The sequence below is a fragment of the Pseudomonas sp. OST1909 genome, assembly GCF_015277575.1.
GTDB lineage: Bacteria > Pseudomonadota > Gammaproteobacteria > Pseudomonadales > Pseudomonadaceae > Aquipseudomonas > Aquipseudomonas synxantha_A.
Map to the genome: position 1 here is coordinate 922064 of NZ_CP063780.1, position 57542 is coordinate 979605.

Here is a 57542-nt window from a genome sequence, read left to right on the forward strand (position 1 = left end):
CCTTCGCCGCCCTTGGTGGCCTGGTATTTTCCACCGATGCAGGTCGACACTGCCCGGACTGTCGTCAGCCCGTGGATTCGTGTACCTGCAAACAGACCCTGATCCCCGAAGGCGATGGCATTGCCCGCGTACGCCGCGAGAGCAAAGGCCGTGGCGGCAAAACGGTGACCACCATCACCGGTGTGCCTCTGGCCGAAGATGCCCTCAAGGAGCTGGCCACCACGCTGAAAAAGCGCTGCGGCACCGGTGGTGCGTTGAAAGACGGGGTCATCGAGATTCAGGGTGATCACGTCGAACTGCTGTTGGCCGAGTTGATCAAGCTCGGTTACAAGGCCAAGAAGTCCGGCGGCTGAAAGCCTCTTCCCAACCTGTGGCTAAACTCTGTCCTGCGAGTGGGGTCTGACCTTCTTGCAGGCAAATCGTCATTTTCATTCTTTAGACTGCGCCAGCCTCCGCTTGAGGTGGCGCCTTCGCCTTCATTTATAGGGGACTTCGATGTCCGTACGACGCACACGCAAAGACGATGGCAGCCAATGGACAGTTGCGGACAGCCGCAGTGTTTACGGGATCCGCCATTGGGGGGCCGGTTATTTCGCGATCAATGAAGCCGGTCGCGTAGAAGTCCGCCCCAACGGTCCGAACAGCACGCCGGTCGATTTGTACGAGCAGGTCGATCAACTGCGTAAAAGCGGCCTGTCGTTGCCGCTGCTGGTGCGTTTCCCCGACATTCTGCAAGACCGTGTACGCCAACTCACCGGCGCCTTCGATTCGAATATCGAACGCCTGGAGTACCAGAGCAAGTACACCGCGTTGTACCCGATCAAGGTGAACCAGCAGGAAGCGGTGATCGAGAACATCATCGCCACCCAGAACGTCTCCATCGGCCTGGAAGCAGGCTCCAAGCCCGAGCTGCTGGCCGTGTTGGCCCTGGCGCCGAAGGGTGGCACGATCGTCTGCAACGGTTACAAGGACCGCGAGTTCATCCGCCTGGCGTTGATGGGTCAGAAGCTTGGTCACAACGTATTTATCGTGATCGAGAAAGAATCCGAGGTCGGGCTGGTGATCGAAGAGGCCGCCAGCCTCAAGGTCAAGCCTCAGGTGGGTCTGCGTGTGCGCCTGTCTTCCCTGGCATCGAGCAAGTGGGCGGACACCGGTGGCGAGAAATCCAAGTTCGGCTTGTCGGCGGCGCAGTTGCTGTCGGTGGTCGAGCGTTTCCGCGCGGCCGGCCTGGACCAGGGCATCCGCCTGCTGCACTTCCACATGGGTTCGCAGATCGCCAACCTGGCCGACTACCAGCACGGGTTCAAGGAAGCTATTCGTTACTACGGCGAACTGCGCAACCTCGGCCTGCCGGTGGACCACATCGACGTCGGCGGCGGCCTGGGCGTGGACTACGATGGTACCCACTCGCGTAACGCCAGCTCGATTAACTACGACATGGACGACTACGCCGGCGTGGTCGTGGGCATGCTCAAGGAATTCTGCGATGCGCAGAGCCTGCCGCACCCGAACATCTTCTCTGAAAGCGGTCGCTCCCTGACCGCCCACCACGCCATGCTGGTGGTGCAAGTCACTGACGTCGAGAAGCACAACGACGAAATCCCGACCATCGAAAACAAGGAAAGCCTGCCGGAAACCGTGCAATGGCTGGTGGACCTGCTCGGTCCGACCGACATCGAAATGGTCACCGAAACCTACTGGCGCGCCACCCACTACATGAGCGACGTGGCCACCCAGTACGCCGACGGCAAACTGACCCTGGCGGAAAAAGCCCTGGCCGAACAGTGCTACTTCGCCGTCTGCCGCCGCCTGCACAACTCGTTGAAAGCCCGCCAGCGTTCGCATCGCCAGGTGCTGGACGAACTCAACGACAAGCTGGCTGATAAGTACATCTGCAACTTCTCGGTGTTCCAGAGCCTGCCGGACACCTGGGCCATCGGCCAGGTCCTGCCGATCCTGCCGCTGCACCGTCTCGACGAAGAGCCGCTGCGCCGCGCCGTGCTGCAAGACCTGACCTGCGACTCCGACGGCAAGATCAAGCAGTACGTCGACGAGCAGAGCATCGAGACCAGCCTGCCGGTGCACGGCTTGAACGAAGGTGAAGACTACCTGCTGGGTATCTTCCTGGTCGGCGCGTATCAGGAAATCCTGGGCGACATGCACAACCTGTTCGGTGACACCGACTCAGTGAACATCTACCAGCGTGAAGACGGTTCGGTGTACAGCGCCGGGATCGAGACCCACGACACCATCGAAGACATGCTGCGCTATGTGCACTTGTCGCCGGAGGAGTTGATGACGCATTACCGCGACAAGTGTGCGAGTGCGAAGATCTCCGCGTCTGAGCGCACCCAGTTCCTGGATGCGTTGCGCCTGGGCTTGACCCGTTCTTCGTACCTGTCCTCGTAATCTATGTGGGAGGGGGCTTGCTCCCGATAGCGGTGGATCAGTCAATGAATCTGTTGACTGACACTCAGCTATCGGGAGCAAGCCCCCTCCCACATTTGGATCTGCATTCCTTCAGTTTGCTCCCAGCCACAGCCCTTGCCGACTCAAGCGCCAGGCTATCGCCCAGAGTGTCAGGCTGCGCACGGCCATGAACAGCAGGAAGGTTACCCACAACCCGTGGTTACCCAACCCCTGCAACGCCCAGGCAATCGGCAGCACCAACAGCACCGTCAGCAACATCCCATTGCGCATCTCCCGCGCCCGCGTTGCGCCGATAAACAGTCCATCGAGCAAATAACTCCACACCGCAATCAACGGCAGTACCGCCAGGTAAGGCAGGTAGATGTCGGCGGTTTCGCGCACACTGGGAATATCCGTTTGCATAGCGATAAACAGATGGCCGCCGAAGGTGAACAGCAGGGCGAAGCCGAGGCTGGCGATCAGTGACCAGCCACAGGCCACCACCAATGAGCGCCGCAACGCCTGGCGGTCACGCGCACCGATGGCGTGGCCGCACAAGGCTTCGACAGCGTGAGCCAGGCCATCCAGGGCATGTGCCGTCAGCAACAGGCCATTGAGCAGCAGCGCATTGGCTGCAACGGTGGCGTCCCCCAGCCGTGCACCTTGCACCGTGATCATGAAGAACACCGACTGCAGGGCCAGGCTGCGGATAAAAATGTCGCGGTTGACCGCCAGCAACGGCCTCCAGCTTTGCCACAGTTTCAGTGCAGCCCAGGCGATATGGCCAGGGTAGGCGCGCAGGGCTTTTTGCGTAAGTGCCAGGCCGAGCAGCGCGCCGGTCCATTCAGCGATCACCGAGGCGCGGGCGGAGCCGACCACGCCCCAGTCCAGGCCGAGTACAAACCACAGGTTAAGCGCAATGTTGACCAGGTTGGTGGTCAGCAGAATCGCCAGCGGCGCCCGCGCATTCTGTGTGCCGAGGAACCAACCGACCAGCGCATAGCTGGCAAGGGCGGCGGGCAGGCCGAACAGGCGGGTGTGGAAGAATTCGCGGGTCAGTTGGTTCAGTTCAGGGGAGGGCTGCATCCATTCCAACGCCAGATGGCTCAGGGGAATACCGACCGTGCCCAGTAACATCGCCAACCCCAGCGCCAGCAGCAAGCCTTGCAACAGGATTTGCCGCAGCGCCGCGCCATCCTTGCGCCCGGCGGCCTGGGCGGCGAACCCGGTGGAGCCCATGCGCAGGAAACCCATGGCCCAGGCCAGGAAGGTATACAGGCTGGCGCCGACGGCTACGGCGCCCAGTTGATGGGCGTGGGGCAGGTGGCCGATGACCATGCTGTCGACCAGGGCTACCAGCGGCACGGAGATATTCGACAGGATCATCGGCGCGGCCAGGGCCCAGACGCGGCGATGGGTGGGGCGGTGGCGCCAGTCGGTGAGTAAGGTGGGCATACAGGTTCCTTGGTGGAGCGGTATTGTACCCATCCATCAGCCACGCAACAGAACCAGTGTGGGAGCTGGCTTGCCTGCGATAGCGGTGAGTCAGCCAGTGAGATATTGGCTGCAGGACCGATATCGCAGGCAAGCCAGCTCCCACAGGGTTCGTCGTTGGTTGTTGGATTTGGCTGGGACTTGAGGCTGCCCAGAACCAAACTTCCCTCCGTCGGTCAATGTGACCGGCACCGCAGCAGCCAGCGCGGCGCTGATATATAGTTCACCCCTCGGTTCCCTCTGACTACGAGTGCCCCATGCTTAACAAAGGACTGTTCCTCGCTTGCGCGCTGGCCCTGCTGAGCGCCTGTGATTCTTCCGATAAGCCCGCTGCACCGACGGCGCCCGCCGCGGCAAGCGTAGCGCCCAAACCCGCCAAGGCGGCAGTGGACGTGGCGGCGTTGAAGCAGCGCTATGCCGGGCGCGAGTTAAGCGTGGTGGACGTGTCCGAGGTGCAGTTGGACGGGGCCAGCACCTTGTCGGTGAGTTTCTCCATTCCTCTGGATCCGGATCAGAAGTTCGCCGACAAGCTGCACTTGGTGGACAGCAAGTCCGGCAAGGTCGATGGTGCCTGGGAGCTGTCCGATAACCTGATGGAGTTGCGCCTGCGCCACCTGGAGCCGCAGCGCAAGTTGGTGCTGACCGTGGACGCCGGGGTGAAGGCAGTCAACGACAACACACTCGCCGCCGAATACACCGCCCGCCTGGAAACCCGTGATCTGCAAGCCACCGTCGGCTTCGCCAGCCGTGGCACGTTGCTGCCGACGCGCCTGGCCGAGGGTTTGCCGGTGATCGCGCTGAACGTCGACAAGATCGATGTTGAGTTCTTCCGCATCAAGCCCGAATCCCTGCCCTCGTTCCTGGCGCAGTGGGGGCGCAATACCAGCCTGCAAAGCTATGAGTCCCGCGAACTGCTGCCGATGGCCGAGCTGGTCTACGGTGGGCGTTTCGACCTGAACCCGGCACGCAACACTCGCGAAACCCTGCTGCTGCCGATTGCCGGCCTCAAGCAATTGCAGCAGCCGGGCGTGTACCTGGCGGTTATGCGTGCCTCGGGCACCTACAACTATTCGCAACCGGCCACGCTGTTTACCTTGAGTGACATCGGCCTGTCGGTGCACCGCTATGCCAATCGCCTGGATGTGTTTACCCAGGCGTTGGAAGGCGGCAAGGCACTGAACGGCGTGGAACTGGAAATCCTCGATGCCGAAGGCCGCGTACTCGGCCAGGGCAAGACTGAAGACGGTGGTCACGCCGAGCTGCCACTGCCGAAAAAAGCCCAGGTGTTGCTGGCCAAACAAGGCGAGCAGACCAGCCTGTTGCGCCTGGACAGCGCCGCGCTGGATTTGGCCGAGTTCGATATCGGCGGGCAGCCGTCCCACCCGCTGCAGTTCTTTGTGTTCGGCCCGCGTGACCTGTATCGCCCTGGCGAAACCGTGCTGCTCAATGCGCTGTTGCGCGACAAGGATGGCAACGCGGTCAAACCGCAGCCGGTGAGCGTCGAGGTGCGTCGTCCGGATGAACAGGTGAGCCGCAAGTTTGTGTGGGATGCTGATGCCTCCGGCCTGTATCAATACGCGCTGCAACTGGCCGGCGAAGCACCGACCGGGCGCTGGCAGTTGGTATTTGACCTGGGGGACGGCAAGCCGCAACTGTATGAATTCCTCGTCGAAGACTTCCTGCCCGAACGCCTGGCACTGGAACTCAAGGGCAGTGAAACCGCACTGAGCCCAACGGAAAATCCGGTCATTCAGGTCAACGGGCGCTATCTGTACGGCGCACCGGCATCCGGCAATCGGGTCAGCGGCCAGGTCTATGTGCGCCCGCTGCGTGAGGCGGTCAAATCTCTGCCGGGGTACCAGTTCGGTTCCATCACTGAAGAAGAGCTGAGCCAGGATTTCGAACTGGACGAAAGCGTACTCGACGCCAATGGCGAGCAAGCGCTGACCCTGGAAAGCAAATGGGCCGAGGCCAAATCCCCGTTGCAACTGATTGTGCAAGCCAGCCTGCAAGAGTCCGGCGGGCGGCCCATCACCCGACGCCTGGTGCAGCCGATCTGGCCGGCCGAGCAATTGCCGGGCCTGCGCGGGTTGTTTGATGGCAAGGAAACCAATGGCGATGGCCCAGTGGAATTCGAAGTGCTGGTGGCCAACCAAGACGGTCAGAAACTAGCTGCGCAAAACCTCAAGGTGCGCCTGGTGCGTGAGCGCCGTGACTACTACTGGAACTACTCGGAGAACGATGGCTGGAGCTATCACTTCAACGAGAAATTCCTCAACCTCGATGAGCAGACCCTGAACATCAAGGCCGGCGACACCGCCAAGGTCAGCTTCCAGGTGGAGTGGGGCCCGTACCGTGTCGAGGTGGAAGACCCGCAGACCGGACTGGTCAGCAGCGTGCGCTTCTGGGCCGGCTACCAGGCCCAGGACAACACCGAAGGCGGCGCCGTGCGCCCCGACCAGGTCAAGCTGGCGTTGGATAAACCCGCCTATGGCGATGGCGACACCGCCAATGTCACCGTCACGCCACCGGCTGCCGGTAAAGGCTACTTGCTGGTGGAGTCCGCCGAAGGCCCGCTGTGGTGGCAGGAGATCGACGTACCGGCCGAAGGCAAAAGCTTTGCGGTGAAGCTCGACCCGAAATGGTCGCGCCATGATCTGTATGTGAGCGCCCTGGTGATTCGCCCCGGCGAGCGCAAAGCCAATATCACCCCAAAACGTGCCGTGGGCCTGTTGCACCTGCCGCTGGATCGTACCCAGCGCAAACTCGGCCTGACCCTCACTGCACCGGAAAAAATGCGCCCCAAACAACCGCTGACGGTGAAGATCGCTGCCAAAAACGCCGATGGTAGCGTGCCCAAACAGGTGCATGTGCTGCTGGCGGCGGTGGACGTGGGCATCCTCAATATTACCGAATACCCCACGCCCGATCCGTATTCCAGCCTGTTCGGCCGCAAAGCCTATGGCGTCGACCAGTTCGACATCTACGGCCAGTTGATCGAAGCCGGCCAGGGGCGCCTCGCCAGCCTGGCATTTGGCGGTGACGCGGCGTTGGCCAAAGGCGGCAAGCGCCCGGACACCAGTGTGACCATCGTTGCCCTGCAAAGCGCGCCGGTGACCCTGAACGACAAAGGCGAGGGCGAAGTCAGCGTCAATATCCCCGATTTCAACGGCGAACTGCGCCTGATGGCCCAGGCCTGGAGCGATGATCGCTATGGCATGGCCGAGGGCAAGACGGTCATCGCCGCACCGCTGATTGCCGAACTCTCGGCGCCGCGCTTCCTCGCGGGAGGCGACCAGACCACCTTGGCCCTGGACCTCTCCAACCTGTCGGGCAAGGCGCAGAAACTCGATGTGCAATTGACCGCGCAAGGGCAGTTGGAACTGGTCAACAGCGGCGCGCAATCGGTTGAGCTCAAGCAAGGCCAGCGCACCACCCTGCGTATTCCGGTAAAAGCCTGGGGCGGTCTCGGCCAGGGCAAGGTCAAGGTCACCGTCAATGGCCTGGACCTGCCGGGGGAAAACCTGCCGCCGTTCAGCCGCGAGTGGACCCTGGGCGTGCGCCCGGCGTACCCGGCCTTGCTCAAGCATTACCGCGCTGTGCTCAAGGATCAGCCGTGGAGCTTGCCGGCGGGCACGCTCGATCAGTTCGATGCCTCGGGGCGTGAGGCGCTGTTGAGCCTGTCGAGCCGGCCGCCGTTGAACCTTGGTGCACAGATCAGTGCGCTCAAGGCCTACCCCTATGGCTGCCTGGAACAAACCGCCAGTGGCTTGTACCCGTCGCTGTATGCCGACGATGCGCTGCTCAAGCGCCTGAGCATCAAGGGCGAACCGGATGCCGAGCGCAAACGCAAGATCGAGTTGGGCATCGAACGCCTGCTGGGGATGCAGCGCTACAACGGCAGCTTTGGCTTGTGGGGCGCTGACGGCGAGGAAGAATATTGGCTGACCGCCTATGTCACCGACTTCCTCCTGCGCGCCCGCGACCAGGGGTTTGCCGTACCGCCTGAAGCCTTGAAGAAGGCCAGCGAGCGGCTGCTGCGGTATGTGCAGGAACGCAACCTGATTGAAGTCGACTACAGCGACAACGCCGAGCACACGCGTTTTGCCGTACAGGCCTACGCCGGCATGGTGCTGGCGCGCAGTCAGCAGGCGCCGTTGGGTGCCTTGCGCAGCCTGTTCGAACGCCGCAGTGATGCGCGCTCCGGATTGCCATTGGTGCAGTTGGCCATCGCCTTGCAAAAAATGGGCGACCAGCCGCGTGCCGATCAAGCCTTGCTCGCCGGTTTGGCGGCGCAGCGCAGTGCCAAGGAATGGCTGGCCGACTACGGTAGCCCATTGCGCGATCAGGCGATGATCCTGGCGCTGCTGGAGGAAAACGATTTGGCCAAGGGCAAACGTGAAGAGCGCCTGTTTACTTTGTCGGACCAGTTGGCGGCCAGCCCGTATCTGTCGACCCAGGAGCGCAACTCGCTGTTCCTGGCCGGTCGGCTCGGTTTCGCCCAGCCCGAGGCTGACTGGCAGGTGTCGCTGACCGGCAGTGGCGGGGCGCGGGAGCTGAACAACCAGCAGTCCACGCTGCAACTGGATGACAAGCTGCTATCCAGCGACCTGAGCCTGAGCAATCAGGGCCAGACTCCCGTTTACCAGCAGCTGACTATTTCAGGTTACCCACAACTGCCACCGGCAGCGGGCGGCGAGAACCTGAGCATTCGCCGCGAATACCTGGGCATGAACGGCCAGCCATTGAACCTGCGCAGCCTCGACAGCGGCGACCTGGTGCTGGTGCACCTGGCCGTCAGTGCCAAGCAGCGCGTGCCGGATGCCCTGGTGGTAGACCTGCTGCCCGCTGGCCTGGAACTGGAAAACCAGAACCTGGCACAAAGCGCGGCGAGCCTTGAGAACGCCAGCAGCCAGGTGAAGGAGTGGCGCGAGTCGATGCAGAACGCATCGCTCAAGCATCAGGAGTTCAGGGATGATCGCTATGTGGCGGCGATGAACCTGGACGGCTACGGCACCACGCACTTGCTGTACCTGGCACGTGCGGTGACGCCTGGCACCTATCGCGTGCCGCCGCCGCAAGTGGAGTCGATGTATCGGCCGAACTGGCAGGCGGTGGGCGAGACGCCGGGGGATATGGTGATCAAGGGCCGCTGATTGCTCAAGTTGAAATGGGGACTACTGTGGGAGGGGGCTTGCTCCCGATGGCGGTGGGTCAGTCAAAATGTCATTGGCTGACACTCAGCTATCGGGAGCAAGCCCCCTCCCACAAGGGATTGGGGCTGTCAGTTAAATCAGTGCACAACCCAACTGAGCAACCACAGGCCCAGCAGCAGCCAGATGATGCCCATGATGATCGAGGCGCGCATAAAGGCGCGTACCGCCGAGTACAGCAAGAGCAGGCCAACGATCAGGGTGATGATGCTGATGATCGAGGTGTCCATGCCCAAGGTGCGCGACAGGCCATCGATAAAGTTGCCGCCGGCGTGGGTCAAGGCTCCGAACAGTCCGCTGAGACCGTCGACGATGAACCGGATGACGGAGCCGAGCGCCTGGCCCAACCATTCGAAAAAGCTTTCTACCTGCATGTGCGTGTCCTGAATAAGAAGGTGGGCGTGACTGTGCCTTTGGTCGTTATTGCCACAGGCTAGTTCCCTACAAGCATAGAGGTTTGCCCGCTTGAATTTGCGTTTTGTTGCCCGCTGGACCCTGGCGAGCCTGCTGTTGGTGATTGCCTTGCTGTGGCTGGCTGATCGGATCTGGCCATTGCCCTTGCCCCAGGACGACCTGGCTCGGGTGGTGCTGGCCGAAGATGGCACACCACTGTGGCGTTTTGCCGATGCCAATGGGGTGTGGCGCTATCCGGTGCATACCAGCGAAGTGTCGCCGTATTATCTCGATGCATTGCTCACTTACGAAGACCGCTGGTTCTACCAGCATCCCGGGGTCAACCCGTTGGCGCTGGTGCGGGCGACGTGGCAAAACCTTACAGGTGCGCGGGTGGTCTCCGGCGGCAGCACCTTATCGATGCAAGTAGCGCGTTTGCTCGACCCGCATTCGCGCACCCTGCACGGCAAGTTGCGTCAGCTGTGGCGCACTGCGCAGTTGGAGTGGCACCTCTCCAAGGACGAAATCCTCAACCTGTACCTGAACAGAGCGCCGTTCGGCGGTACGTTGCAGGGTGTGGCGGCGGCGAGTTGGGCGTACCTGGGCAAGTCGCCTGCACAACTGACTCACGCCGAAGCCGCCTTGCTCGCGGTATTGCCCCAGGCGCCCAGCCGTTTGCGCCCGGATCGTCATCCGCAGCGCGCCCAGGAGGCTCGCGACAAGGTGCTGCGCCGCCTCGCCGAGTTCAAGGTATGGCCGCAATCGGCGGTCGATGAAGCCCTGGAAGAACCGCTGCTGCTCGCTCCGCGCCTGGAGCCGAGCCTGGCGCCGTTGTTGGCGCGCCGCCTCAATCGCCCGGACAGTCCGCCGCTGATCCGCACCACCCTGGATGCCACCTTGCAACGACGTCTCGAAGACCTGCTGCTGGGCTGGCGCGCACGGCTGCCGGAACACACCTCGGCAGCGATCCTGGTGGTGGAGGAAGAAAGCATGGCGGTGCGTGCCTACCTGGGCTCGGTGGATATCAACGACACCAAGCGCTTTGGCCATGTGGACATGATCAGCGCGCTGCGTTCGCCCGGCTCCACGTTGAAACCCTTCCTGTATGGCATGGCCCTGGACGATGGCCTGATTCACTCCGAATCGCTGTTGCAGGACGTGCCTAGGCGTTATGGCGATTACCGGCCGGGCAATTTTTCCATGGGCTTTACCGGGGCGGTGCCGGCGAGCACGGCCCTGTCCAGCTCGTTGAACCTGCCGGCGGTGCAATTGCTGGAAGCGTACGGGCCCAAGCGCTTTGCCGCACAGATGCGCATCGGCGGCATGCCGCTGGCATTGCCGGCGCTGGCCGAGCCGAACCTGGCGCTGATCCTCGGCGGCGCGGGCAGTCGCCTGGAAGACCTGGTGAGCGGCTATAGCGCCTTGGCCCGTGACGGCAAAAGTGCGACGTTGCGACTACAGCCGGAGGATGCGCTCAGGGAGCGACCTTTGCTGTCGCCGGGGGCTGCGTGGATTGTGCGGCGTATCCTCAGCGGCCAGGCACGGCCCGACCGCGACCCGCGTGCCGAGTTGGTGCAACGCCCGGTGCTGGCGTGGAAAACCGGCACCAGCTATGGCTTTCGCGATGCCTGGGCGATTGGCGTGGGCCCGCGTTATTTGATCGGCGTCTGGATTGGCAGGCCCGATGGCACACCCGTGCCGGGCCAGTTCGGCCTGGCGTCGGCGGCGCCGTTGATGCTGCAGGTGCATGACGTGCTGACCAACCGCGACAGCCAGCGCGGCATCAGTGCCCTGGTCAAACCGGTGCCGGCGAATATCGGCGTGGCGGCAATCTGTTGGCCGCTGGGCCAGCCCATGAACCGCAGCGACCCCAACTGCCGTCGCCAGCGTTTCGCCTGGACCCTGGACAACACCACGCCGCCGACCTTGCAGGCATTGGATCAACCCTTGAGCGTGGGGCTGATGGAGAGCATCTGGGTTAATGCCAAGGGCTTGCGGGTTGATGCCCATTGCCCTGGCGCGGTGCCGAGGCATATTGCCCTGTGGCCAGCGCCGCTGGAGCCCTGGTTGCCAAGGGTTGAACGCCGTGAAGCGCGCATTCCTGCGCCTGACCCGGATTGCCCGCCACCGGCGCTGGCTGCGGCTTCGCCATTGTCCATTGTGGGCGTGCGCGAGGGCGACCAGTTGCGCCTGCCCGCGGCCAGCCAACAAGCCTTGCGCCTGAAAATCTCCGCGTTGGGCGGCAGCGGTCGGCGCTGGTGGTTTCTCAACGGCGCACCGTTGGGGGACAGCGCCAATCAGGACAGCATCAATGCCAGTTTTGAGCGGTTGGGGCGATATCAGCTCAGCGTGTTGGATGAGGCCGGTCAAACCGCCAGGCTCGAGTTTAGCGTGGTTGATTAGGGCCTCATCGGGAGCAAGCCCCCTCCCACATTTTGAAATGTGTTCACAAATCAAAGTGTGGGAGGGGGCTTGCTCCCGATAGCGCCCTTGAGAACACCACCGCTATTCACTTGCCTTCAATCCCCATCCCCCTGAAGCTATACCCATTCAGGAGCCCCCCAATGAACCTCGAACACCTCACCGAACGCCTGCACCGCATCCGCGATACCAACGACTGGAAGCAGTTCCACAGCCCGAAAAACCTGGCCATGGCCGCCAGTGTGGAAATGGCCGAACTGGTGGAAATCTTCCAATGGCTGACTGAAGACCAATCCCGTCAGCTTCCCGCCGATAAACTCGCCCATGCGGGCCAGGAAGTCGGTGACATCGTGCTGTACCTGCTGTTGCTGTGCAGTGAGCTGGGCCTGGATATGAATGAAGTGGTGCGTGCCAAGTTGGCCGACAGCGAGCGGCGGTTTGCCCATGAGTGATCGTCATTTCGACCAGTTGGCCACGCGTTTTGCCGAGAAAATCTACGGTGGCGCCAAGGGCGCGATTCGCCTGGCGGTGCTTCAGGCTGACTTGCTTGAAGCGTTGCCTGATCGTCCGTTGCGCGTGCTGGACATCGGCGCGGGCCTGGGGCATATGTCGCTGTGGCTGGCCGAGCGCGGTCACCAGGTGACCCTGGCCGAACCTGCTGAGCCGATGCTCGACGGTGCGCGCCAACGTTTTGCCGACGCCGGCCAAAGTGCGACGTTTATTCATGCGCCATGGCAAGACTTGCTCGGCCAACTCACCGAGCCTTACGATCTGGTGCTGTGCCACGCGGTGTTGGAGTGGTTGGCCGAACCCCATGCCATCCTGCCGGTGCTGCATCAGTTGACGCTGCCCGGCGGCTGGTTGTCCCTGGCGTTCTACAACCGCGATGCGTTGATTTACCGCAACCTGCTCAAAGGCCACTTCCGCAAAATGCGCAAGAACGACATGGCCGGTGAAAAGCAGAGCCTCACGCCGCAGCAACCGCTCGACCCTCGGGAATTGGCGGCGCAACTCGAAGGGTTGTGGCAGGTCGAAAGCCAAAGTGGCGTGCGGGTGTTCCACGACTATATGCCGGTAGAATTCCAGGCTCGCGCCGATTTGCAGGACTTGTTGGAGATGGAGCTCGCTCACCGTCGTCACCCAAGCTTTGCCGGACTTGGGCGATATTTGCACTGGGTCTGCCGTCCGGTTTAAGCGGCCCAGCCTGCGGAGGTCCAAATGCGTCGTCTCGGTTTGATCCTGTTATCCCTGGGGCTGGGAGCCTGTTCCAGCCCTAATCCTTATGTCGCCAGTTCGGCACCGATGCCGCCGGCCCCGGCCCAGGCGGCCACCACTTTTGATGCCAGCGCCTACCCGGCACCAGTACGCGACTACGGCGCCTATCGCAGTTGGGGCTGGCTCAACGGCCAACTGCCGGCGGGTACGGCCTGGGCCGATTCGGCACAGATTGCCGAGGCGGTCAGCGGCGCCCTCGACCAGCGCGGCCTGCGCCCCTTGCATGACAACCGTGTGCCCGACCTGCTGGTGAGTGCCGATGTGCGTTTGGAGAAACGCTTGCGCCAGGTCCAGGACGATTACGGGTATGGCTACGGTGGCTACAACCGCTATGGCAACGGCTATGGCATGTACAACAGCGTGCCTGTGGTACGCACCTATGAAGTGACGGTGGCGGTGGCGCGCATCAGCCTGTTCGACGCCCGCACCCGCCAACCGGTGTGGAGCACCAGCGCAGAAACCTCCAGCCAGGGCAGCCTGAGTGAGCGCGCCGACAGCTTGCGCAAGGCGATGCAGAAGGCAATGGCTGCCTATCCGCCCAGTTAGCAGCTATTCTCATTTCAGGTTCATGTCGTTTTCTGGAGAGCATCATGTTGGGTCGCATCGCTGCACTTGCTGTTGTTGTGTTGCTGGGCGGTTGCCAGAGCAACCAGGTCAACCACGATTTCGACGCCAGCCGCGACTTTGGCGCCTACCGCAATTGGGCCTGGAAAGACCCGGCATTGCAGTACCGCCCCGATGACCCGCGGATCAAAAGTGACCTCACCGAGCAGCGCATCCGCCAGGCCGTGGGCGAGCAACTCGACCAACGCGGCCTGCGCCCGGCAGCGGCAGGTACCAAGGCCGACCTGAATGTACAGGCGTACCTGATCGTCGAAGACCGCCAGCAACAAGTCACCACCAACTACGGCGGCGCCTGGGGCGGCCCATGGAATGGCTACTGGGGCGCGCCGATGTACAACGAAACGCGCAACATCACCTATAAAGTGGCGACCATCCAGATCGACCTGCTCGACGGCAAGGACGGCAAACTGGTGTGGCGCGGCAGCGACGAGCAAATGATGGCCAGCACGCCAAACCCGGAAGATCGCAGCAAGGCCATCCGCAGTACGGTGACCAAAATCCTTTCCAACTACCCACCGCACTAATCAACACTGCGCAACCCTGTGGGAGGGGGCTTGCTCCCGATGGCGGTCGGTCAGTCTCACATCTGTTGACTGACACTCCGCCATCGGGAGCAAGTCGAATCGTCGCAGCGCCCCTCCCACAAATTTTCCAATGGCAAGAACATCTCCGCCAGTCGCCAATATGGCGAGTTGCCAGCAACCTGCCTGTCCCTTGTCTACACTCCAGTGCAACCCCGGTGAGTTAGCGCAGGAGTGCTTCGATGTCTCCCCGATTCGGTTCCAGGCAGCGTGGGGCAATTGGCTTGATGGCGGCAGGCACCTTGGCCTTGGCCCTGGTGTTTACGTTGCTGGCGGTCGACAGCGGGCGTCTGTATCTGGAAAAGCGCAAGCTGCAGTCCGTCGCCGATACTTCGGCGCTGGAAGCGGCCGGGCTGGGCGGCCAGTGCGGCACCAACACCACGGCCAACGCCTATGCCACGCAAAACGCTGCGCGCAATGGTTTTGTCGTGGGCAATGGCCGCACCCTGGCCGTGACGTGCGGCACCCTGGCCACCAACGCCCTGAACACCCGGGTGTTTACCGCCGATGCCACCAAGAGCGACGCGATCCGCGTGGTGGCTTCGCGCACGGTGATGAGCAGCATCGCCAATGGCCTGTGGAACCTCTTTAGTGGCGCGCCGATCACCGCGCAAATCAACCTGAGCGCCACCGCTGTCGCGGCGACGCCGCCTCCTGTAGCGCAGTTGTCGATCCGCAGCAGCCTGGCCAGTGTCGATTCGAGCAAATCCCCGCTGCTCAACCTGGTCATCGGCAACCTGCTCGGCGGCAACCTTTCGCTCACGGCGGCGGGTTGGAACGGCTTGCTGCAGACCGACGTCAACCTGCTCAGTTATCTGGACCAGTTGGCGATCAGCTTGAACGTGAAGGCTGGCGACTACGATGCATTACTCAATACAGCCGTCTCCGCTACCCAGTTGATCGACGCGGCGGTCAAGGTCTTGCAGCAAAACGGAGCGGCGGTCACGGCAGTCATCAATGATGTGATTTCGATTGAGGCGATTGCACCAAACACCAAGCTGTTGACCGTGGGGGACCTGATCGACATTGCCACCGGCACGCCGACGGCGGCGCTCAATACCAATGTGCAACTGTTTCAGTTGCTCGAAGCGGTGGCGCAGTTGTCCAGCAGCAAGAATGCCGTAAGTGCGGCGGCGCAAATCGCTATTCCGCTGGTGGGCAATGTGTCGATCCAGACCAAGGTCATCGAACCGCCGCAGTTGTCGGCCATCGGCAATCCCGCCTTGGCGAAGAAGGGCCTGTTGAATAACCCGCCGACCGATCAGATTTTTGTGCGTACTGCACAAGTGCGCACATTGGTGACGGTGCAAGCACCGATCATCAAGGTCGTGTCTGGCGTGACTTCAATCTTGAACGGGCTGGGCACGCCGGTGTCCCAGGTTGTCAAGGGCTTGTTGAACCTCAACTTGCCGGCGGTGGTGGGCGGTGTGCTGTGTCTGGTGGCGTGCAATGTGGCCGATGTGGATGTCACGCAAACGCTATCGATTTACATAGAGGCCGGCAGCGCGCAAAGCAACGTCATTGATTTTAACTGTGCTTCGCCGGCCTCCAAGTCGTTGACGGTGAAGACCACTACGTCCCTTGCCACCCTGGCGGTTGGGACGGTCGATCCGGTGGCTGCGTTTTCTTCATCCGCTGAGGTTAACGTGCAACCGGTCAGGCTGATCGATTTTGGCCAGCGCTACTGTGTCGTTCTGACGTTGCTGTGCAGCCCTACCCGTACACCTAATGTGGGGGGCGGCTTGCTGTTGAAGGCCAACTCTACGATTGGTGCGCAGACCAGTAATATCCTGTTTGCACCGGTGGCTGAGATGAATGCGCCACCGACCTACAAGAACGCGCCCGGCACCGCCAATATCGTGGGGAGTCTGACAGCGACCTTGAGTGGTTTGCAGGTGACTTATGTGCCGCCCAGCGGCAGTGTGTCCAGTGGTGCGCTGGCGGGAGTGGCCGGCCTGTTGGCGACAATCACCACGGCGGTGGTGGGGCTGATCCAGAACGTGCTGTCGCCGATCCTTGATCCTATCGTCAACACCTTGCTCAGTGCCTTGGGCATCAACCTGGGCAACGCCGAAGTTGGCGCCAACCTGAGCTGTCATATGGGGCGGGCTTACCTGGTGATCTGATCCTGCACGATGGGTAACTCAACGCAAAATTTCGCACCGGCCTCGCCATTGCTGACGCTCAGGCGTCCGCCCATGTTTTCCACAATCCCATAGCTTACTGACAGCCCCAGTCCGGTGCCTACGCCGATTGGCTTGGTGGTAAAGAACGGCTCGAAAATCCGTTCCAGCAAGCGCGGGTCGATGCCGCCGGCGTTGTCTTCGACCCAGATGCGTACATGGTGGCGGTCATGCTCGCTGTGCAGGGCAATCCAGGGGCGCAGGGCGGGATTCTTTTCGTGCTGGCTGAGCAGCGCGTCGCGGGCGTTGACCATCAGGTTGATCAGCACCTGTTCCAACTGATCGACGTAGCCTTTGACCTGCACCGCAAAGTCCGCAGGTGTGATGCGCACTTCCACACCTTTGCCACGCAAGCCTTCGCTGAGCAACGCCAGGGTGCCTTCCAGCGCTTGCGCCGGGTCGAACGGTTGCTGCTCGATTTCCGAGCGACGGCCGAACACGCGCATGTGGTCGACCACCCGGGCTGCGCGTTGCACCTGGGCGTCGATGCGCTGGAGTTTTTCGGTGAGGTAGTCGATTTGCACATCGCCATTGCCCAGGCGCTTGAGCACGTTGACGACGGCCATATGCATTACGTTCAGCGGCTGGTTGATCTCATGGGCCAGGCCGGTGGCCATTTCGCCGAGGGTGGCCATTTTGGCGCTTTGGGTCAGTTGTTGTTGTGAGCGGCGCACTTCAGTGTTGTCGCGGCCCACGGCTTGCACTTCCACCAGGGTGCCTTGCTGATCAAATACGCCACGGTCGGACCACACCCACCAGGCATGTTCGCGTCCAGGCAGTTGCAGGCTGATCTCGGCGGTGCTGACCGGGAATTCGGGGGTCAATCGCGCGATGCGTTGCACAAAGGACGCGCGTTGTTCATCCGACAGCCATTGGCCCAGGTCGATGCCCGGCAATTGGGCGGGCTGGCATTCCAGGTAGTTGGCCAGCGGCGTATTGCCGAAGGTCAGGATCAGGTCGGGGCGGTAGCGGCAGATCATTGCCGGTGAGTCTTCCACCAGGATGCGGTAGCGCTCCTCACTCTGGCGCACTTGCTCAGCCGCCAGGGTCGCTTCGGTCACGTCCAGCCACAGGCCCACGGCTTCCACCGGCAGGCCGAGGTCGTCGCGCAACAGCTTGGCTTCGTCGAGCAGCCAGTGGTAATGGCCTTGTTTATCGCGCAACCGGTAGCGGCTGCGCACGGTGCCTTCGCGCAGCAGTTGGCGGGTGCGTTCAAAGTAGAGTTCGCGGTCGTCGGGGTGGATCAGCGTTGCCAGGGTGTCGTGGTTGCACTCGGCCAAGGTCCAGCCCAGCAGCGGTAACAGGCTGGCGCTGAAAAACGCCGGGTGCAGCGCGCCGTTGACGTAGCGCTGTACATAGATCACCGCCGGTGAGCTGGCAATCAGGTTGTCCAGGCGCGCATGGGCGGAGGCGGCTTGCAGTTGCTGGTTCTTGATGTCGCTGATGTCGAGCATGAAGCCGATCCAGCGCCGCTCACTGCCCACGCCCAGCACTTGCCCCTGTATGCGATACCAGAGCGGTGCCTGCTCGGCCTGTGTGCGTTGCAGGCGTACGCTGGTCAGCAACGGCTTGCCCAGGGCTTGCAGATCTTTCAGGCGGCTATTGAGGGCTTGGCGGTCGGCGGGGTGGATCAATCCGAGCCAGGTGTCGAGGGCCTGGCGGGTGGGGCCGTCCTCCTGGCTCAGGTTGCGCAGCAATTGTGGCGCCAGTTGGATCTCTTGGGTGGCGGGCAACAGTTCCCACCAGCCGGTGCCGAGCAGGCCTTGCAAGGCTTCCACCCGTTCCAGTTGTTGGTGGTGGCGCTGTTCACGCAGGCGGCTCAACAGTGGCGCGGCGAGGGCGGCGCACAGGGTGAGCCAGTCACGTTCGCGGGTGTGATCCACCTGGCCGTCGTAGCAGCCACACAACAACCAGGCCGCCACGCCGTGGCTGTCGCGGTAGGGCACCAGCAAACCGCCGACGTTGCCGAAGATGCTGTGCAGGCGCGGGTTTTCGCTGCGGCCCAGGGCAATGTCCAGGTTCAGAGGCATGTTGCCGTTCAGGCTGTCGAGGCTGGTGCCAAGATGCTGCCCGGTTTGCCACAGGGCCGGGGCATCATGGGCGGCGTATTGGCTGTAGATGCGCCAACCCTGATCGTCTTCGTCGAGCAGCGCCATCGCCACGCAAGGTATGCGCCAGCGCTGGGCCACGCTGCGCAGGTGCTCGTTGAACACCTGTGACAGGCGGTTGAAGCTGCACACGCGCAGTTGTTCGCTCATCAGGCCAGCGAGTTGATGGTTCTGTTCGCGCTGTTGCATCCGTGCCCGGTCGGCCAGCAGGTCGGTGATATCCAGCAGGCGCAGGGCCCAGCCGTCGCCCTCCGGCTCGAGCCAGCCGCGGGTGTGCAGAACCAGGCCGGCGGCGCCCTGAAAGTCCAGGTCCAGACCCTGTCGTTGCCATTGCGGCGGTGCACCTTCGACGCTCAGCGTGCTGCTCGCGCACAGCAATGTGCGCAGCGGCGGGTTGGGCGTGTTGGCCAGGTGTTGGTCGAGCAGAGGCCGCAGGCTACCGGCAATGCTTAGCACCTGGCCCAGGTTGTCCAGTTGCAACTGCAGGCCCGGCGCAGGCGTTGCCGGGGCATCCAGGGCCAAGGCGCTGCTGCGCCCGCGCAGGCGTGCGAACAATTTATCCCCCGTCGTCAAAACTGAAGGCTCGAGGTAGCGGTCAGGTTGGTGGGCAGGTTCGGAACGGTGCCAACGCCAGGCAGTACCAGGGCCGGCAGCACCGCTTTGATGTTGGCTGATGGATAAGTGATTTTCACCGTCAGCAAGTTATTGGTGTAGGTGGCGGTGATGTAACCGGGCAGAAACTTCAAGGAGCCGGGGATCCAGTTCAACTGCGCCTGGGCTGCATCTTTGGCGCGCTGCACAACCAAAGCCGAATAGCCTGCGGTGCCTGGGTCCAGTGACACACTGCGGCGCACGCCTTCTGCCGCCGCCTGGTGGAACGACTGCATCAGCAACAGCGGCAAGCTGTAGCTGAGCATGCCGTAGAACACCGCAAAGAAGATTACGAAGACCAAGGCAAACTCGATCGCCGCCGCACCTTTTTGCTTTCTCGGGAGGCCTGATTTCATGACTGCGTCTACCCTGAGGCGAGTACCTGATATCAGCATAGAATCATTCGGCAAAAAGGGATGTTTTTTACGTGATCCAGAATGTAGTGATATTGCTGTGGTTGGGGCTGTGCGCTTTACAGGATATGCGTCAGCGGCAAATTGCCAATACGCTGACCCTGGGCGTCGGATTACTGGCGTTGATCTACCTGCTGTGGACCGGCTCGACGTGGCTCGGTGCTCCCCGCAGCGATGGCGGCCTGGCCCTGGTGCTGGCGCTCGCCCTGACCCTGCCGGGTTATGCGTTGGGCCGCTTCGGCGCCGGGGATGTGAAGTTGTTGGCAGCCCTGGGCCTGGCCTCCAATACCACGTATCTGCTGGGGTCGCTGATTGGCGCGGGCATCGCCATGGCGGCTTGGGCACTTATGCATCAAGGCCTTAGCTCAAGCCATGTAGAGCGGGACGCGCAGGTGTCAACAAAACAACCTTTTGCACCCTTTGTTCTGACAGGTTATGCGGCCTGCTGGCTTTGGATCCACTAGTCGTTCGAGTTGATTAGTCGTATGTACATAGTCAGAAAGTACGTCTACGTTTAATGAGTGGTTGTGGGATTTTTCGTCAGAAAGGATAGGTCACCTTTTGGCTTGCCAGGCATGGAGTAGCGCGTGAACAAGCTTACATCAGCAGTAAAAGTGCTCGTAGTCGACGATCAACCGTTAATCGTAGAGGAGCTCTGTGAGTTTCTTGAAAGCAGCGGGTACCGTTGTGTCCCGTGCGAGTCCAGCAAACAAGCGATAGAGCGTTTCAGCGAAGACCCTCTGATCGGCCTGGTGCTGTGCGATCTGCATATGCCGGACATGGACGGCATCGAACTGGTTCAGGCGTTGCAACGCGTCGCCGGCAAGCATCGTGCATTTGAAGCGATCATGCTCACCGGGCGCGCCGACAAGCAGGATGTGATCAAGGCCCTGCGTGCAGGGATCGCTGATTACTACCAGAAACCGATCAACCTGGATGAACTGCTCGAAGGCCTCAAGCGCCAGGAAGCGGCATTGGAGGAGCGGCAAAAGGACCTGCAACTGGGGACGCTTAACCAGAAGTTGCAGTACCTGTCCGACTCCATCAACGACTTGTATATGGACCTGGACAGGGTGCGGCGCAACCCGGCGCCCAAGGCCAGCGACGGCGAGGCGATGGCTGACGAAGCCGGGCCAGTGGAAATCCCGGCGATCTTCAATCAGTTGTCTCCGCGCCAGTTGGACGTGGCGCGCCTGGTCGGCAAGGGGCAGACCAACTACCAGATTGCCTGTGAACTGGGGATCACCGAGAACACGGTCAAGCTGTATGTATCCCAGGTGCTGCGCCTGACCCATATGCACAATCGCACACAGTTGGCGCTGGCGTTGTCACCGAGCAACTCGGCGATGGGCCAGCGGGTGACGGCGCACTGAAAGCCCAGTCAACGGCAGAGCAAAAGCCGGTAGATATTAATGTGGGAGGGGGCTTGCCCCCTCCCACAGTCACCCTATTTACTCCCGCTCTGCGCAGACCCGCCCACCTTCTGATCAAAGAACTCCGGGATCGGATGCTTGTTGCTGTCCAGCCAGCGCTTCAGCGCCTGCTCGCGTTCCGCCGGCGTGGTCTTTTGCGGGTTGGCCGAGGCTGCGCGCCCGCTGAGTTGCAGGGCCATCCAGTTTTCTGTTTCCGCCTGCTGCGGCGAAGACGGTCCAGCCTCGATGGCCGATGCTGCGTAGGGCAGGGCCAGCAATGCGAGGCTGGCGAGGTAATGGAGTTTCATCATCGGCTCCCTATTTCACAGACGCCGGCAGCGTGTCGCTGACGGCCGCTACCTGGTCTTTGGATGGACGTACCGTTGCCGCAGCCGCACCCTTGATGCGTTGTGCGCGTGCCTGGGCCTGCGTCACTTGCTCGGGGCTCAGCCCGAGTTGGCCGACCACTTTTGCGGCCTGCTCCCAGTTGTCCTGGTAAATCAACAAGGTCACCAGGTTCACCGCCGCCAATTGATCGCTCTGCTTGAGTTCGATGGCGGTCATGAATTCAAAGCGTGCGTCTTCCAGGCGCAGTTGATCGAGGTACACCACGCCCAAGTCATTGCGGATTTTTTCGTCGGTGGGTGCCAGGCGTGCCGCACGTTGCAGATGGGCCATGGCCTGGCCGTTGTCGCCCTTGGCCGACGCCAGTTGCCCCAGGCCGTGCTCGCCATCGGCGGCCAGGCAGGTGCCGAGCAAACTGCGGTACAACGGCTCGGCCTCGGTGCGGCCCAGCAGGCGATAAGCGCGGGCCTGGCGCTGGCGCACCTGAGGCAGGGTAGCGGGCAGGTTTTGCAGGTTGGCCAGGCTGGCGTGCAGCTTGCCTTCGTTGGCCATGTCGTCGGCCAGGTTCAAGGACAGCTCCTGGTCCGAGCTGGGTTTGGGGCAACTGCCGGACGCCAGCAAGCCGGCCCACGGAGCCTGGCCATTACTGGCGCAGCCACCCAGCATCAGCACGCTTATGGCGACAATCAGTGGCTTCATAACAGACTCCTCAGAAGTTATTCAGGGCGCGGGAGATGGCGATCATGGCCGGGCCCCCGAGCACAATCAGCAAGGCTGGAAACAGGAACACCATCATCACCACCGACATCTTCGCCGACATTTTCGAGATGTATTCCTGCAGGCGGGTCAGGCGGCGGTCATCGAGCAGTTGCTTGAGCGCCAGCAGCGACTTCATCGCGCCGCCACCCTGCTGAATCAATTGCTGAAGAATGATGCAGGTGTCGGTGAACTCGTCCACCGCCAGCAGGCGTGCGGTCTTGCCCAGCTCCTCGGACAGCTCCAGGCCCGAGTCGACCCGCGCCAGGATCAGGCGCAATTCATGGGTCAAGTCAGGGAGCAGGCGCTGGGCTTCGGTACTCAACACTCGCAGTGATTGCTCAACCGCCATGCCGGATTCGAACAGGATGCGCAGCAGTGGAATGAACGTGGAGATTTCCCGAGCAATGCGTTCCTGGCGATATTTGGCGCTGAGGGCCAGGACGCGCTTGGGCAGCAGGTAACCAATCCCCAGGGCCACCGCCGGCGCGATCCACGGCGAGCTGGCATGGGGGAACAGCAGTTGCTGGCCCAGTAGGGTCAGGCCCAGCAGCACGATCGGCACTCCGACCTGGCAGGCGGCGAACATCGAGCGTTGGTTGGCCTTGCGCCAGCCCACACGGTTGAGCAGGGTCTGTGTTTCGTTGTCCAGGCTGACCGAGCGCTGGGCCACCTGGCTTGCGCCCAGTTGGCGCATCAGGCTGCCGAGTTTGTCTTCGCGGGTCAGGTGGCCTTGCAGGCGCTGGCTGACCATGCGCTGGCGCCGCCGTTGCTCCAGCAGGTTGCCGGCGATCAAGGCGACGGCGGCGAGCAACAGCAGGATGCTGATCAGAATCGCCATTTCAAATACTCCGCAACATGCGCCACATCACGAAGGTGCCCGTGATGTCGAGCGCCACCGCGGCCAGCAACAAATAGCGCCCGGTGCCGTCATTCCACATGCTCATCAGGTAGCCCGGGTTGACCATCAGGAAGTAGCCCACCATGACGATGGGCAAACCCGCCAACACATAAGCGGTCATGCGTGTTTCACCGGTCATGGCCTTGAGTTGGCGTGCGCCCTGTTCACGCTCGCGAATCATCTTGATCAGGTTCTCCAGCAATTCACTGGCGTTGCCGCCGTAGCGGTGGTTGACCTTCAAGCCCAGGGCAAACAGGCGAAACTCATCGCGTTCATAGAACTCGGCAAAGTCGCTGACAGACTCCGGCAGGCTTACGCCCATTTGCACGTTGCGCTGGATGCGGCTCATGGCCTGCTTGAGTGGCGCCTCGGTGCTGTCGATAGCTCCCAGCACGGCATCGGCCAGGGTGCGGCCGGACTTGAGGCTGCGCACGCTGTGGTCCAGCAGTTGCGGCAATTGTTCGATCATGCGCTGCACGCGTCTTTGGTAGCGCCAAGCGATATACGCACGCAGCAGCAGCGGCGGCATTATCAGCATGGCAAGCAGGCCCAGCCCGTCGGCCAGCAGGTAGCCCAGCAACATGGCTACCGCCCAGCCGCTCAGCCACAGCCCCAGGCGATCGGTGGGCTTGCCCAGGCCGGCGCGCTGGAACATGCGCTCCAGCGCAATCCAGCTGCCGTTCGGTTCCTCGGGCAAAGGTTGGCCGTCGGCGAGACGCTCCAGCACGCGGTCGGTGCCGGCCTGGCGCAGCCCGCGCTGGAACAGCCACACCGACAGGCTGATCAGCAGGATGCAGATGAGCAGCAAGATAAGTCCTGTCATGGTGCCCTCTACAACGGCAATGCCGATTCACGCCGCAGCTTGTCGCCGGCCGGGTTGAGCGCCTCGCGCAGGAAGCCAAAACCGGTACGGCGGTCCAGGCGAAACAGGGTATTGGTGACATACACGTCATCGCGCACGCCCACCACTTCCACCACCTCGCTGACGCACCGGCGCCCATCGGGCAGGCGTGTCAGCTGGATCACCACATCGAGTGCCGCACAGATCATTTGCCGCAGGGTTTTTTCCGCCACCACGCGCCCGGTCAGACCCACCAGGGTCTCCAGGCGCAGCAGCGCGTCCTGGGCATTGTTGGCGTGCACGGTGCTCATGGAACCATCGTGGCCGGTGTTCATGGCGGTCATCACGTCGAGTACTTCCACGCCGCGAATTTCACCAAGAATGATGCGGTCGGGGCGCATCCGCAGGGCGTTGCGGATCAGGTCGCTGGCTTTGACCTCGCCATGCCCTTCGGCATTGGGCGGGCGGGTTTCCAGGCGCACCACATGGGGGTGGCCCAGTTGCAGTTCGGCCACATCTTCAATGGTGACCAGGCGCTCATGGGGGTTGATCAATTGGCTGAGGATATTGAGCAGCGTGGTCTTGCCAGTACCGGTGCCGCCACTGATAAGGATATTGCAGCGCTTGCCCACCGCCTCCTGGAAGAACTCGAAGATGCTGTGGTCGATGGTTTGCATCGCCACCAGGTCGCTGCTCTTGAGCATGTCCTTGCGAAACTTTCGGATCGACAGGCAGGGCCCATCCAAGGCAATCGGCGGGATGATCGCGTTGACCCGGCTACCGTCAGGCAGGCGCGCATCGACCATTGGCGAGGATTCATCCAGGCGCCGCCCCAGTGGCGCGAGGATGCGCTGCATGACGCGCTCCACATGGTGCGCATCGATAAAGCGCAGGTCGCTCTGGTACAGCACACCGTCGCGCTCGATAAACACCCGGTGCGGGCCGTTGACCAGGATCTCGGTCACCGACACATCGCGCAGCAGCACTTCCAGTGGGCCGAAGCCGGTCAGCTCATCGACGATTTCTTCGGCCAGGCGCTCCATCTCATAGCGCGAGATCGCCAGGTGCATCCGCGTGATGTATTCGGCCACTTTGTCGATGACAAATTGCGCCAGGGATTGGCGCGAGCCTTCCAGCAAATTCTGTCCGGACTCCTCGATGGCGTCGATGATGTAGCGATGCAGCACCAGTTTCAGGCCGTCGTGATCGTTGTGCGCGGCGGCGCCGCGAGTTGGGGCGCCGAAGAGTTTTTCGCCGTTCATCGACCTGGCCCCAGCAAGCGTTCGAACCAGCGCGTCGAGGGTTTTGCAATGCCCTCGGAGCGTTTCGCCAGGCGCTCACCCAGCTGACGCAGGGCTTGGGTCAAGGCTTCGCGTGGTGCCAAAGTGAACAGGCTTTGCCCCTGGTTCTTGGCGTTCAGGCGCACTTCTGGGCTCAGCGGCAATACGGCGATGCACTCAAGGCCGAAGCTTTTCTCCAGCGCTTCGGTGTCGGGGGCGCAGCCTTTGATATAGCGGTCGACAAGCAGCTTGGCATGGTCGAGCTTCATGCCTTTTTCGCGCCACAGGTTCAGCACCGCGAGGTTGCGGCGACAGTCGAGTACGCCCTGGTCGGTGCACCACAGCAGCTTGTCGCAGTGGCTGACAAAGGTGCGCAATGCTTCGCTGTCAGCCTGGCCGGTGAGGTTCACCACGATGTGCTGGAAGTGCTGGCGCAGGGCGCTGAGCAGCATGTACAGCTCGGCGGCGCTGGTCACTTCCAGGGGCTCTTCGTTGCCGGCGTAGGCGAGGATGCGCAAGCCTGTGTCGGTGCTGGTAAACGCGCTGTTGATCAGGGTGGTGTCGAGGCGGCGCAGGTGGCGCAAGGCGTCGCCGAAATTGAAGGTACTCTCCAGGCCCAGCAGCGCGAGGCTGTCGCCCTTGGGCAGGCCGAGGTCGAGCAGCAGGGTTTGTTGGCCGCTCTTTTGCACCACCATCGCCAGGTGGCTGGCGAGCAGGGCGCCATCGGTGTTGCCCTGGGCACCGTAGAGCACGGTCAGGCCGCCAAGGTGGGCATTGGGCGCGGAGGGCGGCAGGCGTTTGCTCAGGCGCCGCACCAGCCCGGCCACTTCACTGGAGCGCGAGCCATAGGCGACAAAGTCCCTGGCGCCGGCGCGCATGGCGTTGAGTACCAACTGGTTGTCCATGCCATCGCCGAGCGCGACTACCGCCAGCATCGGCTTGGCTTCCAGTGCGCCTTCGATCAAGGCGCTTTGGGCCACCAGGTGCTCGCGGTCCAGGCCCACGAACACCAGGTTGGCGAAGGTTACGTCCACCAGCGCCAGCAGTTCGTCGAGGCTGCCACCGCCCACGCTGATCACTTGACCCAGCGGTGCCAGCGCACCCTGGAGCCATTCCAGGTCGGTGCTGTTGCGGGTGATTGCCAGGAAGGTCTGGCTCAGGCTATCGCTCATTGGGAAAGTCCACTGCGACGGTCGAAGTTGCCGTTTTCCAGGAAGAACAGGCGGAACCAGTTCGGGTCATAGTTGCGCAGTTTTTCGCCGGGCAAGGACGGCAATTGCGCATTGGCCGCCAAGGGTCGAACCAGATGCGGGGTGACAATCATCAGCAGCTCTTTCTCTTCGCTCTGGATATTGGAGTCACGGAAAAACGCGCCAAGGATCGGGATATCGCCCAGGCCCGGAAGCTTGGCGATGGTGGAGCGGTTGGTGCTGCTGATCAGGCCGCTGATCACGAAGCTTTCGCCATCGGCCAACGACACGCTGGTGTCGGTACGTCGCACGGTCAGGGCCGGCACCTGAATGCCCTCGATGCGGATCGCATTGTTGTAATCCAGTTCGCTGACTTCCGGGGCGACTTTCAGGGCGATGCGATTGTGGTCGATGACTGTGGGCGTGAGGGTCAGGCGAATGCCGAACTCCTTGTATTCGATGGTGATGGTATCGCTGCCGGCACTGGGCACCGGGATCGGCACTTCACCACCGGCCAGGAAGGTCGCGCTCTGGCCGCTCATGGCCACCAGGCTCGGGCGCGCCAGGGTGTAGGCAAAGCCGCTGCTCTCCAGTGCGTTGATCAATGCCTTGACCCGCCCACCACCGAAACCGATGTTGAAGCTGTCAGCGCTCACCGGCAATTTGAACACGCTCTCGGCTGGAGACAGCAGGTCGGGGCTGCCGAGGAAGAAGTTCTTGCCCATGCCGAGGATCTTGGTGCTGGCTTCCTTGAGCTTGGTACGGCTGACTTCGACGAAGCGGATGTCGGTCTGCACTTGGCTGGGCAGTGTCGGGTCTTCGGAGGGCGACAGCGATTGGCTGGTCAGCGCCGAAGTGGCCTTGCCCTTGACGAACACCATGCTCTGGCGCGGGGTGGTCGAGCAGCTCGTCCACACCATCAGGCTGGTGGCACCGGTGCCGACGCCGGTCAGCAGGAAATTGCGGTCGCCATTGACCCGCACGTCGGCGATTTTCGGGTCGCCAATGGCCAGGCGCGTGATCGCCACCGGCGAGTGCAGTTCGGTTTGCAAACCTTCGCCCACCTCGACCACAGCGGGCAGCTGGCCCAGGGTGTTGCAGTTACCCGGTGCTGCCATCGCCACGCCCACGGGCAAGCACGGCAGCATCAAGGCCAAGGCCAATTGAGCGTAGCGTTGGCTCATTCAAGGCATCCTTGTTCAATCAGGGGGTTTGGGGGGCTGACGCTGCGCCGCGAATCACTTCGACGCCGCGACGCTGGCCGGTGTCGGCAACTGTGGGGGCGATTTTCTTCGGCGGTCCGCTGAGGGCCAATTGGGTGAATTGGTAGAGGTCGCGGTTGGCGCTTTGCACTTTGTCCGGGGTATCGCTTTCGCCAGCCCAGTAGCGGCTGAGCAGTTGCTCATCGGCACTGCGCACGGCCAGACGCAACGTGCCGGCCTGGGAGGCGAGCATCAGCCGGCTCAGCAGCGGTTCTGGCACTGCCAGCACGACGCTGCGCGCAGCGGTACGGCGTTGGGCCGCCTGGGCGCGTTCTTCGGCGGTGGCCGGTGGCGGCACTGCGGGTTGGCCGTCGTTGGCCAGACCCAGTTGATCGCCGACGCTGAGCAAGCGAATCGCCGGAATAACCACCTGTGCCGACTGCTCGGCGTTGGCATTGTCCTGGCGCAGGAACAGCAACACGTCGACGTAATCGCCGGGGCTCAACTGGCCACCGGCCCCGATCACTTCATCGACGGCCACGGCCAGGGCGCGTTCATTCGCCCGGATCATGCGGGCCAGGGGGCCGCCGGCGGTGAAGCTTTCTTCGTTCAGCCAGGTGCCGGCACCCAGGGCACGCAAAGGCGTGCGGCCGATGGCCTGGTCGAGGCTGGTGAGGCTGCCGGCCGGGACGGTGCGCAGTTTTTCCACCGCCACATCGGCGGCAGTGAGTGCGACGAAAGGCGGCACCGCGTGCACCAGCACCACCACTGGCTGGCGGGTCTGGTCCTCGACGACGGCGACGGTTTTTTCAACGGAAATGACAGGTTCTGGTGATGGGGCCGCCACTGGCGCTGGAGAACGGCTAAGCACCAGGCCCCAATACCCTGCAATCAAAGCTCCAACAAGCAGCAAGCCAGCCAGGACCATGCTGATGCGACTGTTCATGACGGCTCTCCCTATCCTGTTGCACGGCTTTTTTCCCGTTACTTCAAACGAGTTAAATTCGCAACTTGGCTGTGATGAACAACTAACGATTTGGCTATTTGAAGGTAGCTCAGCTAGGACAAAATGCCATTACCGAGTGAAAAATTTATCCGAGGCTCAAGGGTGGCCCTGCAAATACAGGATATGCGGTGTGTTTACGCCGACTAATACTTTGTGATTAATGCGTTCTTACAGTTGTGAGTGTTAAATTTCTTGACAATGCTCTAGTGGCACACGGCAATCATTGTGCGGGCCAGCTGTAACGGCGCTTTGTGGCGCATGAAGGAGATCTTCCTATGATCCTTGATCTGTTCTTGAAGTTGTACATTCATGCCCAGTTATTTCTGCGTCGCAGAGACGGGGCGTCGGCTATTGAATATGTGATTATTGTGGCGATAGTTGCGTTGGTAATAGTGGGCGTTGGCACTGGACTTGGCGAAAAAATCAAGGGCGTTTTAGATAAGGTAGTCGTTGCGCTGACACCGGCGGCATAACCGTCGATGCTTTTGGTTGTTCTTTTGGTGGTCTTATTTATCAGGTACTACCCATGAGCAACCCCTGGTCATCCCGCCAAAAAATCCTATTGGTGGACGACGAGGAGGATGCACTGATCGAGTTGGCCGAATCCCTCGAAAACGAGGGATTCGTCTGCTTTACCGCCACGTCCGTTACTTTTGCCCTGCAAGAACTGACACTTAATCCCGATATCGCCCTGGTTATCACCGACCTGCGTATGCCCGAAGAAAGCGGCATCTCCTTGATCAAGCGCCTGCGCGAACATACCTCTCGCTCGCATTTGCCTGTGATCGTGATGTCCGGTCATGCCGAGATGGATGATGTCAGCGATATGCTGCGCTTGCAGGTGCTGGATCTGTTTCGCAAGCCGATCTATCTGGTGCGGTTGATTGATACGCTGGATAACTTGTTTCCCCTCTCGACGCCTCATTGATCGATGGATCAAATGCGAGTGCTGCCTGACAGCTGACAGGTATTGAACTGATACACCTCGGTCAAAATGTGGGAGGGGGCTTGCCCTAATGCCAATCAGTTAAGGATTTTGTAGGAGCGAGCTTGCTCGCGAACAACTCATAGGCGCCGCGTTCATTCAGGAAGCACGCGTTATCGTTGAGGTTTTTCGCGAGCAAGCTCGCTCCTACAGAGGGCGATGTACGCTTAACCGACTGACATTAGGGCTTGCCCCCGATGAGCTCTACACAACTTGGTAGCCGCCACCAGTAACCACGATGCGAAGCGAGCCGCTCTTGATCTTGATCTGTAAAAGCGGAACCAATAGCGGCCGTTACCGCAGAAATGGATATGTACTCGATCTGATCCAAGACCCCCGTCGGCTACAAGGCCGCCATCGGGAGCAAGTCGAATCGTCGCACCGCCCCCTCCCACATGTTCACCGAGTCTGATCCAACAAATGATCAAGGCATCAAGCTCGTCAAAGCTGATAACTGAAACTCAGCGTATACCGTGGCCTGCGGTTAAAACTGTCCAGAGCGATATCCGACATCGGCTTGGCCGCCTCCAGGGCGATGTTGTAGTACTTGTTATCGCCAAAGCGTAACCCCACTGCCGCCGAAGACATGTCGCTGGCCTTGACCGGCAGGTCGTTGAACCAGGTCTTGGCGCGGTCGAGCACCACGTAGGGTTGCAAAACCTTCACCCAGTTGCCGGCGCGGTTGAAGCTGTAGTTGACCTCGTACGCCACGCCCCAGCCCTTGTCGCCCGAGCCTTGATCATCAGGATAGCCACGCCCGAAGTTTTGCCCGCCGAAGGTGGCGCGTTCGCTGTCGGGCAAGGTGTTGTTGCTCCAGTACAACGCACCTGAGAGCACGCCTTGCCAGTTGTCGAAGAACTTGTCGCTTTGCACGCCGGAGAGGCGCAGGCGGAAGAAATCGAGGTCGGGTTTTGCCACGTCCAGGTCACTGCGCGCCTTGGCGCCCAAACCGTCGATGCCTTGGTACAGGCCGCCGCTGATGATACGTAACCGGCGTGCGTCGGCCTTGCGCCAATCACCCTCGAAGGCGAGGGCGCGCAGGTTGGATTCGATGTCGAAACTCAGCGGGTAGCCCACCAGCTTGTAACGGGTGGTCTGGTCCACCACGTACAGGCGTGTGCCCAGGCTCAATGACTCGGTGGGAGAGGCGATAAACGGGTGGCTCAGGCCGATGGAATAGCGATCGATCGACTGGTGCGGCTTGAGCTCGAAGCCGCCGTCCAGTTGCACGCTGCTGTTGGGGTCGGCGCGGTAACGTTCGGCAGCGAGTGCCAGTTGGGTGCCCTCGGCATTGATGAACTGGTTGTAGTCCACACGGTAGTAATGCTCTTTGTCCTCGCCGGGCGGGAACAGGCCGCTGACGGTCAGTTGTTCGCCCATGAACGTTTGCGAATTGCTGGTGGCACTGAGCAAGGCTTGCGTACCGCCACGGCTTTTCTGCACCAGGCTCATGCTGGTGGTGAAAGGTTTGCGGCTGGCCTGGATCTGCATGTGCGTGGCGCCATCGGTGGTGCCGGGCGGTGGCACCTGGGCTTGTACGGTCAGGCCGGGAATGCGGCTCATCAGCGTGGTGTAGCGCTCGAAGGTCTTGCGCGTCAGCGGGCGTTCGGCCAACAGTTTTTTCGCCAGTTTGTCGACGTAGGCCGACACCGAGCCGATGTCGCCGGTTTGCTGGTAGTCCTTGATGTAACCCTCCACCAAAACAACGCGGACCAGGCCGTTTTCGAAATTCTGCTGTGGCAGGAACGCATAGGACAGCAGGTAGCCGTCCTCCTGGTAGCGGCGGGTGATGCCACGGGTTGCTTCGATCAATTGCGCGAGGTTGGTCTCGCGGCCAATCAGCGGTGCGTAGACTTGGGCCGTCTCGGTCAGGGGGTAAATGGTGCCGCCTTCGATCTGCAGCTTGCGAATGGTGACCTTGGTGTCCATCAACAGGGGCTGGCCGGCAGTCGGCGGTGCTTCAGGCACTTGGGTTTGTGGCGTGGCCGGTCGATAGGCATCGGCGGGCAGGTTGGGTACCGGCAAGGTGCGCACGGTGTCATTGCTGTTCAAAAAGCTGGGAAGGGGCTCGGCCTGGGCGTAAGCGCTGAGGGTTAGCATTAACAACGGCGTTAATACGCGCATAGGACACTCCATGGTCAACTGCAGCAGCGCTTCGGGCCCGCCGGGTTCTGGGACTCGGTTCGGGAGGGTGGCGGCTCATCACACAAGGCGTCGCCCATAAAAAAGACGAGAGACTTATTTAGGGTCTCTCGTCTCAACCAAGCGTAGGCGCTGTAGGGGAGGCCGTCTAATCGGCCAGGTGCATTTCTATTTACCGGTCAGGCCGTTCAACAAACCGCCCAGACCGCCTGTGGCTGTAGTGCCGCCGGTGGTTGTGGCAGTGCCTGTGGTCGTGGTGGTGGCGCCGATGTTCAAGCCACCGAGCAGGCCACCGCTGGTGCCGGTAGTGCCGCCGGTAACCAAGCCACCCACCGAACCTACAGTGTTGCCGACAGCCGTTACGGTGGTGCCCACTGCGTTGGTGATCGGGTTGGCATTGGCGGCAGTCAGGTTGGTGCCTACGCTGCTGACTGCCCCTCCCACTTGCGTCACCAGGCCGTTGACCGGAGCGCCAACGCCAGTGGTAGTACCGATGTTTTGCGTCAGCGCGGTGACGCCGGATGTGACCGGGTTAAGCGCGGCGCCGACATTGGTTGCCACTGCCGCGACTGGTGCCGTGGCGCCTGTGTTGGCGACACCTGTACCACCCAGCACAGTCCCTACCGAAGCGATGGTGTTGCCCAGCGCGCCACCGGTTACACCCGCTGCACTGACCGTGCCGTTGGTGTTGCCGACATTCAGGCCGGTACCGACGTTGCTGACCAGGCCGCCGACCAGTTCTGGAATGCCGGGAGCTGCGGTGCCACCGGTTGGGGCGACATAGCCGCCAGACTTGTCGAGCGTGCCGCCAACGCCAGTCAGCACGCTGCCGACCACGGTAGTGACAGGGTTGCCGGTACCGCCAGTACTGGCGACTTGAGTCCCCAGGCTGGTAACCGTCGAGCCGACTTTATCCAGCAGGCCATTGACTGGAGCGCCCAGGCCGGTTGCCGTACCGAGGTTGCCGGTGGTGTTTTCCACCAGCGATACCACAGGCACCACTACTTTGCCGCCGAGGGTGTTGGTCAGCGAGCCCAATGGACCGGTGGTGCTGGCGGTACTGAGGGTATCGCCGAGCATGGTTACCGTAGTGCCGACTTTATCCACTACGCCGCCGACTGCAGTGCCTACGCCGCCTGTCAGGCCGCCGACGACGGGTACACCGCCGAGGGTGGTCGACAGTGATTGGCCGGTGGTGGAGATGCCGCCGCCCAGGTCGGCGACGCCATTCCCTACGCCTGCCACAGTAACGCCCAGGGAGTTGGTATTGGTGCCCAGTGAGCCCAGACCGTTGGTCACCCCTGTGCCGACGCTGGTGACGGCAGTGCCGGCCGAGGTCACCAGGCCGCCAGCGGTAACACCGACGATGGGCACACCGTTCAAGGTAGAACCAAGATCACCCACTGCTACGCCCACATTGCCCACAGTGGTGCCGAGGGTACCGGCGATCTGACCAGTAACCAGCGGGGTGGTTGTTGAGCCAGTGCCGCCACCTGTACCGCCGCCAGTACCGCCGCCAGTGCCACCGCCAGTACCGCCGCCAGTGCCGCCGCCAGTGCCACCGCCAGTGCCGCCGCCAGTGCCGCCACCGGTACCACCGCCCGTGCCGCCGTCACCGCCACCAGTACCGCCACCGGTACCAGCGCCCGTGCCGCCGTCACCGCCACCAGTACCGCCACCGGTACCACCGCCCGTGCCGCCGTCACCACCACCAGTACCGCCACCGGTACCACCGCCCGTGCCGCCATCGCCGCCACCAGTACCGCCACCAGTACCGCCACCGGTACCACCGCCCGTGCCGCCGTCACCACCACCTGTACCACCACCAGCACCTGCGCCAGCATCCGGCGATGACGCCGCCACGCTGGATTTATGCCCGCCACCACCACTGCTGCAGCCGCCGAGGCTCATTGCCAGAATCAGGGCCAACGCGGTACTTGCTTTCCACAACACGACTTGAGTTTTCATGATTGAGTTCCTTGCACCTGGTACAACCTGGGTTGTTTCAAACCTTCGCTACTTCTTGGGGCAGCAATAGATTTGTCCGTGGTTCTATCTCAGGCCATGGCACTCTTTCGCACAATGCTCAACTTGGTATTAACAATTTATATACCCCAGCCATCGGTCAACTTAGCGACTAATACAAAGGGTGTATGGCAAGGATGCTTACTGAAAATTAGGTGATGTGAATCAAAAGGTTGAATAAATAAGCGGACCTCGTAAGGTCCGCTATAACTTTGGGTGTATATATACAATTAATCGGTTTTTTCAGGCGATCGGCTGCCACTTTCCGAACATATGCTCAATGCCGCCCGGCCCTTTAAGTTCCAACTCGCCACTGGAACCGGCTGCGCTGCTCATCAATATCACTTCACCGGGCAGGCGCACGGGTTTCCTGAACTCGACATTGATTTCAATATTGGCGGCCGGCAGGTGTTCTCCCAGCGCCGCGAGCGTGCGGGCCTTGTTCCACAGTCCATGGGCGATGGCCTGGGGAAAACCGAACAGCTTGGCCGTCGGCGCACTGAGATGGATGGGGTTGTAATCGCCGGACACGCGGGCATAGCGGCGACCGATATCGGTGGGCGCTTTCCAGCGTGTCAGTTCGTTGAGCGGCCCTGGGACGTGCACGCTGTTATTCAGCGATTCGCCTTCAAGCTTTACGCCACGACAGAGCATCTGGCTTTCGGCTTCCCATAGCAGCCCAAGGGCATCTTCGACCACGGTCGCAATGTCAAAGGTCGCGCCCTTGGCGTGAGGCTGTAGGTTGTGCGCGTACACACCGATGCTCAGCTCTCCCACGCCGCCCAGAGGCCGGTGGATGCGGATGCGATTGCTCAGATGGACCAGCCCCAACAGCGGAAACGGAAACGCCTTGTCGGTCAGCAGTTGCAGTTGCAGACCGAACGCCAGGATGTGCGGGTAAGTCGCTGGCAGCATCGGGCTGTCGGTGAACCCGCAGACCTTGCGGTACGCCGCGACGGCCTTGGGATCGACGCTGACCCGACAGCGCCAGCCGCGTTCGGGCAACGTGCTGCCGGTGATCTTGCGCTTGAGTGCCGCACGCCAGTACATCGGGAGTAGCGACGGTGTGCTGTCCAAGGTTTGCCATTGCATGCTTATGCTCCCAGAAGACTTTGCCCACACACACGCAGCGCCTGGCCGCTGACGGCACCGGAACCCGGCTGGCCGAGCCACGCCACGGCTTCGGCCACGTCCTGTGGCATGCCACCCTGGCCAAGCGAACTCATGCGTCGCCCGGCCTCACGCAGGGCAAACGGGATGTGTGCGGTCATCTGGGTTTCGATAAAGCCCGGCGCCACGGCGTTGATGCTGATCCCGCGTTCCTTCAAAAGGGGCGCCCATGCCTGGGCCAGACCGATCAAACCGGCCTTGCTCGCGGCATAGTTGGTTTGCCCACGATTGCCGGCGATGCCACTGATCGAAGCCAGCAGCACGACCCGTGCGTTGTCGTGCAGAGTGCCGCTGTCGAGCAGGGCCTTGGTCAGCACTTGCGGAGCATTGAGGTTCACCGCCAGCACCGCGTCCCAGTATTCGGGCGTCATGTTGGCCAGGGTTTTGTCACGGGTGATGCCGGCGTTGTGCACCAGGATATCGAGCCCGTCGGGCAAGTGTTCGACCAACTGGCTGGCGGCGTCTTCGGCGCAGATATCCAGCACCACCGTACGCGCATTCAGGCGTGCGGCCAGGGCTTCGAGGTCGGCCTTGGCCTGGGGCACATCGAGCAAAATCACCTCGGCGCCGTCGCGGGCCAGGGTTTCGGCGATGGACGCACCGATGCCCCGGGCGGCGCCAGTGACCAGCGCCTTGCGCCCCGCCAGCGGGCGCGTCCAGTCTTCGACCGGGGTGTCGCAGGCTGACAGGCGAATGACTTGGCCCGAAATGTAAGCGCTTTTGGGCGAGAGGAAAAACCGCAGCGCGCCTTCCAATTGGTCCTCGGCCCCGTCACCCACATACAGCAACTGCAACACGCCACCGCTGCGCAGTTCCTTGGCCAGCGAGCGGCTGAAGCCTTCCAGGGCGCGCTGGGCGCTGGCGGCAAACGGGTCGCTGAGGCTTTCCGGCGCACGGCCGAGGATCACCAGGTGCGCGCTATGGTCGAGGTTTTTCAGCAATGGCTGGAAGAACTCACGCAGTTGCTTGAGTTGGTCGGTGTGCTTCAAGTCACTGGCGTCGAACACCACCGCCTTGAGCTTGGGGCCGTGCCCGGGAATCCACGCGGATGCCGTCGAGGCTTCTGCGCCGTAGCTGTAGACGGCGTCGGTGAGCCGATTGGCAAACGCCAGCACCTTGCTCGTCAATGCGCCGCCGCCCAGCAACAGTGCGCCTTCGACCGGGCGCAGGCGTCCGGCTTGCCAGCGTTCCAGGCGTACCGGTGACGGCAGGCCAATGGCGGCGACCAGGCGATGGCCGAGGCTTGAGTTGGCGAAGTCGATATAACGGTCAGACATGGAACGCTCTCCGAAGGCTGGGGTTCAAAGGGTTGACCATCCCAGGGTAGCAGTCGTTCGACTAGGCTCAGTGATCAAGCCCATAACCGACAGAGGGAGCTTTTCATGACTCAATTGCGCCGAGTGGCGATCATTGGCGGTAACCGCATTCCTTTCGCCCGTTCCAATGGCCCTTACGCCACGGCGAGTAACCAGGCGATGCTCACCGCCGCCCTGGAGGGCCTGATCGAGCGCTACAACCTGCATGGCCTGCGCATGGGCGAGGTGGCCGCCGGCGCGGTGCTCAAGCATTCCCGCGATTTCAACCTGACGCGCGAATGCGTGCTCGGCTCGCGGTTGTCGCCGCAGACCCCCGCATACGACATTCAGCAAGCCTGTGGCACCGGTCTGGAAGCGGCGTTGCTGGTGGCTAACAAAATCGCGCTGGGCCAGATCGAATGTGGCATTGCCGGCGGGGTGGACACCACGTCCGATGCACCGATTGGCGTGAATGAAGGGCTACGCAAGCTGCTACTCAAAGCCAACCGCAGCAAATCCATGGCAGACAAATTAAAAATTCTGTTACAACTTCGTCCGCAGCACCTCAAGCCCGAGCTGCCGCGCAATGGCGAACCGCGCACTGGGCTGTCCATGGGCCAACACTGCGAACTGATGGCCCAGACCTGGCAGATCCCGCGTGCCGACCAAGACCAGCTGGCGCTGGAGAGTCATCAAAAGATGGCCGCGTCTTACGCCGAAGGCTGGCATAACGATTTGCTCACGCCGTTTCTCGACCTCACCCGTGACAACAACCTGCGCCCGGACCTGACCCTGGAAAAACTCGCCGCCCTCAAGCCGGCCTTCGAGCGTAGCGAAAAGGGCACGCTGACCGCCGGCAACTCTACGCCGCTGACCGATGGTGCCTCCCTGGTGCTGCTCGGCAGTGAAGCGTGGGCCAAGGAGCGGGGGCTGCCGATCCTTGCGTACCTGCGTGATGGCGAAGCGGCGGCGGTGGATTTCGTCAACGGTGCCGAGGGTCTGTTGATGGCGCCGGTGTATGCGGTGCCGCGCTTGCTGGCCCGCAATGGCCTGACCTTGCAGGATTTTGATTACTACGAGATCCACGAGGCCTTTGCTGCCCAGGTGTTGTGCACGCTCAAGGCGTGGGAAGACGCCGATTACTGCAAGACGCGCCTGGGCCTGGATGCTCCGTTGGGGGCTATCGATCGCAGCCGGCTCAACGTCAAGGGCAGTTCTTTGGCGGCAGGCCATCCATTTGCCGCCACCGGCGGGCGCATCGTTGCCAACCTCGCCAAGTTGCTGGATGCGGCGGGCAAAGGGCGGGGGTTGATTTCGATCTGTGCTGCTGGCGGCCAAGGGGTGACAGCGATTATCGAACGCTGATTGCCAAAAAAATTGGCCCATTGCATGCATTCTGAAGGGGTCAGAGGTCGGTAGCCTCTCCCACCGGCGAGCTGATTGCCGTATAACGAGTGCCACACGCGTGTTTGGTAATACAGGACCCACAATAAAAGCTGATGAAGACTCCTAAACGCATTGAACCCCTGATCGAAGACGGTCTGGTCGACGAAGTGCTGCGCCCACTCATGAGTGGTAAAGAAGCAGCTGTTTATGTGGTGCGCTGCGGCAACGAATTGCGTTGCGCCAAGGTTTACAAGGAGGCGAACAAACGAAGTTTTCGTCAGGCGGCCGAATACCAGGAAGGCCGAAAGGTCCGTAACAGCCGCCAGGCCCGGGCCATGGCCAAGGGCTCCAAGTTCGGCAAGAAAGAAACCGAAGATGCCTGGCAGAACGCCGAAGTGGCGGCGCTGTTCCGTCTCGCCGGTGCCGGCGTTCGCGTGCCCAAGCCGTACGACTTCCTTGAGGGCGTGCTGTTGATGGAGCTGGTGGCCGACGAGTACGGTGATGCAGCGCCGCGTTTGAATGACGTGGTACTGGAGCCGGACCAGGCGCGCGAGTACCACGCCTTCCTGATCTCGCAGATCGTGCTGATGTTGTGCACCGGCCTGGTGCATGGTGACCTGTCCGAGTTCAACGTACTGCTTACGCCGACGGGCCCGGTGATCATCGACCTGCCCCAGGCAGTGGATGCGGCGGGCAACAACCACGCCTTCAACATGCTGGAGCGGGACGTGGGCAACATGGCTTCCTACTTTGGACGCTTTGCCCCGGAGCTGAAGAAGACCAAGTACGCCAAGGAAATGTGGGCGCTGTACGAAGCCGGCACCTTGCACCCGGCCAGTGTGTTGACCGGTGAGTTCGACGAACCGGAAGAACTGGCGGACGTGGGCGGTGTGATCCGCGAAATCGAAGCGGCGCGGCTGGATGAAGAGCGTCGCCAGGCGATTCGCGCGGCAGACGATGCGCCACCGAGCAAAGTGCCGGACGAACCGCCACCGCCGCCTTGGATGCAGTAACTCAAAACGGCGCGTTCCAATGTGGGAGCTGGCTTGCCTGCGATGCAGACCCCTTGGTGTATCAGTGACACCGAGGTGATGCTATCGCAGGCAAGCCAGCTCCCACATTGGGTTTTGTGTTTATCCGGTCAGGCGCAGCAGTTGCCCGCTGCCAATTCCTTGAGTATCGGGCAATCGGGTCGATGATCGCCCTGGCAGTGCTCCATCAGGTCCTGCAAGGTGTCGCGCAGTTGCCCCAGCTCGCGAATCTTGTGGTTCAACTCGTCTATGTGCTGGCGCGCCAGGGCTTTTACGTCGGCGCTGGCCCGCTGCCGGTCTTCCCACAAGGTCAGCAGCTTGCCGACCTCTTCCAATGAAAACCCCAGGTCCCGCGAGCGCTTGATAAACGTCAGGGTGTGCAGGTCGTCGTGGCCATACACACGGTAGCCGCTATCGGTGCGATGGGCCGTTTTCAGCAGGCCGATGGATTCGTAGTAGCGAATCATCTTTGCACTCAGCCCGCTGGTGCGGGCGGCTTGGCCGATGTTCATGGGTGTTGATCCTCCAGGTCCTTGGGTTTCCAGGTTTTCAACAACAGTGCATTGCTCACCACGCTGACGCTGGACAAGGCCATGGCAGCCCCAGCCAGTACCGGGTTGAGCAGGCCGAAGGCGGCCAGGGGAATGCCGATCAAGTTATACACAAAGGCCCAGAACAGATTCTGTCGAATTTTTGCATAAGTCTTGCGGCTGATCTCCAGCGCGGCTGGCACCAGGCGCGGGTCGCCGCGCATCAGGGTGATACCGGCGGCGTGCATGGCCACATCGGTGCCGCCGCCCATGGCAATGCCGATATCGGCAGCGGCCAGCGCCGGGGCATCGTTGATACCGTCGCCAACCATGGCCACCACCCCGGTTTTTTTCAGCTCGGCAACGGCGGCAGCTTTGTAGGCCGGCAGCACTTCGGCGTGCACGTCATCGATCCCCAACGCCTGCGCCACGACCCGTGCACTGCCGTGGTTATCGCCGGTAATCAGGTGGCTGCTGATGTGCTGCGCCTTGAGTTGTTGCACCGCCTCAAGTGCGCCGGGCTTGAGGGTGTCGCCAAACGCAAACAGGCCCAGTACACGCGGTTGCGCACTTTGCTCGATCAGCCAGGACAAGGTGCGGCCTTCGGCTTCCCATTCCTTGGCACGCTGAGCCAAATCGCCTGCGTCCAGACCGGTTTCCTCCAGCAGGCGTCGATTGCCCAGCGCCAGTGGGCGACCGTCCAGCGTACCGGCAATGCCGCGTCCGGTCAGGGATTGGCTGGCGCTCACATCGGCCACGTCCAGACCTTTCTCTTGGCAGGCATCCAGCACGGCTTTGGCCAGCGGGTGTTCACTGCCGCGTTGCAAGGCGCCGGCCTGTTGCAATAAGAGGGCTTCATCGCCGTCCACCGCCGCCAGGTGCGCAATTTTTGGCGCGCCGGAGGTCAGGGTGCCGGTCTTGTCGAACACCACGGCGCTCACGGCATGGGCGCGTTCCAGGGCTTCGGCATCCTTGATCAGAATACCGTGGCGTGCTGCGACGCCGGTGCCGGCCATGATCGCGGTCGGCGTGGCCAGGCCCAGGGCACAAGGGCAGGCGATCACCAGCACGGCGACCGCATTGATGATCGCGGTTTCCAGCGATGCGCCATACAACCACCAGCCCACTACGGTGATCAGCGCCAAGACCAACACGGCCGGTACGAACACCTGGCTGACTTTATCCACCAGTTTCTGGATCGGTGCCTTGGCGGCCTGGGCGTCTTCGACCAGGCGGATGATGCGCGCCAGCACGCTCTCCGCGCCCAGGGCCAGGGTGCGCACCAGCAAACGGCCTTCACCGTTGATGGCACCACCGGTGACCGGGTCGCCGGGCTGTTTCGGCACCGGCAGGCTTTCGCCGCTGATCAGCGCTTCATCGGCATGGCTTTGGCCTTCCACCACCTCGCCGTCCACCGGGAAGCGTTCGCCGGGTTTGACCAGCACCAGGTCACCGTGCTTCAAGGCATTGATCGCGACGTCTTCTTCGCGGCCATCCAGCACGCGGATCGCTCGTTCCGGACGCAAGGCTTCAAGGGCGCGGATGGCGCTGGCGGTCTGGCGCTTGGCGCGGCTTTCCAGGTATTTGCCCAGCAGCACCAGAGCGATGACCACCGCTGAAGCTTCGAAGTACAGGTGCGGCGTCACGCCGGGGGCGGCGGTGAGCCATTCATAGATACTCAGGCCGTAGCCGGCGCTGGTGCCGATTGCCACCAGCAGGTCCATGTTGCCGGCGCCGGCGCGTACGGCTTTCCAGGCGGCAACATAGAAGCGCGCACCGAGGATGAATTGCACCGGTGTGGCCAGGGCGAACTGTATCCAGGCCGGGAGCATCCAGTGCAGGCCGAAGGGTTCTACCAGCATCGGCAGCACCAGGGGCAGCGCCAGCACAATCCCCGCCACCAGCGCCCAGCGCTCGCGGCGCAGGCGCCCGGCCTGGTCGGCTTCGGTGGCGGTTTCGCTTTGTGGCAGGGTGGCGGTGTAGCCGGCCTTGTCGACTGCGGCGATCAGTACGCTGGCGTCCATCTGGCCGAGCACTTCGATGTGGGCGCGTTCGTTGGCCAGGTTGACGCTCACGCGCTGCACCCCCGGCACCTTGCCCAGCGCGCGTTCGACGCGGCCGGCACAGCTGGCGCAGGTCATGCCGCCGATGGGCAAGTCAAATGTGGTGGATCCATTCATGAGGCAGTCCTCCAGAAGAAGTTGCCACTAGGATCAACCTTAACCTGTGGGGAAGGTCAAGCGTCTTCAGTATTCCAATGCGGCAGGTTTGAGGTACATGCCGTCCTGGCCCTGGGCAATACGCAATTTGCGGACATCCCCGGCTTTCAACGTAATGTTCTGCGCCGCTGGCGCCAGCATCCCTGGCTGGCAGCCCGGGGACTGGCCTGGCAATAGCTTGAGGCGCAGCGACACGTTACCTGCGGGCAGATTGAACGAGGTGGCTTGTTCCTGGAACAGGCGTCCGGCCAGTTGGTCCTGAAGATACAGGCCGATTTCGCAATTGGTGGGTACTTCCAGGCGTTCGCGGGAAATGATCAGCACCGCATAATCTTCAGCGGCGAGGGCCTGGGGCGCAGCGGCAGACAAGCTCATCAGGCCGGCAAGGGCAAAAAACGACCAGCGCATGGCGAATGCTCCATGGTTCACAGCGAGGAAAGTTGAAGCTTGGCCGACGTCGCCTGCGAATACCAGCCCGGCCGATTTTTTTGAAACTTGACCTTGCCATCATGGCAAGCTTGAGACTGGGTTCAACCTCATCAAAGGAGTCATGTCATGCAAATATTCAATGTTGAAGGAATGACCTGCGGCCATTGCGTTCGATCGGTGACCCAGGCGGTACAGAGCCAGGACCCGGCAGCGAGTGTCGAAGTAGATTTGGGCGCTAAAGAAGTGCGCGTGGCAAGCAGTCTGCCCTCGGATAAGGTCATCCAACTGATCACCGAGGAGGGCTACACCGCCAAACTGGCGTGATTTTTTCTGATCGTTAGCGACCTAACGTAATGTTCACGGCACCCAAGCGCGGCTAGACTGTCGAGCTGCCGACTCACTTGGGTGTCTGATGAACCTTCGCATAATCCTGATTCTGGGCGCCTTGAGCGCCTTCGCGCCGTTGGCGATCGACTTCTACCTGCCGGGCTTTCCGGCCATGGCCACGGCCTTTGCCACTGACGAAAAACATATCCAACTGACCCTGGCGGTGTATTTCGCCGGCCTGGCTATCGGTCAATTGATCTACGGCCCGCTGGCTGACCGTTTCGGTCGGCGCGTGCCGCTGCTCAGCGGCGTCACGTTGTTTACCATCGCATCCTTCGCCTGTGCCTACGCGCCGTCGCTGGAGTGGCTGATCGGTGCGCGTTTCGTGCAGGCCCTTGGTGGTTGCGCGGGCATGGTGATTTCCCGGGCGGTGGTCAGTGACAAGTGCGACGCAGTGGGCTCGGCCAAGGTGTATTCGCAACTGATGCTGGTCACCGGCCTGGCGCCGATCCTTGCGCCATTGGCGGGTGGGCTGATGGTCGGGGTGTGGGGCTGGCAGTCGATTTTCCTGGCACTGTCGTTGTTCAGCGTGATGGCGGCTATCGCCGTGGCAGTCGGCTTGCCGGAAACCTTCCCGGCCGATCAGCCGCGCCAGCCACTGTCTGGTTCGTTGCGCCGCTACGGCTCGCTGTTGTCGGACCGCGTGTACCTGGGCTATGCCTTGACCGGCGGCATCTCGATTGCCGGGATGTTTGCCTACATCGCCGGCTCCCCCTTCGTATTTATCAAACTCTACGGCGTGCCTGCCGAGCATTACGGCTGGCTGTTCGGTTCCAACGCCGCCGGCTTTATCCTGGTGGCGCAGTTGAATGCGCGGTTGCTGGCCAAGCGTGGCCCGGCGTTTTTGCTGTCGCGTACGGTGTGGGTCTACGTGGCGGCGGCGTTGACGCTGCTGGGGATTGCCGCGCTGCGCACTGAGGCGCTGTGGCCGTTGCTGGTGCCGCTGTTTATCTGCATCGCCAGCCTGGGCTGCATTTTGCCGAACACCTCGGCCTGTGCCATGAGCGGGCAAGGCGCACGGGCGGGCAGTGCCTCGGCGTTGCTCGGGTGTATCCAGTTCGGCGTGGCGGCGGGTGCGGCGTCGCTGGTCGGCGTGTTGCATGATGGTACGGCGATGCCGATGGCCATGGTCATCAGCTTGTGCGGCGTGCTGGCGGTAACGATTGCAATGTCGACCCAGCGCCTGCAACGGGCAAGGGCCACGCAGGCGCAGGTCTGATAGACGGGTCAGCCAGCGGCAGAGCGCTGCTGGCCGAGGGGGAAACGGTGGGGGGCCTGGATCCGCGCTTGCAGGGTGTCAACGAAGGCGCGGGCCTCGGCTTCACTGCGGAAGGTGATGGCTTCGCCGTCGAGACGAACTTGCCATAGCTTGCCTGGGGATTTTGCTAACGCTTTTATCAGGATTTTCATTGCTGACTTCCTCACGTAAAAGAATCGTGGCAAAGGCGGCCAATATAAACCCGAATCCCCTCACAAATATGACGAAGATCAACTCTCGGACTAATGGTGTCGTCCATTACCTACACGTATAACGGACGACACTGACAGCGTTTTTTAGAACCCTTCCAGCACGATCTTGCCCTTGGCCTTGCCGCTTTCCAGCAGCGCGTGGGCACGGCGCACATTGGCTGCATTGATCACACCGAAATGCTCGCCCACCGTGGTTTTCAGGGTGCCGGCGTCGATCAGATCGGCCACGCGGTTAAGCAGGTTGTGCTGCTCGATCATGTCGGGCGTCTCGAACATCGAGCGGGTGTACATGAACTCCCAGTGCAGCGACAGGCTCTTGCGCTTGAGCTTGCTTACATCCAGCGCCTTGGGGTCGTCGATCAACGCCAGCTTGCCTTGGGGTTGCAGCGCTTCCACCAGTTGATCCAGGTGATGCTCGGTTTGGGTCAGGCTGGCGACGTGGGTCACTTGCCCAAGGCCTGCCTGTTTCAGCGCTTCGCTCAGCGGCTGGCTGTGGTCGATCACTACGTGGGCGCCCAAGGCTTTGGCCCATTCCTGAGTCTCGGGGCGCGAGGCGGTACCGATGACTTTCAGCGCCGTGAGTTGGTTGGCCAGTTGGGTCAGGATCGACCCCACGCCGCCGGCAGCGCCGACGATCAGCAGGCTCTGGCCGTGATCTTCCTTGCCTTCGGGTATTTGCAAACGTTCAAACAGCAGTTCCCACGCTGTGATGGCGGTCAACGGCAGCGCGGCCGCTTCGGCAAACCCCAGGCTTTTGGGCATATGGCCGACGATGCGTTCATCGACCGTATGCAGTTCGCTGTTGCCGCCTGGGCGCACCAGGGAGCCGGCGTAGAACACCTTGTCACCGGCTTTGAACAGCGTCACATCGCTGCCGACCGCCTTGACCACACCGGCCACGTCCCAGCCCAACACCTTGGCGTCGCCATTTTCCGGGGCGACGTTGTGGCGCACCTTGGTGTCCACCGGGTTGACCGAGATGGCTTTGACTTCCACCAGCAGGTCGCGCGGGCCGGCCACGGGCTCCGGCAGCTCTATATCTTGCAGGGATTTTGGATCATTGATCGGCAATGACGTGTAGTAGGCAATGGCTTTCATGAGGGCTCCGGTAAAAGGTCTGAGTGATATAGCTAAGAACGGGATGGGCAGATGATTGGCTATTTCCTACGCAGATAAAAGCGGCTAAAACAGCAGTCTGTTTCAACCAAATTTTGATAATGGGCGGAATTCCATGCTGCGTTTTGATGATTTGCAGTTGTTTGTACGTGCTGCGGACCTGGGCAGCCTGTCGGCGGCGGCACGGGTGATGGACCTGTCACCGGCAGTGGCCAGCGCCGCGCTCAAGCGTATCGAACAGCAGCTGGGCACGCGTTTGCTGGCGCGCTCCACCCGCAGCCTGCGCCTGACCGCCGAAGGCGAGGGCTTCCTGGAGTATGCGCGTGCGTCATTAAGCGCGCTGGACGATGGCCGGCGCTTATTGGCCAGTGGCCAGGATCATGTGAGCGGCGTGCTGCAATTGTCGGCGCCGTCGGATTTCGGGCGCAACCAGCTGTTGCCGTGGCTGGATGAGTTCCAGCAGCAACACCCGCAACTGAACGTGCGCCTGTTGCTGGGCGATCGCATTGCCGACCTGTTCCGCCAGCCAGTGGACATAGCCCTGCGCTATGGTGAACCCGAAGATTCCAGCCTGGTGGCTCTGCCCATCGCCCCGGACAATATTCGTGTGCTGTGCGCCGCGCCGAGCTACCTCGCCCGGCATGGCGAACCCCAGCATCTGGAGCAACTGGCCCAGCACAATTGCCTGCTGTACATGCTCGGCAGCCGGGTGCATGACCATTGGGGGTTTTATGACGGCAAGCGCCATGTGAGCCTGACGGTCAGTGGTGACCGGTTCAGTGATGACGCCGATGTGGTGCGGCGCTGGGCGGTGGCGGGCATGGGCATCGCTTACAAATCCTGGTTGGATATCAGCACCGACGTGCTGGCCGGGCGCTTGCGTTTGATCCTGCCGCAGTTGCAGGGCGAGCGCACACCGCTCAACTTGCTATGTGCCCATCGTGCGCAATTGAGCAAACCCATCAATCTGCTGCGGGACATGCTCGTGTCCCGGTGTGCGACCTTGGCGGCGCAACGACCGGGGCGAACGGCGACTGGGCAATAGCCTGCGTAATGATCGGAAGTTTCACTCATGCCCTGTCCTGATCCGAGCTGTCGGAGGCCGCGGAACCTGCAGCGTGCGCACCTATACTTTGGCGTCAACCGCAGCAGAAAAATGGTCTTACAGGGAGTGAATACATGGAAGCAGCACCTTGCATCAGTCAGATCGCCAGCTTGCTTGCCGAGCCCAAACGCACGGCCATGCTCTGGGCCCTGATGGACGGTTCGGCGAAGTCTTCAGAAGAGCTGGCAACGCTGGCCGGTTTGTCGCCGGCGTCGGCCAATGCCCATTTGGCGCGGCTGACCGGCAGCGGTTTGCTGCGGATCGAGGCCCGACGTGGCAAGCGCTTGTTTCGCGTGGCGGCTGCGGATGTGAGTGCCGCCATTGATGCACTGGCCAGCACCACCATGGCCAGCGCGGCGCGCAGTACACCGCAAGCCTTGCCGCCGGCACTGATGGCACCGCAGTTGTTGCGCCGTGCCCGCTGGTGTCACGGCCATCTCGGCGGCGAGTTGGCGGCGCAGTTGTATCAACGGATGCTTGAGGCTGGATGGTTCGAGCGCCATGAGCAGCGTACCGAGGTTACGGTCAAGGGCGCGCAGCATTTGGCGGACCTGGGGATTTTTATCCAGGCCCTGGCAGCGCCGCTGGTGTGCGACTGTTTCGACTGGAGCCAGCAGCAACCGCATCTGGGCGGAGCATTGGGGGCGGGGTTGATGCAGCTGTTTCTGCAGGCCAACTGGATCAGCGTGATCAACGAGTCGCGTGCCTTGTCAATCAACGAGGCAGGGCTCAGGGAGATCAGCCGGCTGGCGGCACGTTAAGCGCGTCGTTCAGAGCTGCAATCAGGTCGCATCCAGCAATAGCCTGGACAAACGATGCCGCACACTCGCCAAGGGGATTTTTCATACGGGGGGATGCGGCATGGTCAGGCAGGGTTATAGCGCAGCGCAGCGGCTGGAACGGTTGCCCATCAGCGGCTACCACCGAGTCATCTTCATCATCATTGCCCTGGCGTTTTTCTTCGACTCCATGGACTTGGCGATGATGACCTTTCTGTTGGGCTCGATCAAAACCGAGTTTGGCTTGAGCACGGCCCAGGCCGGGTTGCTGGCCAGTTCGAGTTTTTTCGGCATGGTGGTGGGTGCTTCTCTTTCTGGAATGCTCGCGGATCGCTTTGGGCGCAAACCGGTGTTTCAGTGGAGCATCGTGTTGTGGGGCGTGGCCAGTTACCTGTGCTCCACGGCGCAGACGGTGGAGGCGTTGACGTTGTTTCGGATCCTGTTGGGCATTGGCATGGGCATGGAGTTTCCTATTGCTCAGTCGATGCTGTCGGAGTTGATTCCCGCCAAACGGCGCGGGCGTTACATTGCGTTGATGGATGGTTTCTGGCCGTTGGGCTTTGTAGCCGCCGGGGTGCTGTCGTACTTTTTGCTGCCGGTGATTGGTTGGCGCGACATCTTCCTGGTGTTGGCTGTACCGGCGGTGTTTGTGTTGGCCATCCGCTTCTTTATTCCGGAGTCGCCGCGTTGGCTGGAACAGGCCGGGCGCCACGAAGCGGCGGACAAGGTATTGCTGGGTATCGAGCAGAAGGTACGCGATTCCCTGGGCCGCGCCGATTTGCCGGAGCCGATGGTCCTGCCATGGGTAGAGAGTACGCCGGGTACATTCTTTTCTGCGTTCCAGCAGCTGTGGTCGGCGCAGTACCGCCAACGCACGATGATGATCTGGAGCGTGTGGTTCTTTGCCTTGCTCGGGTTCTACGGGCTGACGTCGTGGTTGAGCGCGCTATTGCAGCAATCGGGTTTCGCCGTGACCCAGTCGGTGTATTACACGGTGATCATTTCCCTGGGCGGGATCCCCGGCTTTTTGATGGCGGCCTGGCTGGTCGAGCGCTGGGGGCGTAAACCGGTGTGCGTGGTGACGCTGCTGGGTGGCGGGGTGATGGCGTTTCTGTATGGGCAAAGTGCTGTGTTTGGCGGCAATGTGGCCCTGCTGATCACCTCCGGGCTGTTGATGCAGTTTTTCCTGTTTGGCATGTGGGCGGTGCTGTACACCTACACGCCGGAGCTATATCCCACTTCGGCGCGAGCTACAGGTTCCGGATTTGCGTCAGCGATTGGCCGCGTAGGCTCGTTGCTGGGGCCGTTGGTGACCGGGTTGGTATTTCCGATAACCGGGCAGGGCGGGGTATTTGTCTTGGGCGCGTTGTGCTTTGCCGTGGCGGCGCTGGTGGTGTGGGTGTTCGGGATGGAGACCAAGGGCAAGACGCTGGAAGAGCTCACCCAAATCTAAAGATCAGCGCAAAACCTATGTGGGAGGGGGCTTGCTCCCGATGAGGGCGTGTCAGTAAACACATCTGTGACTGACCCACCGCCATCGGGGGCAAGCCCCCTCCCACATGTTGAGCAGCGCTTGTTCGGTTATGGTTTTACCAAACGTGCATCCAAGCTGTTCTGCGCCAGGCGTTTGGCCTGGTCCTGGGTCATGCCCAGGGAGGTGTGCAGCGCGTGGAAGTTCTCGGTGACATAACCGCCGAAGTAGGCCGGGTCGTCCGAGTTTACGGTGACTTTCACGCCACGCTCGAGCATGTCGAGAATGTTGTGCTGGGCCATGTCGTCGAACACGCAGAGTTTGGTGTTGGACAGCGGGCATACCGTCAGCGGGATCTGTTCGTCGATGATGCGCTGCATCAAACGTTCATCTTCAATGGCACGCACGCCGTGGTCGATACGCTGGATTTTCAGCAGGTCGAGCGCTTCCCAGATGTACTCGGGCGGGCCTTCTTCGCCGGCGTGGGCGACGGTGAGGAAGCCTTCGTGGCGGGCACGGTCGAACACGCGCTGGAACTTGCTCGGCGGGTGACCCATTTCCGAGCTGTCCAGGCCCACGGCCACGAACGCGTCACGGAACGGCAGGGCCTGGTCGAGAGTTTTCTCGGCTTCGGCTTCGCTCAGGTGGCGCAGGAAGCTGAGGATCAAGCCGCTGGTGATGCCCAGTTGCTGCTCGCCATCTTTAAGCGCAGCGGCGATGCCGTTCAGCACGACTTCGAACGGGATGCCACGGTCGGTGTGGGTTTGCGGATCGAAGAACGGTTCGGTGTGGATCACGTTCTGGGCCTTGCAGCGCAGCAGGTAGGCCCAGGTCAGGTCGTAGAAATCCTGGGACGTGCGCAGCACATCGGCACCTTTGTAATACAGGTCGAGAAACTCTTGCAGGTTGTTGAAGGCGTAGGCCTTGCGCAGGGTGTCGACGTCGTTCCACGGCAGCGCAATCTTGTTGCGCTCGGCCAGGGCGAACAGCAACTCAGGCTCCAGCGAACCCTCCAGGTGCAGGTGCAGTTCAGCCTTGGGCAGGGCGTTGAGCCAATCGTACATAGTTAAAATCTCATCAGGTGCAATGGCGGCATTCTACAGGCCATGGCTGAAATAATCGGCAAAACCTGACCAGCAGGAGAGTATTTGTGTCACTCACGCAAGAGTGAGCTGAACTAAGGTGTAACGAAACGTTAGCGGCTTGGCGCAGTCTGTACCCCATCAATGACTGATTCGCTGCACGAAAAGGCCCGTAATGCTCACACACCTCAAGCAAGAAAAATTCATGCTGCTGGCGCTGATTGCCGCCATTGCGGCTTATCCGCTGGAGCACTGGATGCTCCACAGTGGGCAACTGGTGGCCCTGCTGGCCGGTGCTGCGCTGATCGCGTTTATCGTAATGGCCTCAATGCGCGTAGCCCACCACGCCGAGCAGTTGGCAGAAAAGGTTGGCGACCCCTACGGCACCATGATCCTGACCCTCGCGGCCGTGTTGGTGGAAGTGGTGATCCTGGCGATCATGATGAGCAACGAGCCATCACCCACCCTGGTGCGCGATACCATTTACTCGGCGGTGATGCTGGATATCAACGGTATTCTCGGCCTGGCCGCCTTGATGGGTGGCATCAAGCATGGCGAACAGTCCTACAACGATGACTCGGCGCGCACCTACAGCGTGATGATCCTCACCGCCATGGGCGTGTCGATGGTGGTGCCGGAATTTATCCCCGAGGCCGATTGGAAAATTTACTCGGCCTTCACCATTGGCGCGATGGTGGTGCTCTACACCTTGTTCCTGAGGATGCAGGTAGGCCCACACAGTTATTTCTTCAGCTACAGCTACCCGGAAAAACGCCGCAAGAAATCAACCGAAGAAGAACACACACCGCCCGTTAACCTCGCGTTCTCGATAGGCACGTTGGTGTTTGGCGTGATTGTGATTGGCGCGTTGGCCGAGGTGATGTCCAAAACCCTGGATCTGGGCCTGGAAGGCACGGGCGCGCCGCCGGTGATCACGGCGATTGTGGTGGCGGCTATCTCGGCCGCGCCAGAAATTCTGACGGCATTGCGCGCTGCATTGGCCAACCGTATGCAGTCGGTGGTGAATATCGCGTTGGGTGCTTCGTTGTCTACGGTGATCCTGACGGTGCCGGTGATGGAAGCCATGGCGCTCTATAGCGGCCAGCCGTTCCAGATGGCAATGACGCCGGTGCAGACGGTGATGGTGTTTATCACGCTGATTGTCAGCGCGATCAACCTCAACGATGGCGAAACCAATGCCATCGAGGGGATGACCCATTTCGTGTTGTTTGCGACTTTTATCATGTTGTCGCTGTTGGGGCTGTAACTGTTTTTGATGACGCCGTAGACCCAATGTGGGAGCGAGCAGGCCCGCTCCCACATTTTGATCGGCGCCTGGCTCAGGTGCCGGCGATGAGTTGGCGAGCCGCCTGGGTGTGATCGGCGATCAAGCCTTTCAGGTCCAGACCTTCGACTTGGCCGTCGATCACCCGCCACTTGCCGCCGATCATCACTCGATCCGCCCGATCCGCACCGCACAACAGCAGCGCTGAAATCGGATCGTGGCTTCCGGAGAAACGCAGTTCATCGAGTTTGAACAATGCCAGGTCAGCCTGTTTGCTTACGGCTAATTCACCGATGTCCGTTCGGCCCAGCAACTGTGCCGAACCTTTGGTTGCCCAGCCCAGCACGCCTTCTGGGGTGATCTTTTCTGCGCCATAACGCAGGCGCTGAATGTACAGGGCCTGACGCGCTTCAAGGATCATGTTCGAGGCATCGTTGGACGCCGAGCCGTCCACGCCCAGCCCGATGGGCGCGCCGGCGGCAAGCAGGTCCAGGGTCGGGCAGATACCGGAAGCCAGGCGCATGTTGGAGCTTGGGCAATGGCAGATCCCCGTACCGGCGGCGCCCAAGCGTGCGATTTCATCCGGGTTGAAGTGAATGCCATGGGCCAGCCAGGTGCGTGGGCCGAGCCAGCCGACGCTGTCGAGATAATCCACGGTACGCAGGCCGAAGCGTTGCAGGCAGAAGTCTTCTTCGTCGAGGGTTTCCGCCAAGTGGGTATGCAGGCGCACATCCAGGCGGTTGGCCAATTCGGCGCTGGCTTGCATGATCTCGGGGGTGACGGAAAACGGCGAGCACGGAGCCAGGGCAATCTGAATCTGCGCGCCGTCACCCCGCTCGTGATATTCGCGGATCAGGCGCTGGCTGTCGTCAAGAATGACCTGGCCTTGTTGCACGGTCTGCTGCGGTGGCAGGCCGCCATCGGCTTCGCCCAGGCTCATGGAGCCGCGGGTGAGCATGGCGCGCATCCCCAGTTCGCGCACGCTGCCCACTTGCACATCAATGGCGTTTTCCAAACCATCGGGGAACAGGTAGTGGTGGTCGGCCGCCGTGGTGCAGCCCGACAGCAGCAATTCAGCCAGGGCGACTTTGCTGGCCAGGGCGAGTTTTTCCGGGGTAAGCCGAGCCCATACCGGGTACAGGGTTTTCAGCCAGGGAAACAGCGGCTGGTTGACCACCGGGCCCCAGGCGCGGGTGAGGGTTTGATAGAAATGATGGTGAGTGTTGATCAGCCCGGGCAGGACCACATGTTCGCGAGCATCGAACACCTGCGTGCAGGGCTGTGCCGGTTCTTGGCCCTGGGCCAGTAATTCGGTGATCACACCGTCTTGCAGCACCAGGCCGCCACGGGCATCGAGGCCATTGGCAGTGAAAATCGCGAGGGGGTTTTTTAACCAGATACGGGTCGCAGGCATTGGCCGGCTCCTCTGAATGATGGGTTCAGGTTTGCCAGCTCAGTGTTGCCCTGTCTGCTGATCCAGGGTCGCCGGGGAGGGCGAGGTGGCTAGATTACGTGTAGTTCATTGCGGGGTCTAGCTGTAGGAGCAGGGACAGGGTGGGAGGGGGCTTGCTCCCGATAGCGGTGGACCAGTCCACACAGCATTGACTGACACTCAGCCATCGGGAGCAAGCCCCCTCCCACAGGTTGATCAGTGTATTTACCAGGCGATGGCGTCGCCCTTGTAGTCCACGAAGTGATGGCCGCCCTTGCCGGTGTAGGCATTTACCTGATCCACCAGGCCGCGCACGCTGGTGTCGACGTCGATATGTGCGTTCTCTCCGCCCATGTCGGTTTTCACCCAGCCCGGATGCAGCGACAGAACCGTCGGCTTGTGGTCGCCCAACTGGGTGATAAAGCTGTTGGTCATTGAGTTGAGGGCAGCCTTGCTGGCCTTGTACAGCGCCAGGTCCGAACCGTCAGGAATGGTCACGCTGCCCAGCACCGAACTCATGAACGCCAGCACGCCGGTGTCTTTGCGGATCTGCCCGACAAAGCGCTGGGCCAGGTTGATCGGCGCCACGGCGTTGGTGAAAAACAGCTGGCCGACCTCTGCGAGGGTGGCGTGGCCTGGCTCCTGGTTCGCCGGGCCCTTGACGCCGGCGTTGACGAACAGCAGGTCGAAGGTGCGGTCTTTCAAGCGTTGGGCCAGGGCGATCACGGCTTGCTGATCGTCCATATCCAATTTCTCGATCTGCACCGGGCCCACAGCTTTGAGGGCATCGGCCTTGTGCGGATCACGCACGGTGGCGGTGACGTCCCAGCCATCCTGGAGCAGTTGCTTGACCAGGCCAAGGCCTAGCCCGCGCGAGGCGCCGATGATCAGTGCGGTTTTTGGCGTAGACATGAAGGCTTCCTTTGAAATCGCGGTTCAGGGAGTTCAGCGCATAACAGTAGCAGTTTCAGCGTTGCAGCAGGATGCGCCCACGGCTCAGGTCGGCGAGCTGGGTTTGTAAGGTATCGATGTGTGCCTCTGCCAGTGCAAGGTGTAGCTCTACGCCGTTGGCGGTGAAGGTTTCTTCCAGCACCAAACCGCCAAGTTCGGCGACGCGCAGCTTCACCAGATTCAGCTCGGAGAACCCACAGGCGCAGCTCAGGGGCACACGGCTGATCAGTTCGATGCGCTCGGCATTTTGCAGGCATTTGTTTGCGCCACCACCGTAGGCGCGGGCGAGTCCGCCCGTACCCAATTGAATGCCGCCGTACCAGCGGATCACCAGCACCGCGACCTGATCGAACCCCTGGGCCTCGATAGCCGCGAGGATCGGTCGCCCGGCGGTGCCACCGGGTTCGCCGTCGTCGTTGCTGCGGTATTGATCGCCCAGCTTCCAGGCCCAGCAGTTGTGCGTGGCGTTCAGGTCGCTGTGCTGCTCGAAAAACGCCTGGGCGTCCGGCGGGCTGGTGATCGGCGCCGCCAAGGTGATAAAGCGGCTTTTGCGTATTTCTTCACGAAACTCACAAAAGCCTGTCAGCGTAAAAGACATAACTCGCTTCGTTTATAGGGCCGGCTTGATGCCGCAGCCTTTGAGAATGATATGGATCAGGTTGGTGCCGGCGTCTTCCATGTCCTGCTTGGTCAACTTGGTGCGACCGGTGACTCGGCAGATCTGGGTGGCGAAGTCGGCGTAGTGCTGGGTGCTGCCCCACAGCAGGAAGATCAAGTGCACGGGATCGACGGGGTCCATTTTGCCGGCGTCGATCCACGCCTGGAACACCGCGGCTCGGCCACTGAACCAGGCGCGATAGTCCTGACCGAAATATTCGGTGAGGCATTCGCCGCCGCTGATGATCTCCATGGCGAAGATCCGCGAGGCTTGTGGTTGGCGCCGTGAGAACTCCATCTTGGTGCGGATGTAGCGCGCAAGCGCCACGGCCGGGTCATCCTCGGCGGTCAGCGCGTTGAAGGTGCTGTCCCATAATTCGAGGATATTGCTGAGCACCGCGATATACAGGCCCAGCTTGTTGGTGAAGTAGTAGTGCAAGTTGGCCTTGGGCAGCCCGGCACTGGCAGCGATGGTGTTCATGCTGGTGCCTTTGTAGCCATGGCGGGCGAATTCATCTTCAGCAGCCTGGAGAATAGCTTGTTCGTTCTTTTGCCGAATGCGGCTGGCGGGTTTACCGGCGTGGTTGCTGTGGGCAGGAACTTCGAGGCTCATGGAGGTTTCCGTGCTGATCGATAAAGGCGACGTGTGCACAGATAACCCACCCTCAAGCCTCAGACAAGTCCCGATGCAATAAAACCGTCAAAGCGGCTCCAGGCTTTCGCTTTGCGCTGTTGGGTTTGTAGCGCATGTACTCGCCTTGGCTTCCGGCAGCAACAGGCACAATACGATGGCGGTGAGGCCGCCGCTGGTGATGGCCGAGTCGAACAGGTTCTGTACCAGTGTCGGCATCAGGTGCAGCAAGTTGGGTTGAGCGGCGATACCCAGGCCGACGCCAAACGAGGTGGCAATGATCAACATGCTGCGTCGATCCAGCGGCGCCTGGGCGAGGATACGCACGCCGGCGGCGGCCACGCTGCCGAACATCACCAGGGTCGCGCCGCCCAGCACCGGCTTGGGGATTTGCTGCAGTACGGCGCCGATCAATGGAAACAGGCCCAGACAGAACAGCAGCACACCTATATACAAACCGACGTAACGGCTGGCCACGCCGGTGAGCTGGATCACGCCATTGTTCTGGGCAAAGGTGGTGTTGGGGAACGCGCTGAAGGTGGCGGCAATCATGCAGCTCACGCCATCGCCCAGCACGCCGCCCTTGAGCCGGCTTATATAAGATGCACCGCTGATGGGTTGGCGGGCGATCATGCAATTGGCCGTGAGGTCGCCGACGGTTTCGATGCTGCTGATCAGATAAATCAGCGCAATCGGCAGGAAAGCGCTCCAGTCAAAGTTGAAACCAAATCGGAACGGCATCGGCAGGCTGATCAAGGGCAAGTCGGGCAGGGCTTGGGGCACCAGTTTACCGCTGAACCACGCCGCGAGGCTCCCCAGGGCCAGGCCGATGATAATGGCGCTCAAGCGTACCCACGGGGTATCGGAGCGGTTGAGCAGGATGATTGTCAGTACCACGAACAGGCCGAGTGCCAGGTTCGCAGGGGCGCCGAAGTCTGGCGCATTAAAACCGCCGCCGAGGTCGGTAATCCCCACTTTGATCAGGCTGATGCCGATCAACGTGATGACGATCCCCGTTACAAGGGGGGTGATGACACGACGCAGTTGGCCAATGAAGCGGCTCAACACGATCTGTACCGCCGCGCCGAAGAAGCACACGCCGAAGATCATCGCCAGAATGTCTTCCGGGCTGCCGCCGCGTTGCTTGACTAGAAAGCCTGCCGCCAACACCGCGCCGAGAAACGCAAAGCTAGTGCCTTGCAGGCAGATCATACCGGCGCCGATACCATACGGCCTGCGTGCCTGGATGAACGTGCCTACGCCGGACACCATCAGCGCCATGCTGATCAGATAGGGCAGGTGGGCGGTGAGGCCGAGCGTGGAGCCGATGATCAGCGGCGGAGTAATGATGCCGACGAACGCCGCCAGCACATGTTGCAGTGCTGCCAATAGAGCCGGCAGTGGTTTGGGGCGGTCGTTGAGGCCGTAGATCAGGTCGCTGGGGCTGGCAGATTCTGGTGGCATGGCGGGTAGACTCGAGGCGGACGGTTCAAGGTCCCTGTGCCTTGCAAAAAGCTGTCCATGTGCTCAGCTTTTTGCGTGAGGCCCGAGTTAGCGCGTCGCGGCCAGGCTTTCAAGGAAACTTTCCAGCACCAAATGAGGGCGCCGGCCTTTGCGCGTGACCGATGCCAGGCTCAAATCGTAAAAACGTGTAGCCGGTTTCAGCGCGCGCAGTCGGCCTTGTTGCACCCACAGGCTGGCGTAGTGATCGGGCAAGTAGCCGATATAGCGGCCAGTGAGGATCAGGAACGCCATGCCTTCACGGTCCGAAGCGCTGGCCGTGCAGTTGAGCGCCTGGTAGTGGGCCTGGATCTCTGCGGGGAGGCGAAAGGTAGGGGCGATGGCGTCCTGGCTGTCGATGCGCTCGTCATCGAGTTGTTTGTTGTCGGCATAAAACAGCGGGTGCCCGACCGCGCAATAAAGCAGTGAGCGCTCGCTGTACAGCGGTTGGTATTCCAGACCCGACAGGGCGCTGGCCTGGGGCACCACGCCGACATGCAGACGGCCATCAAGTACACCTTGTTCCACTTCATTGGGGGCGATCATGCGGATCTGGATCTGCACGTCCGGGCCGCGTTCCTTCAATTGCGCCAGTGCGTGAGTGATGCGCATATGCGGCAGGGTGACGAGGTTATCGGTGAGGCCGATGATCAACTCGCCGCGCAAATGCTGGTGCAGGCCGTTGACCTCGGTGCGAAAGCTTTCCAGGGCGCTCAACAATTGCAGGGCTGATTGATAAACCTCGCGGCCTTCCTCCGTCAGGGAAAAACCGGCGCGGCCGCGTTGGCAAAGTCTGAGGCCGAGCCGCTGCTCCAGGTCGCTCATCTGCTGGCTGATGGCCGAGCGGCCGATGCCGAGCACGGTCTCTGCCGCCGAGAAGCCGCCGCATTCCACCACGCTGCGAAAGATGCGCAGCAAGCGAATGTCGAAGTCGCTGACTTGGGCCAAAGGGTCGGGACGACGGCTGCTCATAGTTTAGTGAAGTCCTGACTGAAGGTTAGAAGAGTTGGATTTCACCGACTTTATCCCCGTGGCAATTTAGCTGCAACCAAGCTTTTTCAATCCCGACGCTGCCTTTTGCCTTGCGAGGTTTTGCTGATGAACATGCCCGAAAACGCCCCATCGACCCTGGCCAGCCAACTCAAGCTGGATGCGCACTGGATGCCCTACACCGCCAACCGCAACTTCCAGCGCGACCCGCGCCTGATCGTGGCCGCTGAAGGCAGTTGGTTGACCGATGACAAGGGGCGCAAGGTTTATGATTCGTTGTCGGGCCTGTGGACTTGTGGCGCCGGGCATACGCGCAAGGAAATCCAGGAGGCGGTCGCCAAGCAATTGGGCACCTTGGACTACTCCCCAGGCTTCCAATACGGTCATCCGTTGTCCTTTCAGTTGGCGGAAAAGATCACCGACCTGACCCCAGGCAACCTGAATCATGTGTTCTTCACCGATTCGGGCTCTGAATGTGCCGATACGGCGGTGAAGATGGTGCGGGCCTACTGGCGCCTCAAAGGTCAGGCCACCAAGACCAAGATGATTGGTCGCGCCCGTGGTTACCACGGCGTGAACATCGCTGGTACCAGCCTGGGCGGTGTGAACGGTAACCGTAAGCTGTTTGGCCAGGCGATGATGGATGTCGACCACCTGCCTCACACCTTGCTGACCAGCAACGCCTTCTCCCGGGGCATGCCGGAGCAGGGCGGTATTGCCTTGGCCGATGAGTTGCTCAAGCTGATCGAGCTGCATGACGCGTCGAACATCGCAGC

General features: G+C 61.5%; 50 protein-coding genes (2 of these 50 running past the window's edge). 22 read left to right on the plus strand and 28 right to left on the minus strand.

Annotated features, from left to right (window positions below; translation table 11 throughout):
• Both IH404_RS03970 and speA read left to right on the plus strand, forming a co-directional pair.
• Positions 1-353: the 3' portion of a translation initiation factor Sui1 gene (locus IH404_RS03970; RefSeq protein WP_005784408.1), read on the plus strand. 19 nt of this gene lie to the left of the window's left edge; only the last 353 of its 372 coding nucleotides appear in the window; its start codon lies off the left edge, out of view; it ends in the stop codon at positions 351-353.
• A 142-nt stretch (positions 354-495) separates the two neighbouring features.
• Positions 496-2409, plus strand: coding sequence for an arginine decarboxylase (gene speA / locus IH404_RS03975; RefSeq protein ID WP_005784410.1), 1914 nt, complete (start codon positions 496-498; stop codon positions 2407-2409).
• A 111-nt stretch (positions 2410-2520) separates the two neighbouring features.
• Here speA and IH404_RS03980 read toward each other — a convergent pair whose 3' ends face one another.
• Positions 2521-3864: an MATE family efflux transporter gene (locus IH404_RS03980; protein WP_194439981.1), complete on the minus strand. Its 1344-nt coding sequence runs from the start codon at positions 3862-3864 to the stop codon at positions 2521-2523.
• Positions 3865-4160: 296 nt separating this feature from the next.
• On the opposite strand from IH404_RS03980, the gene IH404_RS03985 reads away from it, so the two are divergent.
• Positions 4161-9059 (plus strand): alpha-2-macroglobulin, encoded by a 4899-nt coding sequence (locus IH404_RS03985; RefSeq protein ID WP_194439982.1) that lies wholly within the window; start codon positions 4161-4163, stop codon positions 9057-9059.
• A gap of 137 nt (positions 9060-9196) precedes the next feature.
• On the opposite strand, the gene IH404_RS03990 is transcribed toward IH404_RS03985, so the two are convergent.
• Complete coding sequence (locus tag IH404_RS03990) at positions 9197-9490, minus strand: hypothetical protein (RefSeq protein ID WP_043049487.1); 294 nt, start codon at positions 9488-9490, stop codon at positions 9197-9199.
• Positions 9491-9581: 91 nt separating this feature from the next.
• Between IH404_RS03990 and pbpC the strand changes: the two genes are divergently transcribed.
• From pbpC to IH404_RS04020, 6 genes are all read left to right on the plus strand, one after another.
• Positions 9582-11912, plus strand: coding sequence for a peptidoglycan glycosyltransferase PbpC (gene pbpC, locus IH404_RS03995; protein WP_194439983.1), 2331 nt, complete (start codon positions 9582-9584; stop codon positions 11910-11912).
• A gap of 161 nt (positions 11913-12073) precedes the next feature.
• Positions 12074-12382, plus strand: a complete 309-nt coding sequence (locus IH404_RS04000) for a MazG-like family protein (RefSeq protein ID WP_003188211.1) — start codon at positions 12074-12076, stop codon at positions 12380-12382.
• Entirely contained in the window at positions 12375-13124 is a 750-nt protein-coding gene (locus tag IH404_RS04005; RefSeq protein WP_122732331.1) for a methyltransferase domain-containing protein, read from the plus strand. Before IH404_RS04000 ends, IH404_RS04005 begins: the two co-directional genes overlap by 8 nt.
• Positions 13125-13148: 24 nt before the next feature.
• Complete coding sequence (locus IH404_RS04010) at positions 13149-13751, plus strand: DUF4136 domain-containing protein (protein ID WP_194439984.1); 603 nt, start codon at positions 13149-13151, stop codon at positions 13749-13751.
• Positions 13752-13795: 44 nt separating this feature from the next.
• Positions 13796-14353: a DUF4136 domain-containing protein gene (locus IH404_RS04015; RefSeq protein WP_032878099.1), complete on the plus strand. Its 558-nt coding sequence runs from the start codon at positions 13796-13798 to the stop codon at positions 14351-14353.
• A 239-nt stretch (positions 14354-14592) separates the two neighbouring features.
• Positions 14593-16536, plus strand: a complete 1944-nt coding sequence (locus tag IH404_RS04020; RefSeq protein WP_194439985.1) for a pilus assembly protein TadG-related protein — start codon at positions 14593-14595, stop codon at positions 16534-16536.
• Here IH404_RS04020 and IH404_RS04025 read toward each other — a convergent pair.
• Both IH404_RS04025 and IH404_RS04030 read right to left on the minus strand, forming a co-directional pair.
• Complete coding sequence (locus IH404_RS04025) at positions 16521-19274, minus strand: PAS domain-containing sensor histidine kinase (RefSeq protein ID WP_194439986.1); 2754 nt, start codon at positions 19272-19274, stop codon at positions 16521-16523. The two genes, IH404_RS04020 and IH404_RS04025, sit on opposite strands and share 16 nt — an antisense overlap.
• The gene (locus IH404_RS04030; protein ID WP_005784432.1) at positions 19271-19708 is read right to left on the minus strand and encodes a TadE/TadG family type IV pilus assembly protein; all 438 of its coding nucleotides are present in this window, start codon (positions 19706-19708) and stop codon (positions 19271-19273) included. Before IH404_RS04030 ends, IH404_RS04025 begins: the two co-directional genes overlap by 4 nt.
• Positions 19709-19779: 71 nt before the next feature.
• Here IH404_RS04030 and IH404_RS04035 point away from each other — a divergent pair, with 71 nt between their 5' ends.
• Together IH404_RS04035 and IH404_RS04040 are read left to right on the plus strand one after the other, a co-directional pair.
• Positions 19780-20229 (plus strand): prepilin peptidase, encoded by a 450-nt coding sequence (locus IH404_RS04035; protein WP_005784433.1) that lies wholly within the window; start codon positions 19780-19782, stop codon positions 20227-20229.
• Between the two features lie 123 nt (positions 20230-20352).
• On the plus strand, positions 20353-21138 hold the full coding sequence (locus tag IH404_RS04040; RefSeq protein WP_005784435.1) for a response regulator transcription factor: 786 nt from the start codon (positions 20353-20355) through the stop codon (positions 21136-21138).
• 74 nt (positions 21139-21212) lie between these two features.
• Here the strand turns inward: IH404_RS04040 and IH404_RS04045 are convergent, their stop codons facing one another.
• Genes IH404_RS04045 through cpaB form a run of 8 tightly spaced genes read right to left on the minus strand, consistent with a single transcriptional unit; the run spans position 21213 to position 28638 of the window.
• Positions 21213-21485 carry a DUF3613 domain-containing protein gene (locus IH404_RS04045; protein WP_005784437.1) on the minus strand — a complete coding sequence of 91 codons (273 nt, stop codon included), beginning with the start codon at positions 21483-21485 and terminating at the stop codon, positions 21213-21215.
• 10 nt (positions 21486-21495) lie between these two features.
• Positions 21496-22221, minus strand: coding sequence for a tetratricopeptide repeat protein (locus tag IH404_RS04050; protein ID WP_005784438.1), 726 nt, complete (start codon positions 22219-22221; stop codon positions 21496-21498).
• A gap of 10 nt (positions 22222-22231) precedes the next feature.
• Entirely contained in the window at positions 22232-23119 is an 888-nt protein-coding gene (locus IH404_RS04055) for a type II secretion system F family protein (protein WP_194439987.1), read from the minus strand.
• 1 nt (position 23120) lies between these two features.
• Entirely contained in the window at positions 23121-24002 is an 882-nt protein-coding gene (locus IH404_RS04060; RefSeq protein WP_194439988.1) for a type II secretion system F family protein, read from the minus strand.
• A gap of 8 nt (positions 24003-24010) precedes the next feature.
• Entirely contained in the window at positions 24011-25282 is a 1272-nt protein-coding gene (locus IH404_RS04065) for a CpaF family protein (RefSeq protein ID WP_032878088.1), read from the minus strand.
• Positions 25279-26472: a Flp pilus assembly protein TadZ gene (locus tag IH404_RS04070; RefSeq protein ID WP_005784444.1), complete on the minus strand. Its 1194-nt coding sequence runs from the start codon at positions 26470-26472 to the stop codon at positions 25279-25281. The genes IH404_RS04065 and IH404_RS04070 overlap by 4 nt, the downstream gene beginning before the upstream one ends.
• On the minus strand, positions 26469-27674 hold the full coding sequence (locus IH404_RS04075; RefSeq protein ID WP_122732319.1) for a type II and III secretion system protein family protein: 1206 nt from the start codon (positions 27672-27674) through the stop codon (positions 26469-26471). The genes IH404_RS04070 and IH404_RS04075 overlap by 4 nt, the downstream gene beginning before the upstream one ends.
• A gap of 19 nt (positions 27675-27693) precedes the next feature.
• Positions 27694-28638, minus strand: coding sequence for a Flp pilus assembly protein CpaB (gene cpaB, locus IH404_RS04080; protein ID WP_122732318.1), 945 nt, complete (start codon positions 28636-28638; stop codon positions 27694-27696).
• Positions 28639-28973: 335 nt separating this feature from the next.
• Here cpaB and IH404_RS04085 point away from each other — a divergent pair, with 335 nt between their 5' ends.
• Positions 28974-29171 carry a Flp family type IVb pilin gene (locus IH404_RS04085; RefSeq protein ID WP_194439989.1) on the plus strand — a complete coding sequence of 66 codons (198 nt, stop codon included), beginning with the start codon at positions 28974-28976 and terminating at the stop codon, positions 29169-29171.
• 53 nt (positions 29172-29224) lie between these two features.
• Positions 29225-29626 (plus strand): response regulator, encoded by a 402-nt coding sequence (locus tag IH404_RS04090; RefSeq protein ID WP_122732316.1) that lies wholly within the window; start codon positions 29225-29227, stop codon positions 29624-29626.
• 498 nt (positions 29627-30124) lie between these two features.
• On the opposite strand, the gene IH404_RS04095 is transcribed toward IH404_RS04090, so the two are convergent.
• The 4 genes from IH404_RS04095 to IH404_RS04110 form a co-directional block, all read right to left on the minus strand.
• Positions 30125-31807: a POTRA domain-containing protein gene (locus tag IH404_RS04095; RefSeq protein ID WP_122732315.1), complete on the minus strand. Its 1683-nt coding sequence runs from the start codon at positions 31805-31807 to the stop codon at positions 30125-30127.
• Between the two features lie 186 nt (positions 31808-31993).
• Complete coding sequence (locus IH404_RS04100) at positions 31994-33793, minus strand: collagen-like triple helix repeat-containing protein (RefSeq protein WP_194439990.1); 1800 nt, start codon at positions 33791-33793, stop codon at positions 31994-31996.
• 300 nt (positions 33794-34093) lie between these two features.
• Complete coding sequence (locus tag IH404_RS04105; RefSeq protein ID WP_194439991.1) at positions 34094-34942, minus strand: MaoC/PaaZ C-terminal domain-containing protein; 849 nt, start codon at positions 34940-34942, stop codon at positions 34094-34096.
• 2 nt (positions 34943-34944) lie between these two features.
• On the minus strand, positions 34945-36297 hold the full coding sequence (locus tag IH404_RS04110) for a 3-oxoacyl-ACP reductase (protein ID WP_194439992.1): 1353 nt from the start codon (positions 36295-36297) through the stop codon (positions 34945-34947).
• A 105-nt stretch (positions 36298-36402) separates the two neighbouring features.
• On the opposite strand from IH404_RS04110, the gene IH404_RS04115 reads away from it, so the two are divergent.
• Positions 36403-37680 carry an acetyl-CoA C-acetyltransferase gene (locus IH404_RS04115; protein ID WP_194439993.1) on the plus strand — a complete coding sequence of 426 codons (1278 nt, stop codon included), beginning with the start codon at positions 36403-36405 and terminating at the stop codon, positions 37678-37680.
• 134 nt (positions 37681-37814) lie between these two features.
• The gene (locus IH404_RS04120; protein ID WP_005784460.1) at positions 37815-38714 is read left to right on the plus strand and encodes a PA4780 family RIO1-like protein kinase; all 900 of its coding nucleotides are present in this window, start codon (positions 37815-37817) and stop codon (positions 38712-38714) included.
• A 128-nt stretch (positions 38715-38842) separates the two neighbouring features.
• Here the strand turns inward: IH404_RS04120 and cueR are convergent, their stop codons facing one another.
• The 3 genes from cueR to IH404_RS04135 all read right to left on the minus strand — a co-directional run bounded on the left by cueR (position 38843) and on the right by IH404_RS04135 (position 41889).
• On the minus strand, positions 38843-39244 hold the full coding sequence (gene cueR, locus IH404_RS04125; protein ID WP_003188242.1) for a Cu(I)-responsive transcriptional regulator: 402 nt from the start codon (positions 39242-39244) through the stop codon (positions 38843-38845).
• Positions 39241-41442 (minus strand): heavy metal translocating P-type ATPase, encoded by a 2202-nt coding sequence (locus IH404_RS04130; protein ID WP_194439994.1) that lies wholly within the window; start codon positions 41440-41442, stop codon positions 39241-39243. The genes cueR and IH404_RS04130 overlap by 4 nt, the downstream gene beginning before the upstream one ends.
• Before the next feature lie 66 nt (positions 41443-41508).
• Positions 41509-41889 (minus strand): hypothetical protein, encoded by a 381-nt coding sequence (locus IH404_RS04135; RefSeq protein ID WP_032878074.1) that lies wholly within the window; start codon positions 41887-41889, stop codon positions 41509-41511.
• A 147-nt stretch (positions 41890-42036) separates the two neighbouring features.
• Between IH404_RS04135 and IH404_RS04140 the strand changes: the two genes are divergently transcribed.
• Entirely contained in the window at positions 42037-42234 is a 198-nt protein-coding gene (locus IH404_RS04140; protein ID WP_057010836.1) for a cation transporter, read from the plus strand.
• Between the two features lie 88 nt (positions 42235-42322).
• Positions 42323-43516 carry a multidrug effflux MFS transporter gene (locus IH404_RS04145; protein WP_005784468.1) on the plus strand — a complete coding sequence of 398 codons (1194 nt, stop codon included), beginning with the start codon at positions 42323-42325 and terminating at the stop codon, positions 43514-43516.
• An 8-nt stretch (positions 43517-43524) separates the two neighbouring features.
• Here the strand turns inward: IH404_RS04145 and IH404_RS04150 are convergent, their stop codons facing one another.
• Both IH404_RS04150 and IH404_RS04155 read right to left on the minus strand, forming a co-directional pair.
• On the minus strand, positions 43525-43707 hold the full coding sequence (locus tag IH404_RS04150) for a hypothetical protein (RefSeq protein WP_005784470.1): 183 nt from the start codon (positions 43705-43707) through the stop codon (positions 43525-43527).
• 144 nt (positions 43708-43851) lie between these two features.
• Positions 43852-44865 (minus strand): zinc-binding alcohol dehydrogenase family protein, encoded by a 1014-nt coding sequence (locus tag IH404_RS04155; RefSeq protein ID WP_005784471.1) that lies wholly within the window; start codon positions 44863-44865, stop codon positions 43852-43854.
• 133 nt (positions 44866-44998) lie between these two features.
• Between IH404_RS04155 and IH404_RS04160 the strand changes: the two genes are divergently transcribed.
• The 3 genes from IH404_RS04160 to IH404_RS04170 all read left to right on the plus strand — a co-directional run bounded on the left by IH404_RS04160 (position 44999) and on the right by IH404_RS04170 (position 48220).
• The gene (locus IH404_RS04160) at positions 44999-45928 is read left to right on the plus strand and encodes a LysR family transcriptional regulator (RefSeq protein WP_194439995.1); all 930 of its coding nucleotides are present in this window, start codon (positions 44999-45001) and stop codon (positions 45926-45928) included.
• A 134-nt stretch (positions 45929-46062) separates the two neighbouring features.
• Positions 46063-46749: a helix-turn-helix transcriptional regulator gene (locus tag IH404_RS04165; RefSeq protein ID WP_194439996.1), complete on the plus strand. Its 687-nt coding sequence runs from the start codon at positions 46063-46065 to the stop codon at positions 46747-46749.
• Positions 46750-46849: 100 nt separating this feature from the next.
• On the plus strand, positions 46850-48220 hold the full coding sequence (locus tag IH404_RS04170; protein ID WP_194439997.1) for an MFS transporter: 1371 nt from the start codon (positions 46850-46852) through the stop codon (positions 48218-48220).
• Positions 48221-48348: 128 nt separating this feature from the next.
• On the opposite strand, the gene IH404_RS04175 is transcribed toward IH404_RS04170, so the two are convergent.
• Positions 48349-49302 carry an adenosine deaminase gene (locus IH404_RS04175; protein WP_005784479.1) on the minus strand — a complete coding sequence of 318 codons (954 nt, stop codon included), beginning with the start codon at positions 49300-49302 and terminating at the stop codon, positions 48349-48351.
• Positions 49303-49495: 193 nt separating this feature from the next.
• On the opposite strand from IH404_RS04175, the gene IH404_RS04180 reads away from it, so the two are divergent.
• On the plus strand, positions 49496-50587 hold the full coding sequence (locus tag IH404_RS04180) for a calcium:proton antiporter (protein ID WP_005784481.1): 1092 nt from the start codon (positions 49496-49498) through the stop codon (positions 50585-50587).
• A 73-nt stretch (positions 50588-50660) separates the two neighbouring features.
• Here the strand turns inward: IH404_RS04180 and IH404_RS04185 are convergent, their stop codons facing one another.
• From IH404_RS04185 to IH404_RS04210, 6 genes are all read right to left on the minus strand, one after another.
• Positions 50661-52019, minus strand: a complete 1359-nt coding sequence (locus tag IH404_RS04185; protein ID WP_194439998.1) for an 8-oxoguanine deaminase — start codon at positions 52017-52019, stop codon at positions 50661-50663.
• A gap of 243 nt (positions 52020-52262) precedes the next feature.
• Entirely contained in the window at positions 52263-52949 is a 687-nt protein-coding gene (locus tag IH404_RS04190) for an SDR family oxidoreductase (RefSeq protein ID WP_194439999.1), read from the minus strand.
• 55 nt (positions 52950-53004) lie between these two features.
• A complete protein-coding gene (locus tag IH404_RS04195; RefSeq protein ID WP_005784487.1) occupies positions 53005-53586 on the minus strand; it encodes a YigZ family protein in 582 nt (193 codons plus the stop codon).
• A gap of 12 nt (positions 53587-53598) precedes the next feature.
• The gene (locus tag IH404_RS04200; protein ID WP_005784489.1) at positions 53599-54258 is read right to left on the minus strand and encodes a TetR/AcrR family transcriptional regulator; all 660 of its coding nucleotides are present in this window, start codon (positions 54256-54258) and stop codon (positions 53599-53601) included.
• Positions 54259-54345: 87 nt separating this feature from the next.
• Complete coding sequence (locus IH404_RS04205) at positions 54346-55740, minus strand: nucleobase:cation symporter-2 family protein (RefSeq protein ID WP_194440000.1); 1395 nt, start codon at positions 55738-55740, stop codon at positions 54346-54348.
• An 87-nt stretch (positions 55741-55827) separates the two neighbouring features.
• Entirely contained in the window at positions 55828-56748 is a 921-nt protein-coding gene (locus IH404_RS04210; protein WP_003188270.1) for a LysR family transcriptional regulator, read from the minus strand.
• A gap of 126 nt (positions 56749-56874) precedes the next feature.
• Here IH404_RS04210 and IH404_RS04215 point away from each other — a divergent pair, with 126 nt between their 5' ends.
• Positions 56875-57542, plus strand: the start of a protein-coding gene (locus IH404_RS04215) for an aspartate aminotransferase family protein (protein WP_005784493.1). Its footprint extends 682 nt past the window's final position; 668 of the gene's 1350 nt are visible here — the first part of the coding sequence; its start codon is at positions 56875-56877; the stop codon falls past the right edge of the window.

Excerpts from the sequence above, each read along its gene's own strand:
- IH404_RS03980 (WP_194439981.1), bottom strand. The coding sequence starts at position 3,864 with ATGCCCACCTTACTCACCGACTGGCGCCACCGCCCCACCCATCGCCGC.
- IH404_RS04140 (WP_057010836.1), top strand. The coding sequence starts at position 42,037 with ATGCAAATATTCAATGTTGAAGGAATGACCTGCGGCCATTGCGTTCGA.
- speA (WP_005784410.1), top strand. The coding sequence starts at position 496 with ATGTCCGTACGACGCACACGCAAAGACGATGGCAGCCAATGGACAGTT.
- IH404_RS04150 (WP_005784470.1), bottom strand. The coding sequence starts at position 43,707 with ATGAAAATCCTGATAAAAGCGTTAGCAAAATCCCCAGGCAAGCTATGG.
- IH404_RS04155 (WP_005784471.1), bottom strand. The coding sequence starts at position 44,865 with ATGAAAGCCATTGCCTACTACACGTCATTGCCGATCAATGATCCAAAA.
- IH404_RS04055 (WP_194439987.1), bottom strand. The coding sequence starts at position 23,119 with ATGGCGATTCTGATCAGCATCCTGCTGTTGCTCGCCGCCGTCGCCTTG.
- cueR (WP_003188242.1), bottom strand. The coding sequence starts at position 39,244 with ATGAACATCGGCCAAGCCGCCCGCACCAGCGGGCTGAGTGCAAAGATG.
- IH404_RS04185 (WP_194439998.1), bottom strand. The coding sequence starts at position 52,019 with ATGCCTGCGACCCGTATCTGGTTAAAAAACCCCCTCGCGATTTTCACT.
- IH404_RS04100 (WP_194439990.1), bottom strand. The coding sequence starts at position 33,793 with ATGAAAACTCAAGTCGTGTTGTGGAAAGCAAGTACCGCGTTGGCCCTG.
- IH404_RS04165 (WP_194439996.1), top strand. The coding sequence starts at position 46,063 with ATGGAAGCAGCACCTTGCATCAGTCAGATCGCCAGCTTGCTTGCCGAG.
- IH404_RS04145 (WP_005784468.1), top strand. The coding sequence starts at position 42,323 with ATGAACCTTCGCATAATCCTGATTCTGGGCGCCTTGAGCGCCTTCGCG.
- IH404_RS04115 (WP_194439993.1), top strand. The coding sequence starts at position 36,403 with ATGACTCAATTGCGCCGAGTGGCGATCATTGGCGGTAACCGCATTCCT.
- IH404_RS04000 (WP_003188211.1), top strand. The coding sequence starts at position 12,074 with ATGAACCTCGAACACCTCACCGAACGCCTGCACCGCATCCGCGATACC.
- IH404_RS04065 (WP_032878088.1), bottom strand. The coding sequence starts at position 25,282 with ATGAACGGCGAAAAACTCTTCGGCGCCCCAACTCGCGGCGCCGCCGCG.
- IH404_RS04135 (WP_032878074.1), bottom strand. The coding sequence starts at position 41,889 with ATGCGCTGGTCGTTTTTTGCCCTTGCCGGCCTGATGAGCTTGTCTGCC.
- IH404_RS03990 (WP_043049487.1), bottom strand. The coding sequence starts at position 9,490 with ATGCAGGTAGAAAGCTTTTTCGAATGGTTGGGCCAGGCGCTCGGCTCC.
- IH404_RS04085 (WP_194439989.1), top strand. The coding sequence starts at position 28,974 with ATGATCCTTGATCTGTTCTTGAAGTTGTACATTCATGCCCAGTTATTT.
- IH404_RS04210 (WP_003188270.1), bottom strand. The coding sequence starts at position 56,748 with ATGAGCAGCCGTCGTCCCGACCCTTTGGCCCAAGTCAGCGACTTCGAC.
- IH404_RS04090 (WP_122732316.1), top strand. The coding sequence starts at position 29,225 with ATGAGCAACCCCTGGTCATCCCGCCAAAAAATCCTATTGGTGGACGAC.
- IH404_RS03985 (WP_194439982.1), top strand. The coding sequence starts at position 4,161 with ATGCTTAACAAAGGACTGTTCCTCGCTTGCGCGCTGGCCCTGCTGAGC.
- IH404_RS04205 (WP_194440000.1), bottom strand. The coding sequence starts at position 55,740 with ATGCCACCAGAATCTGCCAGCCCCAGCGACCTGATCTACGGCCTCAAC.
- IH404_RS04050 (WP_005784438.1), bottom strand. The coding sequence starts at position 22,221 with ATGAAGCCACTGATTGTCGCCATAAGCGTGCTGATGCTGGGTGGCTGC.
- IH404_RS04020 (WP_194439985.1), top strand. The coding sequence starts at position 14,593 with ATGTCTCCCCGATTCGGTTCCAGGCAGCGTGGGGCAATTGGCTTGATG.
- IH404_RS04095 (WP_122732315.1), bottom strand. The coding sequence starts at position 31,807 with ATGCGCGTATTAACGCCGTTGTTAATGCTAACCCTCAGCGCTTACGCC.
- IH404_RS04130 (WP_194439994.1), bottom strand. The coding sequence starts at position 41,442 with ATGAATGGATCCACCACATTTGACTTGCCCATCGGCGGCATGACCTGC.
- IH404_RS04045 (WP_005784437.1), bottom strand. The coding sequence starts at position 21,485 with ATGAAACTCCATTACCTCGCCAGCCTCGCATTGCTGGCCCTGCCCTAC.
- IH404_RS04060 (WP_194439988.1), bottom strand. The coding sequence starts at position 24,002 with ATGACAGGACTTATCTTGCTGCTCATCTGCATCCTGCTGATCAGCCTG.
- IH404_RS04195 (WP_005784487.1), bottom strand. The coding sequence starts at position 53,586 with ATGTCTTTTACGCTGACAGGCTTTTGTGAGTTTCGTGAAGAAATACGC.
- IH404_RS04170 (WP_194439997.1), top strand. The coding sequence starts at position 46,850 with ATGGTCAGGCAGGGTTATAGCGCAGCGCAGCGGCTGGAACGGTTGCCC.
- IH404_RS04070 (WP_005784444.1), bottom strand. The coding sequence starts at position 26,472 with ATGAGCGATAGCCTGAGCCAGACCTTCCTGGCAATCACCCGCAACAGC.
- IH404_RS04175 (WP_005784479.1), bottom strand. The coding sequence starts at position 49,302 with ATGTACGATTGGCTCAACGCCCTGCCCAAGGCTGAACTGCACCTGCAC.
- IH404_RS04075 (WP_122732319.1), bottom strand. The coding sequence starts at position 27,674 with ATGAGCCAACGCTACGCTCAATTGGCCTTGGCCTTGATGCTGCCGTGC.
- cpaB (WP_122732318.1), bottom strand. The coding sequence starts at position 28,638 with ATGAACAGTCGCATCAGCATGGTCCTGGCTGGCTTGCTGCTTGTTGGA.
- IH404_RS04015 (WP_032878099.1), top strand. The coding sequence starts at position 13,796 with ATGTTGGGTCGCATCGCTGCACTTGCTGTTGTTGTGTTGCTGGGCGGT.
- IH404_RS04010 (WP_194439984.1), top strand. The coding sequence starts at position 13,149 with ATGCGTCGTCTCGGTTTGATCCTGTTATCCCTGGGGCTGGGAGCCTGT.
- IH404_RS04105 (WP_194439991.1), bottom strand. The coding sequence starts at position 34,942 with ATGCAATGGCAAACCTTGGACAGCACACCGTCGCTACTCCCGATGTAC.
- IH404_RS04030 (WP_005784432.1), bottom strand. The coding sequence starts at position 19,708 with ATGAAATCAGGCCTCCCGAGAAAGCAAAAAGGTGCGGCGGCGATCGAG.
- IH404_RS04120 (WP_005784460.1), top strand. The coding sequence starts at position 37,815 with ATGAAGACTCCTAAACGCATTGAACCCCTGATCGAAGACGGTCTGGTC.
- IH404_RS04200 (WP_005784489.1), bottom strand. The coding sequence starts at position 54,258 with ATGAGCCTCGAAGTTCCTGCCCACAGCAACCACGCCGGTAAACCCGCC.
- IH404_RS04180 (WP_005784481.1), top strand. The coding sequence starts at position 49,496 with ATGCTCACACACCTCAAGCAAGAAAAATTCATGCTGCTGGCGCTGATT.
- IH404_RS04110 (WP_194439992.1), bottom strand. The coding sequence starts at position 36,297 with ATGTCTGACCGTTATATCGACTTCGCCAACTCAAGCCTCGGCCATCGC.
- IH404_RS04160 (WP_194439995.1), top strand. The coding sequence starts at position 44,999 with ATGCTGCGTTTTGATGATTTGCAGTTGTTTGTACGTGCTGCGGACCTG.
- IH404_RS04190 (WP_194439999.1), bottom strand. The coding sequence starts at position 52,949 with ATGTCTACGCCAAAAACCGCACTGATCATCGGCGCCTCGCGCGGGCTA.
- IH404_RS04005 (WP_122732331.1), top strand. The coding sequence starts at position 12,375 with ATGAGTGATCGTCATTTCGACCAGTTGGCCACGCGTTTTGCCGAGAAA.